This is a genomic window from Companilactobacillus sp. y65-5 (assembly GCF_057541095.1).
Window position 1 is genome coordinate 57,672 of record NZ_BAAJOA010000009.1, and the last position, 57,671, is coordinate 115,342.

General features: G+C 37.9%; 61 protein-coding genes, 1 other RNA gene, 1 CRISPR repeat array, 1 riboswitch and 1 other annotated feature (2 of these 65 cut by a window edge). Of the genes, 57 read left to right on the forward strand and 5 right to left on the reverse strand.

The window, feature by feature from the left end:
- Positions 1 to 23, reverse strand: partial view of a GNAT family N-acetyltransferase gene (locus tag AC27FM_RS12105; protein ID WP_487088669.1) — the beginning only. It extends 277 nt beyond the left edge of the window; 23 of the gene's 300 nt are visible here — the first part of the coding sequence; it begins with the start codon at positions 21 to 23; its stop codon lies beyond the left edge, outside the window.
- 131 nt (positions 24 to 154) lie between these two features.
- On the opposite strand from AC27FM_RS12105, the gene AC27FM_RS12110 reads away from it, so the two are divergent.
- The 36 genes from AC27FM_RS12110 (at position 155) to AC27FM_RS12285 (ending at position 29,364) form a co-directional block, all read left to right on the forward strand.
- Positions 155 to 697: a dCTP deaminase/dUTPase family protein gene (locus AC27FM_RS12110; RefSeq protein WP_487088671.1), complete on the forward strand. Its 543-nt coding sequence runs from the start codon at positions 155 to 157 to the stop codon at positions 695 to 697.
- Positions 698 to 724: 27 nt separating this feature from the next.
- Positions 725 to 2,101 carry a DNA repair protein RadA gene (gene radA, locus AC27FM_RS12115; protein ID WP_487088673.1) on the forward strand — a complete coding sequence of 459 codons (1,377 nt, stop codon included), beginning with the start codon at positions 725 to 727 and terminating at the stop codon, positions 2,099 to 2,101.
- Positions 2,102 to 2,118: 17 nt separating this feature from the next.
- Complete coding sequence (locus AC27FM_RS12120) at positions 2,119 to 3,363, forward strand: PIN/TRAM domain-containing protein (RefSeq protein WP_487088675.1); 1,245 nt, start codon at positions 2,119 to 2,121, stop codon at positions 3,361 to 3,363.
- Positions 3,344 to 4,840: a glutamate--tRNA ligase gene (gene gltX / locus AC27FM_RS12125; RefSeq protein WP_487088677.1), complete on the forward strand. Its 1,497-nt coding sequence runs from the start codon at positions 3,344 to 3,346 to the stop codon at positions 4,838 to 4,840. The genes AC27FM_RS12120 and gltX overlap by 20 nt, the downstream gene beginning before the upstream one ends.
- Positions 4,841 to 4,921: 81 nt before the next feature.
- A complete protein-coding gene (cysS, locus tag AC27FM_RS12130) occupies positions 4,922 to 6,325 on the forward strand; it encodes a cysteine--tRNA ligase (RefSeq protein WP_487088679.1) in 1,404 nt (467 codons plus the stop codon).
- On the forward strand, positions 6,318 to 6,731 hold the full coding sequence (locus AC27FM_RS12135; protein WP_487088680.1) for a Mini-ribonuclease 3: 414 nt from the start codon (positions 6,318 to 6,320) through the stop codon (positions 6,729 to 6,731). The genes cysS and AC27FM_RS12135 overlap by 8 nt, the downstream gene beginning before the upstream one ends.
- Entirely contained in the window at positions 6,712 to 7,491 is a 780-nt protein-coding gene (gene rlmB, locus AC27FM_RS12140; protein ID WP_487088682.1) for a 23S rRNA (guanosine(2251)-2'-O)-methyltransferase RlmB, read from the forward strand. Before AC27FM_RS12135 ends, rlmB begins: the two co-directional genes overlap by 20 nt.
- A 190-nt stretch (positions 7,492 to 7,681) precedes the next feature.
- On the forward strand, positions 7,682 to 8,236 hold the full coding sequence (locus AC27FM_RS12145; RefSeq protein WP_487088684.1) for a sigma-70 RNA polymerase sigma factor region 4 domain-containing protein: 555 nt from the start codon (positions 7,682 to 7,684) through the stop codon (positions 8,234 to 8,236).
- 84 nt (positions 8,237 to 8,320) lie between these two features.
- Positions 8,321 to 8,470: a 50S ribosomal protein L33 gene (gene rpmG / locus AC27FM_RS12150; protein WP_076613567.1), complete on the forward strand. Its 150-nt coding sequence runs from the start codon at positions 8,321 to 8,323 to the stop codon at positions 8,468 to 8,470.
- Positions 8,471 to 8,483: 13 nt separating this feature from the next.
- The gene (gene secE, locus AC27FM_RS12155; protein ID WP_487088686.1) at positions 8,484 to 8,672 is read left to right on the forward strand and encodes a preprotein translocase subunit SecE; all 189 of its coding nucleotides are present in this window, start codon (positions 8,484 to 8,486) and stop codon (positions 8,670 to 8,672) included.
- Between the two features lie 96 nt (positions 8,673 to 8,768).
- The gene (nusG, locus tag AC27FM_RS12160; protein ID WP_487088688.1) at positions 8,769 to 9,308 is read left to right on the forward strand and encodes a transcription termination/antitermination protein NusG; all 540 of its coding nucleotides are present in this window, start codon (positions 8,769 to 8,771) and stop codon (positions 9,306 to 9,308) included.
- Positions 9,309 to 9,433: 125 nt separating this feature from the next.
- Positions 9,434 to 9,859, forward strand: a complete 426-nt coding sequence (gene rplK, locus AC27FM_RS12165) for a 50S ribosomal protein L11 (protein WP_487088690.1) — start codon at positions 9,434 to 9,436, stop codon at positions 9,857 to 9,859.
- A 90-nt stretch (positions 9,860 to 9,949) separates the two neighbouring features.
- Entirely contained in the window at positions 9,950 to 10,630 is a 681-nt protein-coding gene (gene rplA, locus AC27FM_RS12170; RefSeq protein WP_487088692.1) for a 50S ribosomal protein L1, read from the forward strand.
- A 30-nt stretch (positions 10,631 to 10,660) separates the two neighbouring features.
- Positions 10,661 to 10,778, forward strand: a sequence feature (ribosomal protein L10 leader region).
- Between the two features lie 47 nt (positions 10,779 to 10,825).
- A complete protein-coding gene (gene rplJ / locus AC27FM_RS12175) occupies positions 10,826 to 11,332 on the forward strand; it encodes a 50S ribosomal protein L10 (RefSeq protein WP_487088694.1) in 507 nt (168 codons plus the stop codon).
- A gap of 41 nt (positions 11,333 to 11,373) precedes the next feature.
- Positions 11,374 to 11,742, forward strand: a complete 369-nt coding sequence (rplL, locus tag AC27FM_RS12180) for a 50S ribosomal protein L7/L12 (RefSeq protein WP_487088696.1) — start codon at positions 11,374 to 11,376, stop codon at positions 11,740 to 11,742.
- 90 nt (positions 11,743 to 11,832) lie between these two features.
- Positions 11,833 to 12,435 (forward strand): class I SAM-dependent methyltransferase, encoded by a 603-nt coding sequence (locus AC27FM_RS12185; protein WP_487088698.1) that lies wholly within the window; start codon positions 11,833 to 11,835, stop codon positions 12,433 to 12,435.
- Between the two features lie 4 nt (positions 12,436 to 12,439).
- Positions 12,440 to 12,916: a nucleoside deaminase gene (locus AC27FM_RS12190; protein ID WP_487088700.1), complete on the forward strand. Its 477-nt coding sequence runs from the start codon at positions 12,440 to 12,442 to the stop codon at positions 12,914 to 12,916.
- A gap of 36 nt (positions 12,917 to 12,952) precedes the next feature.
- Positions 12,953 to 13,049: signal recognition particle sRNA small type (gene ffs / locus AC27FM_RS12195), an RNA gene on the forward strand.
- Between the two features lie 119 nt (positions 13,050 to 13,168).
- Positions 13,169 to 14,887 carry a DNA polymerase III subunit gamma/tau gene (gene dnaX, locus AC27FM_RS12200; RefSeq protein ID WP_487088702.1) on the forward strand — a complete coding sequence of 573 codons (1,719 nt, stop codon included), beginning with the start codon at positions 13,169 to 13,171 and terminating at the stop codon, positions 14,885 to 14,887.
- Between the two features lie 21 nt (positions 14,888 to 14,908).
- Positions 14,909 to 15,238, forward strand: coding sequence for a YbaB/EbfC family nucleoid-associated protein (locus tag AC27FM_RS12205; RefSeq protein ID WP_487088704.1), 330 nt, complete (start codon positions 14,909 to 14,911; stop codon positions 15,236 to 15,238).
- Between the two features lie 3 nt (positions 15,239 to 15,241).
- Entirely contained in the window at positions 15,242 to 15,841 is a 600-nt protein-coding gene (gene recR / locus AC27FM_RS12210; protein WP_487088705.1) for a recombination mediator RecR, read from the forward strand.
- Between the two features lies 1 nt (position 15,842).
- Positions 15,843 to 16,130, forward strand: coding sequence for a YaaL family protein (locus AC27FM_RS12215; RefSeq protein ID WP_487088707.1), 288 nt, complete (start codon positions 15,843 to 15,845; stop codon positions 16,128 to 16,130).
- A 193-nt stretch (positions 16,131 to 16,323) separates the two neighbouring features.
- A complete protein-coding gene (tmk, locus tag AC27FM_RS12220; RefSeq protein WP_487088709.1) occupies positions 16,324 to 16,974 on the forward strand; it encodes a dTMP kinase in 651 nt (216 codons plus the stop codon).
- Between the two features lies 1 nt (position 16,975).
- Positions 16,976 to 17,299, forward strand: a complete 324-nt coding sequence (locus AC27FM_RS12225; RefSeq protein ID WP_487088710.1) for a cyclic-di-AMP receptor — start codon at positions 16,976 to 16,978, stop codon at positions 17,297 to 17,299.
- A 2-nt stretch (positions 17,300 to 17,301) separates the two neighbouring features.
- Entirely contained in the window at positions 17,302 to 18,255 is a 954-nt protein-coding gene (locus AC27FM_RS12230) for a DNA polymerase III subunit delta' (protein WP_487088711.1), read from the forward strand.
- An 11-nt stretch (positions 18,256 to 18,266) separates the two neighbouring features.
- Entirely contained in the window at positions 18,267 to 18,617 is a 351-nt protein-coding gene (locus tag AC27FM_RS12235) for an initiation control protein YabA (RefSeq protein ID WP_487088712.1), read from the forward strand.
- A gap of 17 nt (positions 18,618 to 18,634) precedes the next feature.
- Complete coding sequence (gene rsmI / locus AC27FM_RS12240; RefSeq protein ID WP_487088714.1) at positions 18,635 to 19,504, forward strand: 16S rRNA (cytidine(1402)-2'-O)-methyltransferase; 870 nt, start codon at positions 18,635 to 18,637, stop codon at positions 19,502 to 19,504.
- A gap of 4 nt (positions 19,505 to 19,508) precedes the next feature.
- Positions 19,509 to 20,246: an acyl-[acyl-carrier-protein] thioesterase gene (locus AC27FM_RS12245; protein WP_487088716.1), complete on the forward strand. Its 738-nt coding sequence runs from the start codon at positions 19,509 to 19,511 to the stop codon at positions 20,244 to 20,246.
- A gap of 85 nt (positions 20,247 to 20,331) precedes the next feature.
- Positions 20,332 to 20,428: riboswitch (THF riboswitch) on the forward strand.
- A gap of 69 nt (positions 20,429 to 20,497) precedes the next feature.
- A complete protein-coding gene (locus AC27FM_RS12250) occupies positions 20,498 to 21,022 on the forward strand; it encodes a folate family ECF transporter S component (RefSeq protein WP_487088717.1) in 525 nt (174 codons plus the stop codon).
- A 113-nt stretch (positions 21,023 to 21,135) separates the two neighbouring features.
- Positions 21,136 to 21,858 (forward strand): tRNA (adenosine(37)-N6)-threonylcarbamoyltransferase complex dimerization subunit type 1 TsaB, encoded by a 723-nt coding sequence (gene tsaB / locus AC27FM_RS12255; protein WP_487088719.1) that lies wholly within the window; start codon positions 21,136 to 21,138, stop codon positions 21,856 to 21,858.
- Between the two features lie 82 nt (positions 21,859 to 21,940).
- Positions 21,941 to 22,378 carry a ribosomal protein S18-alanine N-acetyltransferase gene (rimI, locus tag AC27FM_RS12260; RefSeq protein WP_487088721.1) on the forward strand — a complete coding sequence of 146 codons (438 nt, stop codon included), beginning with the start codon at positions 21,941 to 21,943 and terminating at the stop codon, positions 22,376 to 22,378.
- Between the two features lie 33 nt (positions 22,379 to 22,411).
- The gene (gene tsaD, locus AC27FM_RS12265) at positions 22,412 to 23,404 is read left to right on the forward strand and encodes a tRNA (adenosine(37)-N6)-threonylcarbamoyltransferase complex transferase subunit TsaD (protein WP_487088829.1); all 993 of its coding nucleotides are present in this window, start codon (positions 22,412 to 22,414) and stop codon (positions 23,402 to 23,404) included.
- A 143-nt stretch (positions 23,405 to 23,547) separates the two neighbouring features.
- Positions 23,548 to 26,943 carry a type II CRISPR RNA-guided endonuclease Cas9 gene (gene cas9 / locus AC27FM_RS12270; protein ID WP_487088723.1) on the forward strand — a complete coding sequence of 1,132 codons (3,396 nt, stop codon included), beginning with the start codon at positions 23,548 to 23,550 and terminating at the stop codon, positions 26,941 to 26,943.
- A gap of 173 nt (positions 26,944 to 27,116) precedes the next feature.
- Complete coding sequence (cas1, locus tag AC27FM_RS12275; RefSeq protein WP_487088725.1) at positions 27,117 to 28,025, forward strand: type II CRISPR-associated endonuclease Cas1; 909 nt, start codon at positions 27,117 to 27,119, stop codon at positions 28,023 to 28,025.
- Between the two features lie 11 nt (positions 28,026 to 28,036).
- Positions 28,037 to 28,345, forward strand: a complete 309-nt coding sequence (cas2, locus tag AC27FM_RS12280) for a CRISPR-associated endonuclease Cas2 (protein WP_487088830.1) — start codon at positions 28,037 to 28,039, stop codon at positions 28,343 to 28,345.
- Positions 28,342 to 29,364 carry a P-loop NTPase family protein gene (locus tag AC27FM_RS12285; protein WP_487088727.1) on the forward strand — a complete coding sequence of 341 codons (1,023 nt, stop codon included), beginning with the start codon at positions 28,342 to 28,344 and terminating at the stop codon, positions 29,362 to 29,364. The genes cas2 and AC27FM_RS12285 overlap by 4 nt, the downstream gene beginning before the upstream one ends.
- Before the next feature lie 29 nt (positions 29,365 to 29,393).
- A CRISPR array of direct repeats spans positions 29,394 to 29,957; the repeat unit is 36 nt; unit sequence GTTTTTGTACCCTTAAAGATTTAGCAATGATAAAAC.
- A gap of 105 nt (positions 29,958 to 30,062) precedes the next feature.
- Here the strand turns inward: AC27FM_RS12285 and AC27FM_RS12290 are convergent.
- The 3 genes from AC27FM_RS12290 to AC27FM_RS12300 form a co-directional block, all read right to left on the reverse strand.
- Positions 30,063 to 30,347 (reverse strand): DUF1905 domain-containing protein, encoded by a 285-nt coding sequence (locus AC27FM_RS12290; protein ID WP_487088729.1) that lies wholly within the window; start codon positions 30,345 to 30,347, stop codon positions 30,063 to 30,065.
- A 9-nt stretch (positions 30,348 to 30,356) separates the two neighbouring features.
- The gene (locus tag AC27FM_RS12295) at positions 30,357 to 31,214 is read right to left on the reverse strand and encodes a DUF368 domain-containing protein (protein ID WP_487088731.1); all 858 of its coding nucleotides are present in this window, start codon (positions 31,212 to 31,214) and stop codon (positions 30,357 to 30,359) included.
- A gap of 70 nt (positions 31,215 to 31,284) precedes the next feature.
- A complete protein-coding gene (locus tag AC27FM_RS12300; protein WP_487088733.1) occupies positions 31,285 to 33,201 on the reverse strand; it encodes an ABC-F family ATP-binding cassette domain-containing protein in 1,917 nt (638 codons plus the stop codon).
- Positions 33,202 to 33,342: 141 nt separating this feature from the next.
- On the opposite strand from AC27FM_RS12300, the gene AC27FM_RS12305 reads away from it, so the two are divergent.
- From AC27FM_RS12305 to AC27FM_RS12315, 3 genes are all read left to right on the forward strand, one after another.
- A complete protein-coding gene (locus tag AC27FM_RS12305) occupies positions 33,343 to 34,002 on the forward strand; it encodes a redox-sensing transcriptional repressor Rex (RefSeq protein WP_487088735.1) in 660 nt (219 codons plus the stop codon).
- A 28-nt stretch (positions 34,003 to 34,030) separates the two neighbouring features.
- Positions 34,031 to 34,999, forward strand: a complete 969-nt coding sequence (gene manA, locus AC27FM_RS12310) for a mannose-6-phosphate isomerase, class I (protein ID WP_487088737.1) — start codon at positions 34,031 to 34,033, stop codon at positions 34,997 to 34,999.
- 215 nt (positions 35,000 to 35,214) lie between these two features.
- Positions 35,215 to 36,495, forward strand: a complete 1,281-nt coding sequence (locus AC27FM_RS12315; RefSeq protein WP_487088739.1) for a cation:dicarboxylate symporter family transporter — start codon at positions 35,215 to 35,217, stop codon at positions 36,493 to 36,495.
- 43 nt (positions 36,496 to 36,538) lie between these two features.
- Here AC27FM_RS12315 and AC27FM_RS12320 read toward each other — a convergent pair whose 3' ends face one another.
- Positions 36,539 to 37,165 carry a CPBP family intramembrane glutamic endopeptidase gene (locus tag AC27FM_RS12320; protein ID WP_487088741.1) on the reverse strand — a complete coding sequence of 209 codons (627 nt, stop codon included), beginning with the start codon at positions 37,163 to 37,165 and terminating at the stop codon, positions 36,539 to 36,541.
- Positions 37,166 to 37,298: 133 nt separating this feature from the next.
- Between AC27FM_RS12320 and groES the strand changes: the two genes are divergently transcribed.
- The 18 genes from groES to alaS all read left to right on the forward strand — a co-directional run.
- The gene (gene groES, locus AC27FM_RS12325) at positions 37,299 to 37,586 is read left to right on the forward strand and encodes a co-chaperone GroES (RefSeq protein ID WP_487088743.1); all 288 of its coding nucleotides are present in this window, start codon (positions 37,299 to 37,301) and stop codon (positions 37,584 to 37,586) included.
- Between the two features lie 51 nt (positions 37,587 to 37,637).
- Complete coding sequence (groL, locus tag AC27FM_RS12330; RefSeq protein WP_487088745.1) at positions 37,638 to 39,272, forward strand: chaperonin GroEL; 1,635 nt, start codon at positions 37,638 to 37,640, stop codon at positions 39,270 to 39,272.
- A gap of 164 nt (positions 39,273 to 39,436) precedes the next feature.
- Positions 39,437 to 40,246 (forward strand): MerR family transcriptional regulator, encoded by an 810-nt coding sequence (locus AC27FM_RS12335; protein WP_487088747.1) that lies wholly within the window; start codon positions 39,437 to 39,439, stop codon positions 40,244 to 40,246.
- Positions 40,247 to 40,319: 73 nt separating this feature from the next.
- Positions 40,320 to 40,997, forward strand: coding sequence for a DUF554 domain-containing protein (locus AC27FM_RS12340; RefSeq protein ID WP_487088749.1), 678 nt, complete (start codon positions 40,320 to 40,322; stop codon positions 40,995 to 40,997).
- A 110-nt stretch (positions 40,998 to 41,107) separates the two neighbouring features.
- On the forward strand, positions 41,108 to 42,085 hold the full coding sequence (locus AC27FM_RS12345) for a ketopantoate reductase family protein (RefSeq protein WP_487088751.1): 978 nt from the start codon (positions 41,108 to 41,110) through the stop codon (positions 42,083 to 42,085).
- A 127-nt stretch (positions 42,086 to 42,212) separates the two neighbouring features.
- Positions 42,213 to 43,019 (forward strand): TIGR00282 family metallophosphoesterase, encoded by an 807-nt coding sequence (locus tag AC27FM_RS12350; protein ID WP_487088753.1) that lies wholly within the window; start codon positions 42,213 to 42,215, stop codon positions 43,017 to 43,019.
- A gap of 25 nt (positions 43,020 to 43,044) precedes the next feature.
- A complete protein-coding gene (mutS, locus tag AC27FM_RS12355) occupies positions 43,045 to 45,678 on the forward strand; it encodes a DNA mismatch repair protein MutS (protein WP_487088755.1) in 2,634 nt (877 codons plus the stop codon).
- A 23-nt stretch (positions 45,679 to 45,701) separates the two neighbouring features.
- Positions 45,702 to 47,648, forward strand: a complete 1,947-nt coding sequence (mutL, locus tag AC27FM_RS12360; RefSeq protein WP_487088757.1) for a DNA mismatch repair endonuclease MutL — start codon at positions 45,702 to 45,704, stop codon at positions 47,646 to 47,648.
- Positions 47,649 to 47,650: 2 nt separating this feature from the next.
- Entirely contained in the window at positions 47,651 to 48,241 is a 591-nt protein-coding gene (gene ruvA, locus AC27FM_RS12365; RefSeq protein WP_487088759.1) for a Holliday junction branch migration protein RuvA, read from the forward strand.
- Between the two features lie 15 nt (positions 48,242 to 48,256).
- Complete coding sequence (gene ruvB / locus AC27FM_RS12370) at positions 48,257 to 49,276, forward strand: Holliday junction branch migration DNA helicase RuvB (protein ID WP_487088761.1); 1,020 nt, start codon at positions 48,257 to 48,259, stop codon at positions 49,274 to 49,276.
- Positions 49,277 to 49,319: 43 nt separating this feature from the next.
- Positions 49,320 to 50,354 (forward strand): tRNA preQ1(34) S-adenosylmethionine ribosyltransferase-isomerase QueA, encoded by a 1,035-nt coding sequence (gene queA, locus AC27FM_RS12375; protein WP_487088762.1) that lies wholly within the window; start codon positions 49,320 to 49,322, stop codon positions 50,352 to 50,354.
- An 18-nt stretch (positions 50,355 to 50,372) separates the two neighbouring features.
- Entirely contained in the window at positions 50,373 to 51,515 is a 1,143-nt protein-coding gene (tgt, locus tag AC27FM_RS12380; RefSeq protein WP_487088764.1) for a tRNA guanosine(34) transglycosylase Tgt, read from the forward strand.
- 91 nt (positions 51,516 to 51,606) lie between these two features.
- Positions 51,607 to 52,134, forward strand: coding sequence for a preprotein translocase subunit YajC (gene yajC / locus AC27FM_RS12385; RefSeq protein WP_487088765.1), 528 nt, complete (start codon positions 51,607 to 51,609; stop codon positions 52,132 to 52,134).
- Between the two features lie 179 nt (positions 52,135 to 52,313).
- A complete protein-coding gene (zwf, locus tag AC27FM_RS12390) occupies positions 52,314 to 53,756 on the forward strand; it encodes a glucose-6-phosphate dehydrogenase (RefSeq protein WP_487088767.1) in 1,443 nt (480 codons plus the stop codon).
- A gap of 63 nt (positions 53,757 to 53,819) precedes the next feature.
- The gene (gene dinB / locus AC27FM_RS12395) at positions 53,820 to 54,905 is read left to right on the forward strand and encodes a DNA polymerase IV (protein WP_487088831.1); all 1,086 of its coding nucleotides are present in this window, start codon (positions 53,820 to 53,822) and stop codon (positions 54,903 to 54,905) included.
- On the forward strand, positions 54,902 to 55,858 hold the full coding sequence (locus tag AC27FM_RS12400) for a DHH family phosphoesterase (RefSeq protein ID WP_487088769.1): 957 nt from the start codon (positions 54,902 to 54,904) through the stop codon (positions 55,856 to 55,858). Before dinB ends, AC27FM_RS12400 begins: the two co-directional genes overlap by 4 nt.
- Complete coding sequence (locus tag AC27FM_RS12405) at positions 55,859 to 57,199, forward strand: DEAD/DEAH box helicase (protein WP_487088771.1); 1,341 nt, start codon at positions 55,859 to 55,861, stop codon at positions 57,197 to 57,199.
- 234 nt (positions 57,200 to 57,433) lie between these two features.
- Positions 57,434 to 57,671, forward strand: partial view of an alanine--tRNA ligase gene (alaS, locus tag AC27FM_RS12410; protein WP_487088773.1) — the start only. The gene runs 2,399 nt beyond the window's last position; the window shows 238 of its 2,637 coding nt (coding positions 1-238); it begins with the start codon at positions 57,434 to 57,436; its stop codon lies beyond the right edge, outside the window.

A 57,671-nucleotide genomic window follows, 5' to 3' on the forward strand; every position in this document is an offset into this window, starting at 1 on the left:
CCGTCTTCTCGTTTTATTTCCATAAACTACCTCCTCTTATAATATTTAATTTAATATTACCGTATTAATAGAAGAAAGTCAGTCGATTCAATAGTTTTATGACAGGTTAAATGCTATTATTTTAGTTATCTAATGACAATGGGAGAGTTTAGATTTGGCAAAAAAACGTGGTTTTGAAATTGTAAAAAAGTATCAAGATAAGGGTATAAATTTACCAGTACGTCAGACTAAAAACGCCGCTGGGTATGATATTGAGAGTGCAGAAGACTTCGTAGTTCCTTCAATGTGGAAGTTCGGTGTCTTGAATGTAATCAAGTTTATCTTTGGCAAAGGTAACGTTGACGAAGATAAAGCAAAAGAAATTCAAAAAAATATCAAACCAGTTCTAGTTCCAACTGGCGTCAAGGCATATATGCAAGATGACGAAGTTCTGATTGTGGCTAGTCGCTCAAGCAATCCGCTGAAACGTGGACTTTCAATTCCTAACGGAATTGGAGTAGTTGATGCAGATTACTACAATAATGATGGCAACGAAGGTGAATTATTCATCCAACTGATCAACTTCTTTCCGTTTGACTATAAGGTCAAAAAAGGTGAACGCCTAGCTCAAGGAATTTTCATCAAATATTTAACAACTGACGAAGACGAGGGTGGGTTGAAGAAACGCCAAGGCGGATTCGGGTCATCTGGTATATAATGGAGTGTTTAGAAAGGAATTATTTTATTGGCTAAATCAAAATCAAAGTTTGTTTGTCAAAATTGTGGTTACGTATCACCTAAGTATTTAGGACGTTGCCCCAATTGCGGTTCATGGAATCAAATGGTTGAGGAAGTTGAACATCCACATACAGAATCTAGTAAGGCGACACCTAGTCGTAGAACTAGTGACTTAGATGCTAAACCTATCAATATCAACAACGTATCCTTCGAAAAGGAACCACGTGTCAAAACTGAATTGTCAGAATTGAATCGTGTCCTTGGAGGAGGAATCGTTCCGGGATCACTTATTTTGATCGGTGGGGATCCAGGTATCGGTAAGTCGACTCTTTTAACGCAAGTTGCTGGTCAACTTCAAACCACAGGTGGCAAGGTCTTATATGTCTCTGGTGAAGAAAGTGCGTCGCAGATCAAGATGCGTGCCGATCGATTGGATGTTCACGGTGATGACCTATTTATCTATCCACAGACCGATATGAGTTATATCCGTCAGACAGTTAACGAAATGAATCCTGACTATTTGATCATTGACTCTATCCAAACTATGGATGAACCTGAAATATCATCAGCAGTCGGTAGTATTTCACAAGTACGTGAAGTGACCTCAGAATTGATGAATATTGCCAAGCAAAAAAACATCACTGTTTTTGTTGTTGGTCACGTTACAAAAGGTGGAGCAATCGCTGGACCTAAGATACTAGAACATATGGTAGATACTGTTCTATACTTTGAAGGGGACACCCACCATAGTTATCGTATCTTGCGTTCAGTTAAAAATCGTTTTGGATCGACAAATGAGATTGGTATTTTTGAAATGCAGACGAAGGGTCTGGTCGAAGTAGCCAATCCATCTGAGATATTCCTTGAAGAACGTTTGAAGGATGCTAACGGTTCTGCTGTTGTTGTTTCCATGGAGGGAACTCGTCCAATCTTGGTCGAGATTCAATCATTGATCACACCTACTATTTTTGGTAACGCCAAGCGTACTGCTACGGGATTAGACCATAATCGAGTATCAGTGATCATGGCAGTGCTAGAAAAACGTGGTAACCTGATGCTTCAAAATCAAGATGCCTATTTGAAGTCTACAGGTGGTGTGAAGTTAGATGAACCAGCAATTGATTTAGCCTTGGCTATGTCAATTGCTTCTAGTTACAAAAACATCGGTATCCCCGCAACTGACTGTTTTGTCGGCGAGGTCGGTCTAACTGGTGAAGTACGTCGTGTTAATCGTATCGATCAGCGTGTTAATGAAGCTGAGAAACTCGGATTCCAACGAATTTATGTCCCTAAAAATAATCTAGGTGACTGGACCAAGGATAATCAGATTCAAATAATTGGCGTAAGTACAGTGCTGGAAGCAATGAATAAAATATTTAATTAGGAGGTATATGTTTATATATGCGAAAATACGTTATTAATGCAATCTTTGCATTATTTGGTATAGCAGTGGGTATCACTGTCTTGCCGATCTTATGGAAAATTACTGGATTAACAGATGTACGTTTAGTGAATAACGGCTATTTTGATGGACTTATTGGCTTGATTATATTTTATTTTTTGTCGTTCTTATTTGTTAAACCCATCTCGGATTTAAATGCAAGAATCGAAAAATATCTGAATTCACGATCACCCGGGTGGATCATTTTTGGTTCGGGATTCTTGATCGGTGGTTTGATCTTAGCAAACATCATCTCGATTCCGTTTTACATGATGCACAATATGTTTGCTAACATCATCCCAGTTATCTTGATGATAATCTTTGGATTCTTAGGATTCCGGATAGGAACTAGTCGTCGTAACGACTGGAAGAGCTTTTCGATCACAAAGCGTAAAGCGGTCGAGGCTGAAAAGAATGACTTGGATTACGATGGTGAAATATTACGTCGCTCAGCTAAAAAAGAATTTTATCCATATAAGATTTTGGATACTTCCGTAGTTATCGATGGACGAATTCATCAGTTAGCGCAAACGGGCTTTCTTGAGGGAAAGATCATGATTCCTGATTTTGTGGTCCATGAATTACAACTCATCTCTGACTCTAGTGATAATCAGAAGCGTGAACGAGGTCGCCGTGGCCTGGATATTTTAAATGAAATGAAAATGGATCAGACGATAAATATCGAAACAACGACACGTGATTATGATAATATTCCTGAAGTAGATATGAAATTACTTAAATTAGCCAAAGAAATAGGTGGCGCTGTGCTAACTAATGACTATAATTTAAGTAAGGTGAGTGAATTTCAGAACGTTCAAGTACTTAACATCAACGAACTGGCCAAAGTTTTGAAACCGATGATTTTGCCAGGTGAAACAATGACTGTTAAAGTAATTAAAGAGGGTACTGAACGAGAACAAGGTGTAGCGTACTTAGAGGACGGAACAATGGTAGTTGTCGAGGATGGTAAATACTTCATCGATAAGCAAGTTGATGTCGTCGTAACTAGCGCACTACAAACAGATGCTGGTAAAATGATATTTGCTAAGCCTAAGCATTCAATGAATGGTATCCAAAGTAGTACAGGTAACAATAGTAATAAGAAGAATGGTTCTAAAGAGACTCCTAATAATGCCAATAAGGATTCTAAGAACAATTCTAGAAATAAAAGGGGAGAACGTAGAAATGGCAAAAAAGTCAGATAATAAAATTCGTGTGAGATATGCACCAAGTCCAACAGGACATTTACACATTGGTAATGCTAGAACGGCTATCTTCAATTACCTCTTTGCGAGAAGACATAAGGGAACTTTTGTGATCCGTATCGAAGATACAGATACAAAGCGTAATGTTGAAGGTGGAGAACAAAGCCAACTAGAAAACCTCAAGTGGCTCGGTGTTGATTGGGATGAGGGTCCAGATGTCGGTGGAGATTATGGTCCATATCGTCAATCAGAAAGAAAAGAAATTTATCAAAAATATATTCAAGAGTTGCTTGATAAGGGACTAGCTTACGAATCATATCTGACTGAAGAACAGCTTACAAAGATGCGTGAAGAACAAGAAGCTAATGGCGAAATGCCTCATTATGAGTATGAATTTGCCGGCATGACTGAAGAAGAAAAGGCTGCTAAGATCCAAGAAGCAAAAGATGCCGGACTCACTCCAGTTGTAAGAATTCATGTACCAGTTGGTAAAGCTTACGAATGGGATGACATCGTTAAAGGTAAGGTTTCAATCGATTCAGATACTATCGGTGGAGACTGGGTTATTCAAAAGCGCGATGGCATGCCTACTTATAACTTTGCCGTAGTCGTTGACGACCACTTGATGGAGATCAGTCATGTTCTGCGTGGTGATGACCACGTTGCTAACACTCCTAAACAATTAATGATCTATGAAGCATTAGGTTGGGAAGCACCTAAGTTTGGTCACATGACACTTATCATCAATACTGAAACAGGTAAGAAATTAAGTAAACGTGACGAATCGATCCTACAATTTATTGAACAATATCGTGCACTAGGTTATCTTCCAGAAGCAATGTTCAACTTCATTGCTCTCTTAGGATGGTCACCAGTCGGTGAAGACGAATTATTCAATCGCAAACAATTCATCAAGATTTTTGATGAGGCTCGCTTGAGTAAGTCGCCTGCTAAGTTTGACCAAAAGAAATTAGAATGGGTCAACAACCAATACGTTAAGACAGCTGATGTCAGTGAAATAACTGATTTGACGCTTGAAAACTTGATCGAAGCAAAACGTATGCCGGAAAACCCAGATACTAATACGATCCAATGGGTAAGACATTTGACAGAATTGTACATGCCACAAATGTCATATACACAACAAATCGTGGAACTATCTGACATTTTCTTCAATCAACCAGACGTATTGACTGACGATGAACAAACTGAATTAGAGGACGATGATTCTCGTACAGCTATTGAAGACTTGCGGACTAAGTTAGAGAAACTAGATCGTTTCACAGCAACGCAAATCATGGCTGCTATTCAAGGAGTTCGTGCTGATACTGGTGTTAAGGGTAGAAAACTCTACATGCCAGCCAGAATCGCTGCTACACGTACAATGCATGGTCCAGCAATCGCCGAAGCTATTGAATTGATCGGTAAAGACAAAGCTCTAGCAAATATTGATAAGACATTGAGTCAAATGAAATAAAAATACATAACTAAAAAAAGAGGTTGAAGGAAAACTTTTTGTTTTGCCTCAATCTCTTTTTTCTTGTAGAAAGGAGAATATATGCTAAAAATATTTAACACCCTAACACGTGAAAAAGAAGAATTTAAACCACTAACTCCTGGCGAGGTCCACATGTATGTCTGTGGTCCCACTGTCTACAATTATATTCATATTGGTAATGCTCGTTCGATCGTCGCTTTTGATACGATCAGACGTTATATGGAATATTCAGGCTATAAGGTCAAGTTCGTATCTAACTTCACTGATGTCGATGATAAGATGATCAAAGAAGCCAATCGTGAAAATATCACAGTCCCAGAAGTGGCCGATAAGTTTATCAAAGCGTTCTTCGAAGATATCAACAAGTTGAATGTCCAACGGGCAACCGTCAATCCTCGCGCTACTGAGAATATCAAAGAAATAATTGAGTTCATTTCTGACTTGGTTGCTAAGGATTATGCTTATGAATCACAAGGTGACGTCTTCTATCGGGCACGTAAATTCAAGCATTACGGTGAATTATCTGATCAAGATATTGATCAATTAGTTCAAGGTGCAAGTGAGCACATCGGCGAAGCCGAATTCGATAAGAAACAAGACCCAATTGATTTCGTCCTCTGGAAAAAAGCAAAACCCGGTGAGATAAAATGGGATTCCCCTTGGGGGGAAGGCCGTCCGGGTTGGCATATCGAATGTTCAGTCATGTCAACTAAGTATCTGGGCGATACTTTTGATATTCACGGTGGGGGTCAAGATTTAGAGTTTCCACATCATGAGAATGAAATCGCTCAGAGTGAATCCAAAACGGGTAAGAAATTTGTCAATTACTGGATGCACAATGGCTTCGTAACGGTTGAAAATAACGAAAAAATGAGTAAATCACTTGGGAACTTCGTTACAGTCCATGACTTGGTCAAGACGGTCGATCCACAAGTTTTGAGATTCTTCCTATCTTCGACGCACTATCGCCGACCACTGGAATATTCAAAATCCAACTTACAAAAAGCGGCTGATAACTACGAACGAATCAGAACCGCCTTTAATAACTTGAACTTCAGATTGGACAGTGCTGCTGGTAGTGCCGATGACATCCAATCGAAGGTAGATTCCATCACTGATAAGTTCAAAATTGCGATGAATGATGATTTCAATGTTCAGAATGGAATCACGGAGATTTTTGAATTAGTGACTCTAGCTAATAATTATAGTTCCGAAGACGAGATTAACGCTGACAGTGCCAAGTATATCTTGGATGCTCTGTCTAATTTAGCCGGTATTTTAGGAATTCAATTCGGTGAAAAAGAAGATCTATCAGAAGAAATTCAAGCAATGGTAGAAAAACGTGATCAAGCACGTGCGGACAAAGATTTTGCAACTAGTGATGAATTACGCGATAAGTTGAAGGAAATGGGAGTTATCTTAGAAGATACTCCACAAGGAACACGGTGGCATATAGATGGTTAAGATTGAACAGTTAAACGGAGTTACATTGGCTTATTTAGGTGATGCTGTATACGAAGTATTTGTTCGTGAGCATTTGTTGGACCTTGATATTACCAAAGTCAATCAGCTACAAAATAAGGCGACACATTATGTATCCGCCAAAGCGCAGGCATCTCTGATCACTCTCATGATCGATGAAGGTGTATTGTCAGAATACGAGATCAGGGTTTATAAGAATGGTCGTAACGCCAAAAAAAATACCAAGGCAAAAAATACAAGTGTCATCACTTATCACATGTCCACTGGATTTGAAGCACTATTTGGATATTTGGATGTCAGCGGTCAAAAAGAGCGCTTGGCAGAACTTGCGCAATGGTGTATCGACAAAGTAGAATCGGGGGAAACTGATGCGGAAAAATTCGAATAGCAATGAGAATGATAATGAAGAAGTAGAATTAGTTTTTGGTCATCATTCAGTAGTTGAGTTACTGAGATCGCCAACAGCTGGACAACGTGTTAATAAGGTCTTGGTCCAAAAAGGTTTAAAGAGCGAGCATATCGGTGAAGTTATCGAACTTGCTAAACGTAGTAAGTTGATCGTTCAAGAGGTCCCTAAGAATAAACTAGATGACATCAGCAATGGTGGAAATCATCAAGGGATGGCAGCATATATTGCGCCTTATCAATATGCTGAATTAGCTGATATTTTCAAAGCCGCAAAGAAAAAAAATGAAGATCCATTTATTTTGATCTTAGATAAAATTGAAGATCCACATAATTTAGGCTCGATATTGAGAACAGCAGACGCGGTTGGTGTTCATGGAATCATCGTACCTAAACATCGTTCAACAGGATTAACTTCCGTAGTAGCCAAAACTTCTACAGGTGCTATTGAGCATGTGCCAGTAGTTCGGGTTACTAATTTAGTCAATACTATCAACGACTTGAAGAAACAAAATGTCTGGGTCTTTGGTACGGCTATGGAAGGTGACAACTACCGTAATTGGAATGCCAAGGGTCCAGTAGCACTGGTCATCGGTAATGAGGGTAAGGGTGTTTCGCCATTAGTTCTCAAACAAGTTGACCAAACTTTAAGCATACCGATGGTAGGTCATGTTCAAAGCTTGAACGCTTCGGTAGCGACAGGTGTACTGTTGTATCAAGCATTTGCTTCAAGACATTCATAAATCAAGGGGTCTTATCTGTGCAACATATAGATGAGATCTTTTTTTGTATAAGAATGCTTTCATAGATATACGAACTATATTTATAACGAAGTTTTTGTAAACAAATGTTCTCTTAAACTAGCATAAGATACATGATATTTTTAAATAGGAAAACCATTCTGTAATAATAATAAGGATGGGTACCAAAAGAATGAATGAATTTGAAGTAGAGCTTATTAAGCTTGTAAAGGAGGACGAGAGTTCAAGCGCATTAAAACTACTGGTCGAACGTTATCGGCCGATGATCGACAATATGTCCTGCCAATATCAGATTGGACTATATGATAAGAATGACTGGTACCAAGAAGCACTGATAATTTGTTACGCAACTTGTAAAGCTTTTGACGGATCGAGTGGCTCCAAGTTCGGCAGTTTTTTTAAATTAAAATTTCGAAATCATATAGTTGATATTGTCAGACGTGAAAATACAATTAAACGTCAAGCCAACCAATTAGCGTGTTCATACGAACAGGTGATGAATAATGAAAATTCTGAGGAATTTATTCGAAATTACGTTCATTTGTTAGATACATCAAGCCATTTTGAGCAAGCAGTCGCTGAGTTAAGCAGATTAGAACTGATTGCCTTAAAATTTTTGTTAGGAGAAATCCAAATGCAGATGGCTTGTGAAATTGCAATGTGTAATCAAAAGCAGTTAAACCGCGCCGCTAATAGGTGTCGCTTAAAAATGATAGAACATTTATAATTTGTCATTTGTTTGTCATGGACTTTTCAGACTTAAAAATTTATAATGTATAAGACATAAACTGCGTAGAATGTGGAGATACTAATGGGATTAAGAAAAGTAGCATTAGCTTGTAGCGTTTGTGGATCTAGAAATTATACGATTTCTGAGAATCCAAACCGCACAGAACGTCTTGAAGTTAAAAAATTTTGTAAGCACTGTGGCAAACACACATTGCATAAAGAAACACGTTAATTTGGAGGACTAAATGAAATTATTTAAATTTTTTGGTAGTGTAAAAAAAGAAATGAAATTGGTCGTTTGGCCTACTGCAAAGGAAAACAGACGTGATACATGGACTGTTATCGCCACATCTTTGATGTATGCTATTTTCTTCGCCGCTATTGATTGGGGACTAGTAGCATTACTACAACAATTCATTATGGGAAGCAAATAACATTGTAAGTAGACGAATAATTTGATATTATTTGAGTAATGAAAGAAAACTTCGACTCCGTTCGGGGTTTTTTTATTTTGATTTTTGGAGGAAATTATGACTGAAGCTGGCGACAAACAATGGTATGTTCTGCATACTTATTCAGGATACGAAAATAAAGTTAAGGAAAACTTGGAATCACGTGCTCAATCAATGGGTATGGAAGATTATATTTTTCGTGCAGTAGTTCCTGAAGAAGAAGAAACAGAAACAAAAAATGGTAAACAAAAAACAGAAATGAAAAAGACTTTCCCAGGATATGTCTTAGTTGAAATGGTTATGAGTGACGAATCATGGTTCGTTGTTCGTAATACACCTGGTGTTACAGGATTTGTTGGAAGTCACGGTTCAGGAAGTAAGCCGGCACCATTATTACCAGAAGAAATTGATCACATTCTTGATGATCTTGGAATCAGTGTCAAAGCTGGCAATGACTTTGAAGTCGGTGAGAACGTTACGATCGTTAATGGACCATTCGCAAACATGACTGGTAAGGTTACAGAAATCGATGCTGATCATGACAAACTTAAAGTTGACGTCGATATGTTTGGACGTATGACTAGTGCTGAAGTTGACTTCGGCGACGTACAAAAATAATAAATCATATTGATAAAGGGTATAATCCGTGATATTATAAGACGGTATGTTTTTTGAACATACATGTGGGAGAGAAAATTTAGATTCTCAATATGACCACATCACGGACTAAGGAGGTATGCACCGTGGCTAAAAAAGTTGCTAACGTAGTAAAATTACAAATTCCTGCTGGTCAGGCTACTCCAGCTCCACCAGTTGGTCCTGCTTTAGGACAAGCTGGTATTAACATCGTTGCATTTACAAAGGACTTTAATGCACGTACACAAGATCAACAAGGAATGATCATTCCTGTTGTTATTTCAGTATATGAAGACCGTTCATTCGACTTCGTTACTAAGACACCACCTGCAGCTGTTCTTTTGAAGAAGGCTGCTGGTGTTGAAAAGGGCTCTGGCGAACCTAACACTAATAAAGTTGCCACAGTCACAAACGACCAAGTTCGCGAAATTGCTGAAACCAAGATGAAAGACCTAAACGCTGCAAGTGTTGAATCTGCAATGCGTATGGTTGCTGGTACTGCAAGAAGTATGGGCTTTACAGTAGAAGACTAGACAAGAAGCAGTTTACAGGGATACGAAAGTATTCTTAACAAGTGGGAGGGGAAAATCCCCAATAGACCACAAAGCAAGGAGGAACTTAGCATGGCTAAGCATGGAAAAAAATATATGGAAGCTATGAAGCAAGTTGATAAGGATAAGACTTATTCTGCTTCAGAAGCTGCTGACTTACTTAAAAAAGTAGATTATGCAAAATTTGACGCAACTGTTGAAGTTGCAATTAACTTGGATGTAGATCCAAAACAAGCTGACCAACAAATTCGTGGTGCCCTTGTTCTACCTAACGGAACAGGTAAAACACAAAAAGTTATCGTTTTCGCTGAAGGTGAACAAGCTAAGGCTGCAGAAGCTGCCGGTGCTGACGTTGTTGGTTCTGACGATCTTGTTGAAAAAATTCAAGATGGTTGGTTGGACTTTGATGTTGCTGTTGCAACACCACCAATGATGGCTAAAGTTGGACGTTTAGGTCGTGTACTTGGACCTAAAGGTTTGATGCCTAACCCTAAGACAGGTACTGTAACAATGGATGTTACAAAAGCTGTTAATGATATCAAAGCTGGACAAGTTACTTACCGTGTAGATCCTAATGGATTGATCCACGCACCTATTGGTAAGTTGTCATTCGATACTGACAAGATTGTTGCTAACTTTAGCGCATTCTACGATGCTATCGCAAAGGCACGTCCTGCATCATTGAAGGGTAACTATATTGTTAGTGTTAATATGACATCAACATTTGGCCCTGGTCTAAAAATCAACGCTTAATGTTGACTAATAACCAAAATAATGATAATGTACAATAGTTGATTTCTACCGAAGACTCAGGTGATGTGAATCTTAATATCCTGCCGAGGCCAGAAGATTGTTAATTAATCTCTGTGTCCTTTGGGCGCAGAGATTTTATTTTAGCCTTAAATTTGTAGAATTAACTAAAATAAATTGTGGAGGTGAAACGTAATAATGAAGCAAGAAAAACTAGCACAAAAAGAAGCACTTGTTACAGAGGTTGCTGCTAACTTAAAAGGCGCTAAGTCAGTTATTGTTATTGACTACTTAGGTCTTACAGTTGAACAAGCTACTAGCATGCGTGCTGAATTACGTGAGCAAGGTGCTACTATGAAGGTTATCAAGAACACTGTCTTAAGACGTGCTGCTGAAGAAGCCGGATTAGAAGGTCTTGAAGAATTCTTCGTTGGCCCAACAGCCATCGCTTATTCTGAAGAAGATCCAGTTGCACCTGCAAAGGTTGCTGCTAAGTATGCCAAAGATGTTGAATCCGTTGAAATCAAGGGTGGAATCATCGAAGGTAAAGCTGCATCTCTTGAAGAAATTCAAGCACTTGCAACACTACCAAACAGAGACGGCTTACTATCAATGTTGGTATCTGTATTACAAGCTCCAGTTCGCGACTTTGCATTGGCTATTAAAGCTGTTGCTGAAAAGAAAGACGACGAACCAGCTGCTTAATTTTTAAATAAAAAAACAAACATAATTTGGAGGACATTAAAATGGCTTTAGATACACAAAAGATTATCGAAGATTTAAAAGATGCTTCAATTCTAGAACTTAACGACCTTGTTAAGGCTATCGAAGAAGAATTTGACGTTACAGCTGCTGCTCCAGTTGCTGCAGGTGCAGTTGCTGGTGGCGACGACGCTGCTGAAAAAGACTCATACGACGTTGAACTTACAGAAACAGGTCAAGAAAAAGTTAAGGTTATCAAGGAAGTTCGTGGTATCACAGGACTTGGCTTGAAAGACTCAAAAGACCTTGTTGATGGCGCACCTAAGGTTATCAAGGAAGGCGTTGCTAAGGCTGACGCTGAAGACATGAAGTCTAAACTAGAAGCTGTTGGCGCAACAGTTACTTTGAAATAATAACTTTTAATAAGTTTATTATGATAAAATTAATCCTCGTAAGAGGATTATTTTTTTGTCCTCATTTTCGCCTTTAGAAAGGAAAAAAGTATGGCTAATCAATATTTTGAAAACTCAAATGAATTAGAGCATGAACTAAAAGAATTCAACTTCACTTTACGAAATAATAATTTCAATTTCACTTCAGATGCTGGAGTTTTTTCACGGCAAACAGTTGATTTTGGATCACGAGTATTGATCGAGGCTATTAACTTCGATGAGATACCAACAGGTAATATTCTTGACGTTGGTTGTGGTTATGGTCCAATCGGATTATCTTTAGCAAAAGAACAAGATGATAGAAAAGTTGACATGACCGACGTCAATTTACGTGCGATGGATCTGGCAAAGAAAAATGCTGAAACAAATCATATTAAGAACGTTAATATTTTTGAATCAAATATTTATGATAATATCACTGATAAATACGCCATTGTCGTGTCTAATCCACCGATCAGAGCCGGTAAGAACGTAGTATCAGGGATTATTAGTGGTGCTAAAGAACACTTGAATGACAATGGTGAACTGTGGATCGTTATTCAAAAGAAACAAGGTGCACCTTCTGCCAAGAAGTTGATGGAGACGACTTATGGGAATGTTGAAATCGTTACTCGTGAAAAGGGTTATTATATTTTGAGGAGTAAGATGGTTTAACTAAATGATATTTTCAGACGAACAAATCAATAATTATATGGATCAAGCAATTGCTGAAGCAATCAAAGCACAGCAACGAGAGGAAGTGCCTATTGGCTGTGTTATTGTAGACAATCAATCAGGAGAGATCATCGGCCGTGGCTCCAATGAACGTGAAGAGACACAGAATGCCATTAAACACGCTGAGATAATCGCTATTGAGCAAGCCTGTGAAGTAGTCGGTAGTTGGCGCTTAGAGCATACTAGTCTATTTGTGACCTTGGAACCTTGCCCCATGTGTGCAGGTGCTATTATCAATAGCCGTGTTGAGGAAGTCATCTTTGGTGCAAATGATCCTAAAGCCGGATCCGTTGGCTCGATCGTAAATTTACTGACTGACACACGCTATAATCATCAACCAACGGTATTGGCTAATGTTAAAGAACAAGAGACTGGAGACTTACTTCGTAATTTCTTTAGAGAAATCCGTCGTAAAAAGTAGCATTCAACTGTGATTTATAGTAATATAGTTAGTGCCGAAAGGCCTTAGGGCAATGGTGCTCTTGCGAATCGTGTCAGGTTCGGAAGAAAGCAGCACTAAGTGAGTTGTGCCATGTGCCTTTTGTTTTGTAAATTAGCCTCCTAATCTTAACGGATTAGGAGTTTTTTTATTTTCTAGAGTCTAATCATTTTCATAAGTCTGTATGATTATTTGTGGTAAAATTTAAGTACTGTGTTAAAGCAAGGAGGAAATATGGCATATCAAGCACTATATCGAGTTTGGCGTCCCCAAACTTTTTCAGATGTGATTGGCCAAGGCGTCATCACGCAGACCTTACGTAATGCGGTTGCAAGCAAGATGACTAGTCATGCCTATTTATTCAGTGGACCACGTGGTACTGGTAAAACTTCTTGTGCTAAGATCTTAGCAAAGGCAGTTAATTGTTTGAACCCACATGATGGTGAGCCTTGTAACGAATGTGAAATCTGTAAGGCTGCTAATGAAAACCGTCTGAATGATGTGATCGAGATCGATGCTGCTTCGAACAACGGTGTTGAAGAGATCCGTGATATTCGAGACAAAGTAAAATATGCACCGACTGAAGCTAAGTTTAAAGTTTATATTATTGATGAAGTCCATATGTTATCTCAAGGGGCGTTCAACGCTCTCTTGAAGACATTGGAAGAACCGCCGGCTAACGTGATGTTCATCTTAGCGACTACTGAACCACAAAAGATTCCTGCAACAATTATTTCTAGAACACAAAGTTTTACTTTTAGAAGAATCTCACGTCAAGACATCTTAGATAGAATGACTTTTATCTTGGATGATAAACACATCAATTATGATGATGAGGCACTGAATATCATAGCCGCTTCGGCTGAAGGTGGTATGCGTGATGCACTGAGTATTTTGGATCAGGCATTGTCATATGGCGATGATGAGTTAACATTGAAGAATGCTCAAGAAGTTACTGGTGCCTTGAGTAATGAACAAATTGTTTCATACATGACAGCAATCGCAGATAACAAACCGGCAGATGCGCTTTCTAGTCTGTATCAGATATTAGCCAGTGGACGTTCAGCGATGAGATTCACAGAAATGATCATCCGTGTCTGTCGAAACTTGATCTTATATAATTCTAATTCCGACTTGTCGCAAAAAATGGATAAATCTGTTATGACGGATGAATTATTAACAATTGCTGATAAGTTTGACAATACTAGGTTGTTCTATATCGTCGATCAAGTTAGTGCGACCCAAAAGAATCTCAAGAATTCTAATCAAACTGATGTTTATATGGAAATATTGACCGTCAAGATCAGTGAACCTAAGATCGAACAGCCAGTGACGGCACAAACCAATGTGACTGTTCCTGAAGCTGATCACCGAGTGGATCAACTGGACGATGAGATCAATAACTTGAAACAGCAGATTCAAGAATTATCTGATCGACCGCCCATTCAAGGAACTCCTAGTTCTCAGACGAATGTCAAACCAAAGCGTAAATCCAAGAAAAATTCGCACCTTAACAAAACAGCTATTTATCAAGTGTTGGAGAATGCTACCAAGGATGATCTCAATACAGCTAAAGATATTTGGCCGGATTTGATGAGTATGCTATCTATCACGCAAAGGTCTATAATGAGAGTTTCAGAACCAGTTGCAGCGTCAAGTGAAGGAATCGTTGTGGCGTTTGATTATGAGATGTGGTTTGAAACAGCTCAAGATGGATTCTTAGATGAATTGACTAATAATGTAGGTAGACTACTAAAAAAAGATTGTCAGGTTGTTCTAGTGCCAAAAGCACAATGGCCTGAGATTCGTAAAGAATATATAGCAAATAATATTGATTCTGGTCAGAATAAAAATGTAAAATCTAAATCAGAACAAAAGAAGACTGACCCTACCGTTGACGAAGCGTTAAAATTGTTTGGTGACGACGGTGTGGTTGAAATAAAAGATGATTAATTAATAAAGGAGAAAATAATTATGAGTAAAGGAATGCCAAATATGGGTGGTATGGGCGGAAACATGGCTAATATCATGCGCCAAGCTCAAAAGATGCAAAAAGAGGTTGCTGCTACTCAAGAGGAATTGAGTAAGACAGAATATGAAGGTCATTCAGTTGATGACTTCGCTGTTGTTAAATTAAACGGTGATAAAAAAGTATTAGATATTAAAATCGATGAAAAGATTATTGATCCAGATGATCCAGATACACTTCAAGATATGATCATCGACGCTATGAATGATGGTGTAGCAAAGGTCGACAATGATAAAGATGCCAAGTTAGGTAAATACACAAACGGGTTGATGTAATAAATGAAATATCCAGAGCCAATTTCAAAATTAATTGATAGTTATATGATGTTGCCAGGAATTGGCCGCAAAACAGCGACTAGGATGGCGTTTTTTACTTTAGGCATGGATAAGAGTCAAGTGCAAGAATTCGCTGACAATCTCATGGCCGCAAAGACTGATTTGAAGTTTTGCAAAATCTGTGGAAATATTACTACGGATGAGATCTGTTCTATTTGTAGTGATAAAAATCGTGACCAATCAACAATTCTGGTCGTTGAACAACCTAAGGACATAATGTCACTAGACGACATGAACAGTTACAATGGATTGTATCATGTTCTCGGTGGCGTGTTGTCCCCAGTTGACGGTGTTGGACCAGAAGACTTGAATATTAAGTTATTGCTTAATCGTTTACGCGATAATGATCAAGTTCAAGAACTGATCATAGCTACAAATGCTACTCCTGAAGGAGAAGCGACAGCTCAATATTTAGCCAAACTTGTAAAACCAGCAGGAATAAAAGTAACTAGATTAGCACACGGATTAGCTGTTGGCTCCGATATTGAATATGCCGACGAGATGACTTTGAAGAGTGCAGTTCTAGGTCGCAGGGAGATCTAACATGTTTGGTAGAAAAAAAATCAGTGTTGAAAAGATGGAAAATGATCGTTTGATGGATAGTATTCACAATATCCAACGTGAAATTAGTAATGCGCAACATTTGATGAATAATTCACTGGAAGTTTCAGATGAAGCCCGTCTGCAATTGAGAATTGACCGCGCTAAATATCAATTCTTGTATTTAGAAGCTAGACGTCGTAAGGCACAGGCTAAGCACACTACTGATATTATTTTTGGTGATGAAGATACATTCTTGAAACAACCTAGTAGAGCTGAGAAGCACTGGTAATATTAGAGAATTTTTCTTCGTAAGTTGATAATGTTTTAAACTAAAAAATCTTAACTACACAAGTCTTTAAATTAATAGATTTGTAAGTTGAGATTCTTTTTTTAGTATTTTGGAGTGATATTGATCAGTGATCGGTTTACCGGAATACTATAATCAAGTAAAATGGAACCAATGTATCAAAAGGAGAATATTAATGTCAGGGATATTTATATCGTTCGAAGGACCAGATGGAGCTGGAAAAACTACGGCTTTGAATGCACTGGTCCCACTACTTAGGGAGCATACAACAAAAGAAGTAATTGAATCTCGTGAACCAGGTGGTAGTGAAATAGCTGAACAAATCAGAAAAATAATTTTGGCAGTTCATGACGAAAAAATGGACGATAGAACTGAAGCCTTACTGTACGCTGCTGCACGTAGACAACACGTAGTTGACGTAATCAGACCAGCCGTAGCTAGTGACAAGGTATTATTGAGTGATCGATTCGTGGATAGTTCGATTGCGTATCAAGGCGGTGGACGTGAGATCGGTACGAAGGAAGTCGCAGCCATTAATGACTTTGCCATCGATGGGACCTTGCCGGATCTGACGATTTATTTTGACGTTTCACCAGAAGTTGGAATATCCAGAATTCGCAAAGATCACGAAGGTGAAATGGACCGCTTGGAACAAGAAGCGTTGAGTTTTCACAAACGTGTTCATGACACATATCTTGACTTAGTACAGGCTAATCCTGATAGAATAAAGAGTATCAACGCAGAGCAAGCACCTGAAAAAGTTGTTTCTGATGCATTGGATGTTATCATCAATAGATTTCCAAAGGTATTTAATGGAGGTAAGTAAAATGAAACTCATTTTAGCGATTATTCAAGACAAAGATAGTCAACAATTACAGACACATCTAGTAAAGGAAGGCTTCCGTGCGACTAAACTTCCTTCAACAGGTGGATTTTTAAGATCAGGTAATTCAACTTTCATCATTGGTGTTGAAGATGACAAGGTAGATCCAGCGCTTGAAGTGATCAAGAAAACTTGTCACACTAGAACACAATTCGTGACTTCAACTTTTGCTTTGCCAGAAGCAGCTGGGATCAATGATCCGATTGAAGTTCAAGTGGGAGGAGCTACTTGTTTTATCCTACCTGTGGATAAATTTGTTAAATTCTAATAATGGAAAGTTTAATAGAAGAGCAACCTAAAGTATTGCGTGAATTTCAAAAGATCATTCAATCAAATATGTTGTCACATGCTTACTTGATTGATAGTGCTTCTTCTAAATCCCGTCAACAAGTGGCTATTTGGTTAGCTCAAAGTCAGTTTTGCGATAACTTACAAGCTGGAATCCCAGATCAAACGTGCCAGAGATGTCAAACCATCGCCTTAGGAGATAATCCTGATGTTTTGGAAATAAAAACTGATAAACAAAGCATTGGTGTCGACGATATTAAATACTTCAAAAAAGAAGTAAATATGACAGCTACTCAAGGAAATCGCAGAATCCTGATCATTGATGAAGCTGAGAAAATGACTAATGCTGCCAGCAATAATTTGTTGAAGACGATCGAAGAACCAGAAGGTAATTTGATGATCATTTTGTTAGCCGATTCAGCTAAGCAATTGTTGCAGACGATTCGGTCTCGTGTTCAGATCTTCCATTTGTCGAATAAGAGCAATGAAGAAGAAATCAATACTTTAGTAAAATTAGGATATAAACCTGAACAGGCCAAATCAGCCTTAAAAATTTCAGATATTAAATTTTTACAGGCTACTACTGGTGAAGGTTATCAGCAATTAGCGGCTGCTTTGGTTATTTGGATGCAGGAATGTAACCAAAAAAGAATAAATAGTTTTATAGATGTTCAGACCGATATCATGCCTTTGGTGGAGAACAAAGATCATCAACATTTGGTTTTTGATATGATGAATCAGATGTTTAGTGATATATTATCTTTTAGGTACAATTTAAATAAATCACTTCTTATTCAAGAAGATGTTCTTTCAAAAAAAAGTATTCAACAGATTGTTAGTTTTTCGGATGAATTATTTAAAGCTGAAGAAATGTGGAAAAGCAATGTCGCGTTTCAAGCAATTTTAGAGGATTTGTCATTAAAATTTGTTAGTTAGTAGGTGAGATAATGGCAGAAAAAGATTTGTATGATAAGTTTGAATCTATCTCTAATCAATTAAGTAGTTTGAGTGGTCAGGTCGATACCCTCAAAGAGCAACTATCAAAAGATTTAGAGGAAAAAGAAGAGCTTAAGATGGAGAATCATAATCTTCGTAAACAGTTAGAAAAACTGGGCTATGAAGATAAAAGTTTTAATGAAAGTGAATTACCTACTTCACGTTTAAACTTAGAAAAGTTGTATCATAAAGGCTTTCACGTATGCCAACAATTTTATGGTTCTCATCGTAAAGAAAATGAAGAATGTGTCTTCTGTCTCGGAGTGATTTATGGAAATCATAGTAAACCAAATAAAAAATAAACAAGGGAGCATTTTGAATGAATGAACAAAGGAGTTTTGTTAATAATTCGAAGGGCTGCCTTTTTTTGGTGCCAACGCCGATCGGTAATCTAGATGACATGACCTTTCGAGCTGTCAAAACTTTGCAGGATGCCGATTTAATTGCGGCTGAAGATACTAGGAATACTAAATATTTGTTGAATCATTTTGAGATCACAACAGATTTGATCAGTTTCCACGAGCACAACACGGCTCAAAGAATCCCAGAATTAGTTGAGAAGATGAATTCGGGCTTAAATATCGCACAAGTAAGTGATGCCGGCACGCCTTCAATCAGTGACCCAGGTAAGGAATTAGTCAAGGCTGCGATCGAATCCGAAATCTCGGTCGTTCCATTACCAGGGGCCAGTGCTTCAACGACCGCCCTGATTGCGTCAGGAATTGAACCGCAACCCTTTTACTTTTATGGCTTTTTACCTCGTAAAGGTAAAGAACGAACATCTGCTTTAGAAAACTTGTCACAAAGGGAAGAAACATCGATTGTATATGAATCGCCTTACCGTGTAGTGAAGACTATTGAAGACTTAAAACAATACTTTGGTGGAAGCCGAAAAATCACCTTGGCGCGCGAATTGACCAAGATTCACGAAGCCTTCTTACGGGGAACGATTGACCAAGTTATCGAATATTATCAGGAGAATGAACCAAAGGGTGAGTACGTACTGATAATATCTGGTAAAGTAATTGAAGAATCTGAAGATATGACGGATTCAGAAATCATCAATGCAATCGATCTATTGATTCAATCAGGTGAAAAACCTAATAAAGCCATCAAAGAAATAGCTAATCAAAACGACATACGTAAGCAGATCGTTTATAATCTATACCACGGAATCGGAAAGGAATGATATAGTGGCAGAACAAATTTATTCACAAGAAATCGAGTTTCCTTTTTATTTTGCAAATTTAACCGGAGATATGCGTTTGTCATCGTTGATAGATGCCATGTTGTTAATATCCGAGAAGCAATTACATGAGTCAGATTCTGATAGTTCAGAAATGGTACAACGTGGACTGGGATGGGTCGTCGTTCAGTATCATATGGATATTAAGAAAATGCCAACACTAGGTGAGAAATTAAAAGTCAGTACACGAGCTACTAGTTATAACAAATACTTCTTCTATCGAGACTTTTGGATCGATGATTTAGATGGCAATCGGATGGTTGATCTGACTAGTGCCTTCGTTATTATCGATGTAAAGGAACGTAAGATGGTCAGTGCGGCTGAAAAATTGACAGACGTGTTCGGTGCTGAGGAAATCACGAAGATCAAACGATTTGCCCGCCTGCGCGAACCAAAAGATTACGATATCAAAAAAGAACAACATATTGGATATTACAATATTGATGTAAACCGTCACGTTAATAATTCTTATTACTTTGACTGGATGGTAGATTCCTTAGGAATTGATTTCGTTGAAAAACATCGCGCTAAGAGCATGGATATCAAGTACGAAAAAGAATTGAACATTCACAATAAGCCTGAGATATATGCGAACATTGATAATGAAAATTTAGTTACTACTCACTGGATCAAAAACGACGGCGAATTAAATGCCTTGGCACAGATCACTTGGGAAGAGAAATAATTATCAGATTTATATAACTAATGTTATAAGCAAAAGATATAGGTATAGACTACTAGTTGTGGTACTATGTTTAGGTAAAATTATTTATGGGGTAGGATTCAAAGCGTAAAGTGCTGATGGAACGGAATGTGAACATCAGACGAAGAGCACTAGCTTGCGATTTTGATTCCGCATTCGCCACTTTATATAGTTAGTTAATTCGTTAGCCTCTAGTTATATGCTGTGGCAGCTCCTACAAGGAGATGTCGAGAATGAATACGAAGAGTCGTATTATCAGTGTCCACGAGATGACGTGGATGGCTTTACTAATTGCAATGGATATGGTCTTGAGTAAGCTATCGATCGGTAGTAATACTTTGAAGGTCGGATTTGGTTTCATTGCAGTAGGACTAATGGGATATTACTTTGGGCCGTACAAGGCTGCCATAGCTAATGTGATCGCAGATATTATCAGCAATGTGTTAATGCAAGCATCCACAGGCTTTTTCTGGGGCTTCACACTTTCAGCACTAGTTGCTGGCCTTATCTATGGATTCGTACTTTACAATCATAAAGTAACTATCCTGAGAACTTTCATTGCTGTATTATTAGTTACAGTGATAGTTAATACTGGATTGAATACTTTATGGGTCCAAATGATAACAAACATGCCATATTGGGCAGTTTTGGTTCCAAGAATCTTTAAGGAATTATTTAGTTTAGTTTATCAGACAGGATTGTTATATTTGATTCTTAAGTGGATCAGTAATTCTAGATTTAACAGAATCGGCCGTTAGTGGTCGATTTTTTTATTTTAAAAAATACAAATCATATTTATAGGCGCCCTATCAGATTACTTATGTAGTCAAATTGTGTGGTAAAATATTTTTATTAAGAACGAGGGGATCATATGAAAATTTTAGCTTTTGATACATCGAATAAATCACTAAGTGTTGCTGTTGTGGATGATGGCAAGGCGATTGCACACATTGAATCTACTGAAAATAAAACTCACAGTATTACTCTGTTACCTGATATTGAGCGCTCATTGGATGAAGCTCATATTTCAGTGGACGACATCGATCGTATAGCTGTTGCTGATGGACCGGGGTCCTATACGGGAGTTAGAATAGCTGTGACAGTGGCTAAGACGTTAGCCTTTACATTAGGCAAACCTCTGGTAGGAGTGTCTAGTCTGCAATTATTAGCTGCTAACGGGGATGCTGGTAAACTGTGTGTCCCATTGATGGATGCAAGAAATGACAATGCCTACGCTGGTGTTTATTCGAATGAACAGGGGAAAATAACTAATATAGTTGAGGATCAACACATTACGATGACTAAGTTATTAGAACTCTTACAAAAATACGATGAGGATAAACTAGAATTTATTAATGCTACTCCCAGATTAACCGATCTGATTAGAGAAAAATATTCACATGCCCAGATCATATTGGAAGAAGATAGTCTTCCCGATGCTGTGAAATTAGCTAAGTTGGCTGAATCAATGGAACCAATAAAGGATATCGATAGTTTCGTACCGACGTACTTGCGCCTAACACAGGCGGAGTATGATTGGTATGAAAAAGGTCATAAGGACGACGGAAATATTTCCTATGTTGAGGAAGTTTAAAGAAACAATTTGGCCAACAGGACATGTAGTAAAGTATCCCTTTGAACAACAGTCGGTTAATATAGATAGCAGAAGTTTCATTTTGAGAAAATCAAAACCGAGTGATACTGGTGATTTTATGAATATTCAAGAGAAAGTTTATTCCACACCAGTTCCTTGGCCAACTGATATTGTTGATATGGAGCTGAGAAATAAAAATGCACTTTATTTGTCACTGGTAGAAGATGAAACTTGTGTGGCATTTATTGGAGTGTCCTTCAAGAATAAAAACGAAGCTCATATAACAAATGTTGCCGTCATGCCAGACTTACAACATTTAGGAATTGGTCATTTGTTTTTGAATCAAGTCTTTGATTATTGTCGCAAATATGGATTTTTAACTCTTTCACTTGAGGCAGACATTGAGAATGATTCCGCGATCAGCCTTTATCGAGCATTTGGTTTCAAAACCAGAACAATTCATGAGAAGTATTATTTTAGAAATCACCACGATGCACTGGAGATGGTGGTGGATTTATAGGTGGAAGAAATTTTGAAAAAAGATACATTGATAATGTCATTTGAGAGTAGCTGTGATGAAACAAGTGTGGCTGTGATCAAGAATGGCAAAGAAATACTGTCGAATATAATTGCTACACAAATTAAGAGTCATCAACGATTTGGAGGAGTAGTACCTGAAGTTGCTAGTCGTCATCATGTGGAAGAAATCACCCGTTGTATTGAATTGGCTATGGAAGAGGCTGCAGTAACGTATGACGATATCGATGCCGTTGCGGTCACATATGGACCGGGACTGGTCGGGTCATTGTTGATAGGTATTATGGCTGCCAAGACAGTTGCTTTCGCACATGATTTACCATTGATCAAAGTAAACCATTTGGCAGGACATATTTATTCCGCAAATTTCGTTACGGACCTACAATACCCATTCATGTCACTGTTAGTTTCAGGTGGGCATACAGAATTAGTTTTAGTCACAGCTCCGGGCGAATTCACGACATTAGGCGATACACGAGATGATGCTGTCGGCGAAGCCTATGATAAGATTGGCCGCATCTTAGGTATCAACTATCCTGCGGGTAAGCAAGTTGATCAAATGGCCGCAATCGGTCAAGACATTTTCGATTTTCCGCGTGCGATGGTTCAAGAAGATAATTTAGACTTTAGTTTCAGTGGTTTGAAGAGTTCTTTCATTAATCGAGTACATCATGCCGACCAAGTGCACGAAGAATTGAATAAGAATGATTTAGCTGCAAGTTTTCAAGGTGCAGTTTTGGATATCTTGAGTAACAAAACCTTTAGAGCACTCAAACAACATCCGGTTAAACAACTAGTCGTTGCTGGAGGAGTCGCCGCTAATCAAGGTCTACGAGAACGTTTGAAAAATGAAATTAAAAAACGCAATCTTGATTTGGAGTTGATTTTTCCACCATTGCGACTTTGTGGCGATAATGCTGCAATGATCGGAGCTATCGCTCAGATTCAATATGAAAAAGGTGATTTTGCTGGTCTAGATTTGAATTCAGATCCTAGTTTGGATTTTTAAAATTATAAATATAAAAGAACAAAATTATAAAACATAATTTTTATAATTTTGTTCTTTTTTTATGCCTAGATACATTTTTTTACTTATTGTAGTTGTGATATATTAAACTTATAAAATATTGTCATCTGGGGAGAATACTTATTATGGATAAAAAAATAAGTTTAGGATTAGATATTGGAGTCGCATCGGTTGGGTACAGTGTGATTGACGTCGAAGCTGGGAAAATACTGGAATTAGGTGCAAGATTATTTAATAGTTCAGTTGCAGCTGAGAACGAAACACGCAGAGGTATGCGTGGTTCTAGAAGATTGAGTAATTGTAAAAAACAGCGTCGAAAAGATGTTGTTAAATTATTTGATAAGTTTGGATTGATTGATTCCTATGACAGGGACAATTTTTTTGAGGAATTTGATAATAACGCCAATCCATATGAATTAAGGGTCAAAGGACTGTCGCAGCAGTTAACACGAGAAGAAGTGGCGACAGCGCTATATAACTTAGTCAAGCGTCGAGGTATCAGTTATGATTTAAAAGATGCTGACGACGAGTCAGAGGGTACAGACTATGCTAATAGCTTGAAACTCAACACTATTGAACTAAAGGATAAGACACCCGCTGAGATTCAGTTGGAACGACTGAATAAGTATCATGCGGTCCGTGGAAAAGTTCAGGCTGATCCAGATAATGAGGAATCAGAGATATTGCTGAATGTCTTTCCAACGAAAGAATTCGCTAAAGAAGCCAAAAGAATTATTGCAACTCAACGTGAATTTTATAGTGATATTTTGACTGAGGAATTTGAAGAGGCTTATATCGCTATTTTAACTAGAAAGAGAGATTATTTCGTAGGTCCCGGAAATGAAAAATCTCGAAGTGACTATGGTATTTACAAGGAAGATGGTCGAACTCTCGATAATTTATTTGAAGAACTGATCGGTCACGACAAGATTTATCCGGATGAATTGCGTGCCTCAGCGGCTTCTTATACCGCACAAAAATTCAACGTGCTGAATGATTTGAATAACTTACGGATTTTGAATCATGAAGACCAAAAATTAACCACGGCTGAAAAGAAACAAATACTAGATGAATTAAAAACGACAGTTAAATCAATTCAAATGATGAAATTAATTAAAAAAGTCGCTAATTGTTCTGAGGAAGAGATCCAAGGATATCGTTTGGATCCTAAAACAGATAAACCAGAAATCAGTGGAATGAAAATTTATCGAAAAGTTCGCAAGGACTTCCAAGTAGATGGCATCGACATTACCACTTGGCCAGTAGCCTTTTTGGACGAATTGAGTTTTATCGTTACTTTGAATACTGAAAATGGTGAAATTAGAAAGCAATTAAGTCATAGATTAAAACCAAAATATGAATTTTTGACGGATGAACTGATTCAATACATTATCGATCACAAGAATAGTTTCGACATTAAAACTAATAATAAATGGCATCGATTATCTGTTAAGACGATGAATTTGTTGATCCCAGAAATGATTGATCGACCTGTTGAACAAATGACATTGATAAACGAGATGGGATTGATCAAAGATAACGGTGAACGCTTTGCTAATAACAAGTTCTTACCTTATAAGGAGATTGCTAAAGATATTTTCAATCCCGTCGCCTCTAAATCCGTTCGGGAAGCTCTAAAGATTGTTAACCAAATTTTAAAGAATTATGGACATATCGATTATTTAGTAGTTGAAATGCCACGTGATGATAATGAAAAAGACGCCAAGGATCAAATCGCTAAGTTCCAAAAGAGTAATAAAAAGCAAAAAGATGATGCATTGGATGCTATTGCTAAAAAAACCAGCAAGAGTGCCGTTGACGATGCACTACGTACCTATGGCGCAAAACTTTTCTTTAAGATCAGACTTTGGTATCAACAAGATGGAATTGATTTGTATAATGGTAAACCAATTTCAGCTACTGATTTGTTACGTAATCCTGACAAATTTGAAATCGACCATATTATTCCGCAGTCGGTATCGTTGGACGATAGTATCAACAATAAGACCCTGTGTTACTCTGAGATGAATCAAATAAAAGGTCAAAAAACACCGCTAGGCTTCATGAGTGAAGGTCACGGTCAAGGCTTCGACGTCATGAAAGCAATGGTGATGAAGAATAACAAGCTGCATGACAAGCGTAAAAATTATTTGTTTATGGAAGATATCAATGATATTGAGACTCGTAAGAGATTCATTGCCAGAAACTTAGTTGATACTAGATATTCTTCACGAGTCGTTTTGAATAGCTTACAAGAATTCTTCAAGGAAAAAGATTCTGAGACGAAGGTAACTGTCATCCGTGGTAAATTCACATCCAATATGCGTAAGCATTGGCATATTAGTAAGACAAGAGAGACGTTCCACCATCACGCAATCGACGCTTCCATCATTGCCTCGACGCCCTTCCTTCGTATTTGGAAGAAAGGTGCCAGCATTTTCCCGGTACAAATAGGATCTAACACCATTGATATTGAAACTGGCGAGATACTCGATGATAAGGATTTTGATAAGGCAGTTTACGAGCAACCATACAATGGATTCGTGGATGAATTGATGAACGCTGACGATCGAATCAAGTTTTCTCATCAAATAGATAAAAAGATGAATCGTAAAGTTAGTGATTCAACTTTGTATTCAACGAGAGTTGGTAAATTAGCGAAAGATAAAAAAGATTCAGAGTATATCATTGCTAAGATAAAGAATATTTATGATGCGGCCGAATACGCACGTTTTAAAAATATCTATGATAAAGATAAGACTAAATTCCTACTAGCAAGATATGACCCACGTACCTTCGAATTGTTGGAGGATATTATGGATAAATATCCTGATTATGTTGAAAAAGTTCAAAATGATAATTCAGTAAAAAAGGTAAGTGCATCTCCATTTGAACTTTATCGGCGAGATCATGGTATGGTTCGTAAGTATTCTAAGAAGGGTAATGGTCCCGAGATTCAGAAGTTGAAGTATATGGATGGTAAGGTAGGTTCGAAGATTGATATTACTCCGAATAATGCTAAGAATAAACACGTTATTCTACAGTCTCTGAAACCTTGGCGTACTGATGTATATTTAAATCACGATACTGATGAGTATGAAATTATGGGTATCAAATACTCAGACTTGAAGTTCAATAAATCTGGAGAGTACGGTATTAACCACAATAAATATTTGGAAATAAAACATCGTGAGCAAGTCAGTGATGGTTCTGAATTTATGTTTACGTTATATCGTAGGAACAGGATTAAAGTAGAAAATTTAGCCAGTCATGAAAGCGTAGAGATGCTGTTCTGGTCTAGGACAAAAGATGCATCGAAGGGTTATGCTGAAATGAAACCGATTTTTAAAGTGAAAACTAGCGAAGATGACGATTGGGGTATTTACGGGAAGGCTAAAAAGCAAATAGTCAAACGCCTAGTTCCAAAAGGATGCAAAATTTGGAAGGTCAACACGGACATTCTGGGCAATCCATTTTATCTTGAAAAAGAAGGCGATGAACCTAAAGATATTCTTGATTAAAGCTTAATGTATTGCTATTATTAAGGGGTAAGGGACGCCTTATAATGCATGCATTTTGTTTTATCATTGTTAAATCTTTAAGGATCTACAGAAATAAGGGTTTATCCCGAATTTACCACCTATATATTGCTATAGGTGGTTTTTTTTATATAAAAATTTGGAGGATTATGCTTATGGCGTGGAGGATCGTATATGTTAAGGAAGGAGACATGCTTAGGCTTCGATTAGATAATGTTGAAATTATTAAAAAAGAAGATAAGTTACATATTCCACTTTCAGATATTTCTATGGTTGTCCTAGAAGGTAATCGAACAACTGTTACTACTAAACTATTATCTAGTTTCAGTCAGAATAATATCGGCTTGGTTATTTGCGATGATAAGTATTTACCAGTCGGAATGTACTTACCATATGGACAATATCATCGCAATTCCAAGCGGGTATTAAAGCAATCTAATTGGACGCAATCACAAAAGGATAATATCTGGCAAAGAATCATCAAACAAAAAATGGATAATCAAATAGCCTTCGCTAGATTTTCGGGTATTGAACAGGAACGCCTTGAACTCATGGAAGACTTAGTTGACAACTTAATTGCTGGTGATAAGACAAATAGGGAGGGACATGTAGCTAAAGTCTACTTTGATTCTCTATACGGAAAATCTTTTACTAGGGATGAGGATTGTTTGACTAATGATGCCATGAACTTTGGATATGCAATTATTAGGTCATGCATGGCAAGGGTGGTGGTCGGCAGTGGATTGATCACAATGTTGGGTGTGTTTCATCGAAATGAATACAATAGCTTCAATTTAGCAGATGATTTGATGGAACCATATCGTCCGCTGATGGACTACTGGATCAATAAATACGTATTAGATAATAATGATTATTTAAGTTACGAATCTCGCCAGAATATCATTAGTTTCATGCATGAAAAAATAATAATAAATGGCAAGAAAATGACGATAGATAATTCTATGCAGGAATTTATCAATAGTTTTGTTTCGGCAATGGATTGTGACGAACCAGACTCTATTTTAAAAATTGAACTTAGAAATTTTATAGGTGAAGAAAGTTGAAATATCAAAATATGAGATTAATGTGTATGTTTGATTTACCAGTTGATACTCTTAGCGAAAAACGTCAATATAGAATTTTTAGAAAATGTTTGATCAAAAATGGTTTTGAAATGCTTCAATATTCAGTGTATTATCGTTCGATTCAAAATCGTGAAGCGGGTAAAAAATACATAGGTGCTATCAGTCCGTTTTTACCAGAACATGGAGAGGTCAGGTTGGTATCGGTTAGTGAAAAGCAATTTGATGATATGTCAATATTGGTCGGGAATCGTAGTAAACAGGAGACGATTGTCGGTAGTAAAGATTTGGTGATCATATGATATTAAAAATCGAGTTGGAGAGCCAAAACTTTTTGAATATTGATTTTGATAATTTGGCATATATTACTGGCAACAATTCAAGACAACTTTGGAAAGTATTTCGTAGTTTATATTATTATTTTAATAGAAGCCCCAGTTTGACAGAGAATATTTATGGAGAAAATAGAATTGAAATATCGTTAAATGATGACGTAGTTTCTAATAAAAATACGGATGTGTATTTCATTCATGATCGAGAAAGTATCTATAGTCAGATGCAATACAAGAAAGGGAGTTTGTTATTCGATAATTTAAATAGCCTAAGTGATGATATCGGGATAAATAGGATCATCGATAATATGAATGACGATAGTTTAAGGCTTGAATTAGCAGTTCAAGACTATTTAAAAGATTTTTCTAATAGTCTCAAAGTCAATTTTTGTGATATGAATTATATGGACATGCTTAAGAACTTTTTATTGTTAAATTATGAAGAAGACTCTTTGACGTATCCATTGGAATTGATGGATACTGAAAACTTACTAGATGAATTTTTAAACTTTTTAGAATTTAAATTATCTCATAATGGAAACCCTACTTGGATAGTTATCTATAACATTAGTAATATTATTTCTGGAGCAGACGAAAGTAGATTTATCGAATCACTGAAGAGGATGATCGATAGTTATGATTTAAAAATTATTTTTATTGGTAATAGTTTGAGAGATGTTCCAATTGATGAAACCGATATTAGTAATATTGTGATTTCTGCGGATGAGTTCCACCAATTACTTCCCGCTGATGAGATGTTGAAATCAGTTCAGATGCATTATCCTAATGAATTTGAATGCGATTTGAATGATTTTTCGGAATCTATTAAGAGGATCGTACATTTGGTAGGAAGTCGCGAAAAGGTATATATTTCGGGTAAAGATTTGGTATTATTAAAGGTAGTAAACGATATTTTGGGATATGAGACGTCATATTTACTAGATGATCATTTACTGACTAGTGCAGAAACCAAATTTTTGGAGAAATAGTTAGGATTTGTGATTTTTTCGGATTTGAGGTTTTTGTACCCTTAAAGATTTAGCAATGATAAAACAACTGATCCAAAAGAAATTGACAAAATCTGGTTTTTGTACCCTTAAAGATTTAGCAATGATAAAACAATAATAGCTGGTTACAAGCCGCAAGAAATGTTTTTGTACCCTTAAAGATTTAGCAATGATAAAACTTAAAAAAGGACTTAGTTATTAGCCAAGTCGTTTTTGTACCCTTAAAGATTTAGCAATGATAAAACCTGGTGTTAGCGAAAAAGAATATAATTCAAGTTTTTGTACCCTTAAAGATTTAGCAATGATAAAACGAGTATGCAGTTATCTTATATTTTCCAGATGTTTTTGTACCCTTAAAGATTTAGCAATGATAAAACCTACCGCATTTGGTACAGAAGCCCAAGCGGGTTTTTGTACCCTTAAAGATTTAGCAATGATAAAACAGTTGCTCAACGCTGTTAAGCTGCTTAGTAGTTTTTGTACCCTTAAAGATTTAGCAATGATAAAACGATTCACACAAATTTTGGTTACATGACCAGGTTTTTGTACCCTTAAAGATTTAGCAATGATAAAACAAATACCCAGTACCGAACCCATCTCTTTCTTACATTCAATCCCTAAAGTTTCAACAAAAAATACCGCCAAGGCAAGACCCAAAAGGTCAAACCAAAGCGGTATTTTTATCTCTCAAAAATACAAACATCAACGCTATCCCCAATATTCTTATCAATAGCTTTACGAATATCTTTTCTGATTCCAATAATATAACAAATGGATCCGTCATCGTTTTTGACACCCATATTTACGATGCTTCCATCATAATCGACACCATCGAAAGTGGCGTGAACTTTAACACGTCCCTTACCAAACTCTTGACGGATGTCGTATGGGAATTCCACATAAGCGCCGCCTTTGCCTATTTCGGCACTTTTGATCACGGAGCTATATTTATATTCCTTAGCCAAAGCATTCACCTACTTATATTTTTCTTCTAAGCTACTCATCCACAGTCCCAAGAGAGCCCCAAGCACGAACATGACGATGCTCAAGATAATTGTTCCACTACTGATACCAGCGTAAGAGATACTCTCAGAAGAGTAGGGGCTAGGCACAAGGATGAGTATGGTACTAGCAAGTACGATCCCTAGAATAAAATGATAAACTCGGGAATGGTGATTTTGGATCAAGTATTCCATTCCTTTGGAGAACAGTACCATTGCAACGGCGCCACCAATAGCAATTGGTAAGAAAACTCCAACGATATCAAAGTTTTTGAAGCCATTTAACATTGGTGTATATAATCCAAGTATCAATAACAAATTAGACGGGCTAAGTCCAGGGACCAACACTCCTAATGCTATCAACATCCCAGCAATCACGAATCCTAAGAAATTTGCGGGAATGGTACCGAATATTTTGCTCATAAAGAATAGGAACAGTCCACCGAAGATCAACATGAAAAAGAACCACATAACATCAACCATATCACGACGGCTACGTGAGGTAGAAGCGCGGATAAGGGATGGCATGGTACCGATGATTGCGCCAGCGAATCCCCATAGTACGATCACCTGATAATGTTCCAATAAAAACTCTAAGGGCTTAGACAATAAGCCGATTCCAATGATTCCACCAATACCAACTGGTAGAAAATATAAAAAATCAACCTTAAAATTCTCTCTAATATGTGCCATAAAATGTAGTAATCGTTCATAAATACCAAGTATGGCTGCCAAGACTCCTCCAGAGACACCGGGTAAAATAAACCCAAGGGCAATTATGACACCCTTAAACAACCGGATGAAAAAATTCTCTTGTCGTTTGTTCTGCATATTTTTCTCACAATTTTTTTATTTAGAAATTTCAGAGTATCAAAAATATTATGACATAGCAATTAAAATACTATTGCATGTCCTCAAGTTCCATCGATAATTCAGTCCAGTCATCCTCTAAACTACTTTGTTGTGACTTATTTTCTTCGAGTTCTTTTTGAAAGTCGGCTAGTTTAGTATACGATGACAAGTTCTCTTCTTTAGCCATTTCCAATTGAATCTGTTCATTACGCTTATCTAACTCAGAAATTTGATTTTCCAATTCTTCAACTTGACGTTTTAACTTACGTTCTTGTTTTTGTTGTTCCTTGGATTGTTGATACTTAACCTTCTTTTCACTGACAGTATTACTTTCTTTGACCTCATCAGTTGCTTCTTGCTTCTCAGTAGTCTTCTCGAGATAGTAGTCATAATCACCGAGATAAGTCGTACTTCCACTGGAGCCGATATCGATTACTCTATCGGCAAGTGTATTCAATAGGTAACGGTCATGTGATACGAATAAGACTGTTCCGGCAAAAGTACTCAGAGCGTCTTCCAAGACTTCCTTACTGTCGATATCCAAGTGGTTAGTCGGTTCGTCCATTACTAGAAAGTTGTCGTGTTCCATTGATAATTTGGTCAAAGTCAATCGGGCCTTTTCTCCCCCAGATAATCCGGCAACGGGTTTCAAAACGTCATCACCACTGAATAAGAAAGAACCTAAAGTATTGCGGATTACTTGCTCATCCAATAGGGGATAGTGATCCCAGATTTCATGCAAGACATCTTTTTGTGGATCGAGATTATTTAAGTTCTGATCGTAATATCCGATTTGAACATTGGCGCCAAACTGATAAGTTCCCTTTAATATCGGTATCTGACCGAGAATGGTTTTGAGCAAGGTAGACTTACCGATACCGTTAGGTCCGATGATACCAACCCGTTCACCTTTTTTGACATCCAAATTTATTGGTTCAGACATAACTTGATCTTTTTCATATCCGATGGCGGCGTCCTTGATCAATAGGACATCATTACCACTTTCCTTGTCGATCTGAAATGAGAAGTGAACCGAACCTTGATCAGAACCGGGGCGATCCATAATTTCCATTTTTTCCAACTTCTTACGGCGACTTTGGGCCATCTTGGTGGTTGAAGCACGGACAATATTTTTCTGGATATATTCCTCAGTCTTTTTGATCTCAGCTTGTTGTTCTTCATAATGTTTCCATTCTACTTCTTGGTTCTTTTTCTTTTCTTTCAAATAAAAAGTATAGTTACCAGAGTAGTGGATTGAGGAATGATGATTGATCTCAACAATCTCTGTCACGACTTTGTCCAAGAAATACTGATCATGGGAGATGATGACTAAGGCTCCACGATAGTTCTTCAGATATCCTTCTAACCACTCCACAGTATCAATATCCAAGTGGTTAGTTGGTTCATCAAGTAGCAATATATCATGATGTTCTAGCAACATCTTTGCCATTGCTAGTCGTGAACGTTCTCCACCAGATAGCGTAGATATTTTTTCTTGCCAGACTTCTTCCTCAAAGCCAAAACCTTTGAGAACACTTCTGATTTCGGATTGGTATCCGTATCCATTCTCTTGTCTAAAAGTATTTTGGAGTTGATCATATTGTTTTAAGATCTGGTCATAATCACTGACCGAGTTATCGGCTAATCTAGTTTCTAGCTCGTGCATTTGTTTTTCTTGCTTTTTGAGATATTCAAATACTTGTTCCATCTCATCAAAAATTTTATTGTCACTATTCAATCCTGAATCTTGAGCTAGGTAACCAATATTTGTGTCTTTTTTTAGGGCAATGTTGCCACTGTTATAATTTTCTTGATCGGAAATAATCTTCAATAGTGTTGATTTACCAACACCATTACGACCAACGAGTCCGATTCTACTGTTATCTTGAACTTCAAAACTTACGTTAGAAAAAAGTTTTTTCGTTCCGAAATTTTTGGTTATGCTTTGGGCTTGTAATAAAATCAAGTTAATAAACTCCTTTGTATATTCACAATTTTATCATTAATTAGAATTTTCTGCCTTTTCTAGCCGTAAGCTGTTGCGTTTTTTGTTAATATTAATTACTATTATAGTTAGTGAAACTACGCACATAACGGTGGGATAAATATGACAAAAACAACAGTACCAAACGCAACTATTAAGCGTTTACCAATTTATTATCGATACTTCCAATTCCTAAAGGATGAAGGTACCAAAAAAATCTCTTCAGGTGAACTATCTGAAGGTGTAAAAATTGACAGTGCAACTATTAGACGTGACTTTTCATATCTAGGTGCACTCGGTAAGAGAGGCTACGGCTACGATGTTAATGAACTAGTAGCTTTCTTCAAAAAACTCTTGAATCAAGATAAGAGAACCAACGTTGCCTTAGTCGGCGTTGGTAATTTGGGTAATGCCTTATTAAATTATAACTTTTCTCGTACTAATAATGTGAGAATTGCCGCAGCTTTTGATATTGATGAATCAATCGTCGGCACTGTTAAGAGCGGTGTGCCTGTTTATCATGTCAATGAATTGAAGGAACAGCTCAACTTGCAACAAATCGACGTCTGCATTCTAACTGTATCATCTAATGCAGCACAAACAACAGCTGATTTATTGACAGAGGCAGGAGTTAAGGGAATTCTTAACTTCACACCTGTGATCATTAATGTTCCTAACTCGATTCGTGTTCACTATGTTGATTTAGCGAACGAATTGCAAACGCTGATTTTCTTCTTAGATCGTGATAAGTCACTAGAGGAAGAACAGAGCGAGGATCAATAGAGGCAATACAAAATTGGAGGGTATTTGCATGAGTGAACCATTATTTTTAAAACCGGTTTTTCATAATAAGATTTGGGGCGGACGTCGTTTAGAAACTCAATTCGGCTATGACATCCCTGATGGTGATATTGGTGAGTGTTGGGCCATCTCCGGCCATCCTCATGGTCGCTCTGAAGTGAAGAACGGTGAATTTGCAGGTCAATCTGTGGAGGATTTGTGGAACAGTCATTCAGAATTATTTGGCAATCCCAAGGGAAGAGTTTTTCCTTTGCTCACAAAAATCCTAGATGCCAACGCTAGTCTTTCTGTTCAAGTGCACCCAGACAATGAATATGCTTGGAAACATGAACACGAATTAGGTAAGACTGAGTGCTGGTATATCATCGACGCTGAACCTAATTCATATTTAGTCTATGGACATCATGCAAAAACCAGAGAAGAACTAGACCAAATGATCGAGTCAGGCGACTGGGATCACTTATTGAGAAAAGTTCCTGTTAAGCCGGGTGAATTCTACTATGTACCGAGCGGGACTGTCCATGCCTTAAATAAAGGCATCATGGTACTTGAGACACAACAAAGCTCCGATACGACTTATCGTTTGTACGACTATGATCGTGTAGAAAAGAGCACAGGCAAGAAACGTGAATTACATATCAAACAGTCAGAGGATACTATCACAGTACCTAATGAAGATCCAAAACTAGATATTCAAAGCAAAACAGATGGTGAAAATAAATTTACTACTTTCGTTAAGCCACCAATATCACCCTACTTCTCAGTTTACCGTTGGGAAATAAAAGAACCAGTGACATTGCAACATGACATTGGTAAGTATACGTTGGTTTCAGTTCTCAATGGAGCAGGTCAAATCTCTGTTGATGGCACTGACTACGACTTGAAGAAGGGCGATCATTTGATCGTACCTGCGACAGTTGATTCATGGAATATCAGCGGAGATCTAGATATTATCGCTTCAGAATCTGGTGAAGATTAATAAAATACAGAGCACCTCGCTATTTACCTTATTCGTAAATAGCGAGGTGCTTTTATTGTCTAAAATAAATATAATTTTATTTAGTTGGTGGTTTTTCTGATGTGATTATATTTATATTTAAATTAATTTATCGAAAATTATTAATATTATTTTAATATGATTAAATTTACAAAAGTCTGCTATAATAAAAACCGACGTTTTAAGGGGGCATTAAATTGCAAAAGCAAAAGTTTTTTCGGCTTAGTCTAGGCTGGCAAATCATTATCGGTCTAATTCTAGGTATAGTTCTAGGACAGATTTTCTATCACAACAAGGGCGCTATAACAGTCATGCAAAACATCGGAACGATGTTCATCTCGCTGATCCAAATGATCGTCTTGCCTATTGTTATTTCATGTTTGACGGTTGGTATCGCCAATATGGGTGATATCAGAAAATTAGGCCGTATCGGTTTGAAGACTTTGGTGTACTTTGAAGTTATGACTACTTTGGCTATTATTATTGGTATTGTCGTTGCTAATATCACGCATCCGGGATCTTATATCAACATCCATGAATTGAAGGGTTCAAGCATTTCACAGTATACTGCCTCTGCCACCGCCGCAAAGCACTCAGGTATCTGGTCAGTCTTGATGAGTATCATCCCAACTAATATTTTTGCGGCAATGGGTAAAGGTGACATGTTACCAGTCATCTTCTTCTCAGTTTTATTCGGTTTAGGAACGGCATCACTCGGTAAGGAAGGTAAAATAATCACTGACTTACTGAATGCTGTCGCTAATGTAATGTTTAAAGTAACGAATTGGGTCATGCGTACGGCTCCGATCGGTGTCTGTGCGTTAATCGGTGTAACAGTCGCTGAGATGGGATTCGATTCTCTGAAGCCGTTAGCATTGTTTATCATTATTGCTTATGCAACTATGGCATTCTTCGTTTTCGTCATCATGTATTTTGTCGGTAGACTATTCCATGTAGATTTCTTTGAATTATTTAGAATCATCGAGAACGAATTTGTGCTAGCATTCACCACTGCCAGTTCTGAGGCCGCTCTACCTAAGATGATGGATAAGATGCAAAAATATGGAGCAAGTAAGGGTATCGTTTCATTTGTTATCCCTACTGGCTATACGTTCAACCTTGATGGTTCAGCTATTTATCAGTCGTTGGCAGCCTTGTTCTTGGCACAGGCATATCATATCAACTTATCGATCGGTCAACAGATCACGTTGATAGTTGTCTTGATGCTAACTTCAAAAGGTATGGCAGGTGTTCCAGGAGCTTCATTTGTCGTTCTCTTGGCCACTGTATCGACGATCGGTGTTCCTATGCAAGGATTAACATTTATCGCTGGTATCGACCGTCTAGTCGATATGGGACGTACCGCAGTTAACGTTGTTGGTAATTCACTCGCTACGATTATTATCGCTAAGAGTGAAAATGAATTCGATGACGATAAGCGGCAAAAATACGTTTCTGAATATAAGCGCGGAATGTAAAAAAAATAGTGAAAATCTCTTTAATGAGGTTTTCACTATTTTTTTATCTCATGCTGATCATAACTACTAAGGTATTCATCACAAGATGACTCCCGGCACTAACGTAAATATTTTTTGACTTGTAATAAATAAACGAGAACCATAATCCCATGGCGACGTAGACTAAGAATCTAGTATCTTGATGCATGAAGGCGAAGAAGAGCGCAGAGATCAATGCTGCCCAATAAATATTAGTCGGCTTGATCAGGTTGGAGAAAAAGACACGTCTAAAAATTATTTCCTCCATGATCGGTGCACAGATGAGGACGTAGGCTAAGTAATATGGATAGGCGTGAATCAGCGTCAGCATTTGTAGCGTATTAGCTGAATCTGTCGATGCATGGAAGAGCTGCTGATCAACGAAGCCAATGCCTAATTGGATGATCAAGGCTCCGACCGTACCGACGATGATCCACTGTAACTTGTGATTCAAGTCGGTAGGTTCTTCTAGTTCGTTTGGAGAACTTTTTTGAGTTAAAAAAATCATAGTTCCCGTAGCCAAAATTGCTGCCAAAGTCAAAATAATAAAATAGGCTGAACCGGTTAGCTTGATTAGTGACAAGAACGATCCAATAAAGAGCAGGACTACGTATGTGGCGAGTGTTAAAAATTGATTTGTTGAATATTTCATAATTTCTCCCGTTTTTTCTAAAGGTAAATACTTGCATGTTCACAATAAAATGTTAATATAAAACATGTGATTAGCACAACAGAACATGGAGTGCTAAATTTAAAATAAATATTAATCATCGGAGGCATTCAAATTGTTAAAACCACTTGGAGACAGAGTTATTGTAACAGTCGATAAAGAAGAAGAGAAGACAGTAGGTGGCATTGTTCTTGCAAACAACGCTAAAGAAAAGCCACAAACAGCTGAGGTTGTTGCTGTGGGTGAAGGCTCAATAACAGAAGATGGAAAGACATTACCAATGCACATCAAGGTTGGCGACAAAGTACTTTTTGATAAGTATGCTGGCTCAAATGTTAAGTTTGATGACACTGATTATTTAATCTTACACGAAAAAGACGTTATGGCAATTGTTGAAAAATAATAGAAACTAAATGAGAAGTTAAAAAAACAAAATTTATTGGAGTGTAAAAGTATGGCAAAAGAAATTAAGTTTTCAGAAGATGCACGTTCAAGAATGCTAGATGGTGTTAATAAACTAGCTGACACAGTTAAGACAACTATCGGACCTAAAGGTAGAAACGTTGTTCTTGAAAAGAGTTATGGTTCACCGGAGATCACAAATGATGGTGTTACTATTGCTAAGAGTATTGAGCTAGAAGATCATTTCGAAAATATGGGAGCAAAACTTGTTTCTGAAGTTGCTTCAAAGACAAATGATATCGCTGGTGATGGTACTACTACTGCTACTGTCTTGGCTCAAGCAATCATCAAAGAAGGTATGAAGAACGTTACTGCTGGTGCTAACCCAGTTGGTATCAGAACAGGTATCGAAAAGGCTACTGCAGCTGCTGTAGATGAATTACATAAGATTTCACACAAGGTTGCTGGTAAGTCAGATATCGCTCAAGTAGCCTCAGTTTCATCAACTAGTGAAGAAACTGGTAAATTGATCGCTGACGCTATGGAAAAAGTTGGTAATGATGGTGTTATTACTATCGAAGAATCAAAGGGTATTGATACAACACTTGATGTTGTTGAAGGTATGCAATTCGATCGTGGATATATTTCACAATACATGGTTACTGATAACGACAAGATGGAAGCAGACTTAGACAATCCATACTTATTGTTGACAGATAAGAAGATTTCAAATATTCAAGATATCTTGCCACTATTACAACAAATCGTTCAACAAGGTAAGTCATTGTTGATCGTAGCTGATGATATTGATGGTGAAGCATTACCAACACTTGTTTTGAACAAGATTCGTGGAACATTCAATGTTGTTGCTGTTAAGGCACCTGGCTTCGGTGATCGTCGTAAGGAACAATTACAAGATATCGCCACATTAACTGGTGGTACAGTGATTACTTCAGATCTTGGACTTGAACTAAAAGACACAACAATGGATCAATTAGGTCAAGCTGGTAAAGTTACAGTTACAAAGGACAGCACTACGATCGTTGAAGGAGCAGGCGACAAGGATGCTATCAACGAACGTGTTGAAACAATCAAGAAGCAAGTTGCTGAAACAACTTCAGACTTTGATCGTGACAAGTTGCAAGAACGTCTTGCTAAACTTGCTGGTGGTGTTGCTGTTGTCAAAGTCGGTGCTGCTACTGAAACAGAATTGAAAGAACGTAAGTACAGAATCGAAGATGCTCTCAATGCTACACGTGCTGCCGTTGAAGAAGGTTACGTTGCCGGTGGTGGTACAGCACTTATGAATGTTATCGAATCAGTTAAGGCTGTTAAGGGTGAAGGCGATGTACAAACTGGTATCAACATCGTAGTTAGAGCTCTTGAAGAACCAGTTCGTCAAATCGCTGAAAACGCTGGTCTTGAAGGTTCAGTAATCGTTGAACACTTGAAGCAACAAGACAATGAAGTTGGTTACAACGCTGCTACTAACAAGTGGGAAAACATGGTTGACGCCGGAATCATCGACCCAACTAAGGTTACACGTTCAGCTCTACAAAATGCTGCCAGTGTTGCTGCATTGTTGTTGACAACTGAAGCAGTCGTTGCTGACAAACCTGAACCAAAAGATGCTCAACCAGCTGCAGGCGCAAACCCAGCAGCCGGCGGTATGGGCGGTATGATGTAATCTAGCTTTACAGAACAAAGTTCCAAGCTTCAAAAAAACTTAAACAAACTACTAAAAGAGTTACTTAGACAATAACTTGAATATAAAAATGACCATCCCTATACCAACATGGGAGTGGTCATTTTTTTGTATGCTAAAATTAAGTTCAAAGTGAGGTAATAGCTATGAATCAATTGTTCACGATAGGACAGTTATCAAAATTGTTTAATATTAAGATCCCCACACTGCGTTACTATGACGAAGTTGGTTTATTGAAGCCGGCCAAAGTGGACGCCAAAACTCACTATCGCTATTATTCGACGGAACAATTTGAACGATTGAACGTCATCAAGTATTTTCGTGCCTTGAACTTATCGATTGAATCGATCAAAAAATTTTTTGATGCTAGAGATATATCTACTCTGGAGAATATTTTACGAGAGCAGCAGTCACGGGTTAACGAACAGATTCGGGTGTTGCAATCGGTCAATAAGCGAATCAATACCAGACTGACACAAGTTGAAAGTGCCGAACAAGCAGTACTGGATCAAGTGGAATTAGTCAATCTCCCAAAAATACCAGTGATATATTTGCGACAAGATTATCAATTGAGTGAAGATATTGAACTGCCATTAACGACGATGCGCAGACAATATGACTTAGACCAATCGATTTTTTTAGGTAAAATTGCCCTGACCATGAGCCGAGATAATTTGATGGCTAATAAATTTACTCAATACAGCGGTATATTGTTGATTTTGGAGTCTGGTGATGAAGGTGAAGCCACCGCCATGTTACCAGCTGGTTCCTACTTGCGGATCAGATTTCATGGGACTCACAATAATGCCGCTGAATCTTATCGTCGATTGATCAGTTTTTGTGAAGAGCACTTACTGACGATAATTGGTAATGCAGTGGAGACAGCTCTGATAGATTATGGTATTACCAACGATTATTCCAAATATGTTACGGAAATCCGTGTTCCCGTCCGATAGATGGTTGACCCTCTAGTTACTTGAGAGTTTATATTTTAATTATTGAATTTTTTATGTGAGGGATAACAATATTATGATAGGAACAATATTCAACGTAATAATGATTCTGGTAGGAAGTATCATTGGAAGATTTCTGCACAAGGGCATCAAACCAGAATATCAAAAAATTTTGACGCAGGGATTGGGTCTAGCTGCAATGGTGATTGGAGTAAATGCAGTAGTTCAGCATATGCCTTCCAGTAAATACCCAGTCTTATTCATTGTCAGTTTGGCAGTGGGCGGTTTATTCGGCCAGTGGGTGAACTTACAGGCTCACTTCGACCACTTAGTCGGTAAATTTTCAGGAGGTAACTTAGCAGAGGGATTAGCAACTGCGATTTTGCTGTATTGTATTGGTTCGCTGTCGATCTTAGGACCGATCGAAGCTGCCTTGAAGAAAGATTACACTTTCTTGTTTACTAATGGGATGTTAGATGGCATCACTTCGATCGTTTTGGCATCGACTTTTGGGCTAGGGATAGCTCTCGCAGCGATCGCTGTATTCGTTTGGCAAGGTAGTATCTATGCCATTGCATTTTTCCTACAAGGTGCCATCAATACTAGTATGATCAACGAATTAACCATCGTCGGTGGGATCTTGATTTTAGCTTCAGGATTAGGGTTGTTAGAGATTAAAAAAATCAGTGTCCTTAATCTACTCCCGTCATTATTGATTCCAATAATCGTTGTACCAATAATACAATTATTCTAATAATATAACTCGATGAAGACACCTTGTATAACTATTTTATTAAACTACGTTGACATTAATTAAAAAAAGACTAATATTATGTAACAATATAATATTGGAGGCGAAGTTTTATGAATTATGGAGTACTAGGTGCAGGAGCCATGGGCTTACGATATGGAGTTTTATTACAAGAAGCAGGATTCAATGTTGATTTTGTTGATATTTGGGATACACAAATTAACAAGGTCAAGGAACAAAATGGCGTTTTTGTTTCAAGAGATGGAAAAGACAAACACCTGGTGCCGATTAATATTTACTCTCCAGAAGAATATTCAGGTAATCCCGATGTTTGGATCGTATTCGTGAAACAAATGCAATTAGCTGACGCTTTGAAACGTGCCAGTCATTTGTTTACTAAGGAGCAATACGTTGTTGCCCCGATGAATGGTATGGGACACATTGAAAAATTAGACAATTACTTCGATACTGATAAAGTCATCAGTGGAACGGCAATGATTGCCACGGTCTTGAACGGCCCCGGCGATGTTGACTTTATGGGACCAGCTGGTTCTGGAAGTATGAAGATCGTTAATCAAAATGAAACACCAGATGAAACTACACATCAGATCGTAGAAGATTTCACTAAGGCTAATCTTAATCCAGATTTAACGACCAACTTCCAAGGTACGTTGATGGCCAAAGTTATTTTGAATTCAGTCTGCAACACATTGTGTACTATGTTCGGCATCAAGATGGGTGAATTTATTCAGGCCCCTACAACTGAGGCTTTGAGCAAACAATTGATCAACGAAGCCTTCGACGTATGCGAACGAGCAGGGATAAAATTACTCAACACTCGTGAGCAAGAGTGGGAGACGATTCAAGTAGCAGCTACCAAAGCCATGCCATTACATTACCCATCCATGTATCAGGATATGTCCAAAGGTCGACCAACGGAAGTGGATTACATCAACGGATATATTTATGAGTTAGGAGTTAAATATCATTATGAAGCTAGTACGCATGAGTTTTTGCGTAACTTAGTTCATCTATCTGAATTTGCACGAGATTTCGATCCTGATTCACTCTTAGCAACTGTCAAAGATTAATATCGCGAGAGTATGACAAACCCAGTTTGTTGTATTCTCGCTTTTTATTTATTGTGAGCACACTCGCTTTTTAATTCTTAACAATATTGATACAATATCATAGGTAAAGATGGGGGAATTTTAGATAATGAAAATACTTTTCGTTGGAGATGTTGTTGGCAATGTTGGTCTCAAGACTATTGAAAATTATTTGCCAAAGATTAAGCAGAAGGTTAAACCACAGTTGACCATCGTTAATGGTGAGAACGCCAATGGTGGTAAAGGTATCAAAGTTGACGACTATCAAAGGATTCAAGTTGCTGGAGCTGATGTCGTTACTGGTGGTAATCATATTTGGGATAAACGAGAAGTGTTAGATTTTATAGATGATCCTAAGAAGAATATTTTGCGTCCGTTTAACTTTTCGGGAGATAACGTCCCCGGACGTGGAATAATTGAAAAAAAAGTCAATCAAAAGAAAGTCTATATCATCAATATGCAAGGTACGGCCTTGATGCAGCCATTAGATAATCCTTTCTTAGCATTTGATAAGCTCTTACCAACTCTCGATCAAGATGCAGTCAAATTCGTTGATTTTCACGCTGAAACCACTAGTGAAAAAATCGCTGTCGCCAAGTATTTGACCGGTAGGGTGGCTGCTGTGATCGGTACACACACCCATGTTCAGACTAATGACGCACGAGTCTTTAATAAGCAGACGGCATACTTAACTGACGTCGGGATGACGGGTTCATATGATGGGATCTTGGGAGTAAAAGATGAACCGATAATTACACGTTTTCTCACGCAACGACCTACAAAATTCGATGTGGATGAAGATGGACGGATGCAGATCGGTTTTTGTGTGATCGACGTAAATGATCAAACAAATTATGCACGCAGTATCAAAAATTACGTAATAAGTCCTGATAATCAGAGCTTTTTAACATTCTAAATTAATAATCAAGTGGAGGGAATTTATGCCACAAAAAACTAAAGAGACACCAATGATGCAGCAATATCTGGATATGAAAGAAGAATATCCAGATGCTTTTTTGTTATACCGTGTTGGTGACTTCTATGAGATGTTCTATGACGATGCAATTAAGGGTTCGCAAATCCTTGAATTGACATTGACTTCGAGAAACAAAAAAGCCGATGAGGATATTCCAATGTGTGGCGTTCCTCATCATGCTATCCAAGGATATATTGATACACTTGTGGATAAAGGCTATAAAGTCGCTATTTGTGATCAATTAGAGGATCCAAAATTAGCACAAGGGATGGTCAAACGAGGAATTACTCGAGTAGTAACTCCCGGTACGATCATGGATGAATCAGCCAATCAAGCGACCGATAATAATTATATTACTGCCATCAATCGTCAAAATAACCGTTTCGGTCTAGCGTATGCTGACTTATCGACAGGTGAGGTGAAAGTAACATCAGTCGATAGTTCAATGGACTTGATCAATGAATTACAAAACTTAAACACCAAAGAGACGGTCGTTGACAGTAGTTTTCCACAGAAGTATTTAGACCCAATCAAAAAAATCGGTGTTTTGGTTTCTACTATCAGTAAGCTAGATGATAATTTTGCATTTGATTACAGTCATGTGACTGAAGATCTACAAGTCAGTACGGTAAAAACGCTGATCAGTTATTTGATCGAAACCCAAATGCGTTCGTTAGACCATTTGAAGGCTGCTGAAACATATAAGACAACTGCTTATTTAGCTATGGATCATACAGCTCAGAGCAATTTAGAGCTGTTCAAGAATCTGCGTACGAATAAAAAATCTGGAACTTTACTGTGGTTATTGGATGAGACTAAGACAGCTATGGGTGGACGTTTATTGAAGCAGTGGTTAGCAAGACCATTGCTCAATCAAGTTGAATTAGAAAAACGTCAACACATTGTGCAAGTATTCCTCGACAACTATTTTCAACGTTCCTCATTTCAAGATTATTTAACTAAAGTCTATGACTTGGAACGTTTGGCAGGTCGTGTGGCATACGGAACCGTCAATGGTCGAGACTTGATTCAGTTAAAGACCTCACTTGAGCAAGTACCAAAAATAAAACAAATCCTACTCGACATAGGAGACTATGACCTAGATGCTTATATTGAACAGATCGACGATGTCAATGATGTCCGTAAGTTGATTGATGAAGCAATCGTAGATGAACCACCGATATCCACGACCAATGGTGGTTTGATAAAGGAAGGTTACAATCAGCAGCTGGATAAGTATACTGATGCATCGAAGAATGGAAAAAAATGGATAGCCGAATTACGTGCTCAGGAACAAGAAGTAACTGGCATCAGTAATTTGAAGATTGGTTACAACAAAGTTTTTGGCTATTACATTGAAGTGACTAAGTCTAATATCGACAAAGTCCCAGAAGGACGCTATCAAAGAAAACAGACTCTGACTAACGCTGAAAGATATATCACGCCAGAACTAAAAGAAAAAGAAACGTTGATTTTAGAGGCTGAAGACAAATCTCAAGCCCTAGAACATCAATTGTTCGCTGATATTAGAAAAGCTGTTAAGGAACAAATTAGGCGGCTTCAAGCTTTAGCAAATGTTTTGTCACAGCTCGACGTCTTGCAGAGCTTCGCGGTAGTTAGCGAAACCTACCATTATGTTGTGCCTAGTTTTGTTGACGGTCATCAGTTAAAAATAGTCAATGGACGTCATCCGGTTGTGGAAAAAGTCTTGAGCAATAATAGTTATATCCCGAACGATGTCAATTTTGACAATGATACCGATATCCTGTTGATAACTGGACCTAACATGTCGGGTAAGAGTACTTACATGCGTCAGATGGCACTGACAGTTATCATGGCACAGATTGGATGTTTTGTCCCAGCTGAGTCAGCTGAGATGCCACTCTTTGATCACATTTTTACGAGGATCGGAGCAGCTGATGATTTGATATCTGGTGACAGTACCTTTATGGTAGAAATGCGTGAAGCTAATGATGCTTTGAAGAATGCAACCAAAAACAGCCTGATAATTTTCGATGAAATTGGACGTGGAACGGCAACCTATGATGGGATGGCGTTAGCTCAGGCTATCATCGAATATATTGATAAGAACGTTCAAGCTATGACGATGTTCTCAACTCATTACCATGAATTGACAGAGTTAGAAGGTCAACTTCCCGGCGTCAAAAATGTCCACGTTGATGCATCAGAAGAGAACGGTACGTTAGTATTTTTGCACAAGGTTTTACCCGGTCCTGCGGATAAGTCATATGGTATTCATGTAGCAAAATTGGCTGGATTACCGGATGAAGTTTTGAGCAGAGCTGATACGATTTTGAGTAGTCTAGAAGATACTGCACCTAAGGGTATCAAGGTAGATGCAGTGCCAGTCGAAAAATCAGAACCAAAAGTAGTAGAGACTGTGAAAGATTCTGATATGATCAGCGAACCGACTGACGCTCAACTGTCACTCTTCCCTGAATTAGACACTAAGCCAAAGGCTAAGCTGAATAAGGGTGAGAAAAAAGTGATGGATGAATTACAAAGTCAAGATTTGATGAGTGTTACGCCGATCGATGCTATTAACTTGTTGTATAAGTGGCAGAAAGAACTTAAATAATATTAAAAAAGAAGGTGGAAAAGTTGGGGTTGATTCATGAATTACCAGTTGAATTGAGTAATCAAATCGCAGCAGGTGAAGTTATTGAGAGACCGGCATCAGTGGTTAAGGAATTAGTTGAGAATTCAATTGATGCACACGCTACACAGGTTTTGATAACTGTTCAACAAGCTGGACTGAAGTCGATTGAAGTAAATGATAATGGCGCGGGAATTGCAGACGACGATGTTGAATTAGCATTTCAACCTCATACGACTAGTAAGATTTCTACCGATCATGATCTGTTTAATATTAAAACTTTGGGATTTCGTGGTGAGGCCTTAGCAAGTATCGCCTCGGTTTCGAGACTAACAGTAGTTACTAGTACTGATGGCAAGTCGGCTATCCGAGCTGAATTTGCCGGGAATACTTTGCTAAACAAAGAAACACATGCGCGCTCCGTTGGAACCACGATTACGGTTGAAGATTTGTTTTTTAATACTCCCGCACGACTCAAGTATGTAAAATCACTTCATACGGAATTGAATAAAATAGTCGATATCGTTGACCGCTTGGCAATGGGACATCCGGAAATATCCTTCAGACTGATCCATGATGGCAAAGACTTAGTGTGGACTTCTGGGAATGATAATTTGCAACAAACGATTGCAGGTATCTATGGGAGAACAATTGCTGGACACATGATGGAATTTGAAAATTCTGATGAGGATTATACAATAAAGGGTTACTTCTCAAAACCCGATACGACTCGTTCCAACCGTTCGTATATTTCCTTGATCTTAAATGGTCGATATATCAGAAATTATCAATTAGCTAATTCTGTAATCAAGGGCTATGGCTCCAAGTTAATGGTCGCTAGATTTCCGATTGCCGTGGTCGATATCGGACTGGATCCTAGTCTGGTGGACATCAATGTGCATCCCACAAAACAAGAAGTCCGTCTGACGAATGAGGGTCATATTGCTGACCTGATAAGTGAAGGTATTAAAAATAAGTTATCCACACAAAACTTGATACCAGACGCAGTCAAAAACTTGAATCGAAAAACAACTGTGGATCAAAAGCCAAAAATCAGTTATAAATCAGAACAGATAAGTTTTGATGATCTGGCTGTCATGGACAAGATCAGCGAACCACTGCCAACTAAATTACCGACCAAAAGAGAAACTGCAGTTTCGGCAGAAAAAGAGAGTGGAGAGCCAACATTTCCACAAGTGGAAAAAACACACGATCAACTGTTAGGTACGCCGATATTCAATGACCCTGAACATCTCAAATCTTGGGATGAGCGGATGAAACAAGAAAAAGAAATAAAAGTGATATCTGCCGATAAAAATGATAATCCACCAGTTAATAATTCTGACTTCCCTGATTTAAGATACATCGGTCAGATCCACGGAACTTATTTAGTTGCCGAAAGTCCGGACGGCTTTTATTTGATCGATCAACACGCGGCTCAAGAGCGTGTGAATTATGAGTATTATCGTAAAGAAATAGGAAAGGTCTCGAATGATCAACAACGATTATTAGTTCCGATTGTTTTGGATTATCCTAATTCAGAAAGTATCCTGATTCGTGCAAAAAAAGATATACTTGAGAGTATTGGTTTGTATTTGGAAGACTTCGGTCAAAACAGTTTCGTAGTCAATACGCATCCAACGTGGTTCGTCGCTGGTCAGGAGGAGTCAACTATTCGCGAGATGGTCGACTATGTCTTGAATGATTCGAAGATAAGCGTGGCCGCATTTAGAGAAAAAAATGCTATCATGATGAGTTGCAAACGTGCCATCAAAGCTAACCATCATTTGGATGAAGTACAAGCAATATCGCTCTTGAAGAATTTGACCAAAGCTGAGAATCCTTACAATTGTCCACATGGACGTCCAGTATTGGTGGAATTCAGTAACAAAGATCTTGAAAAAATGTTCAAGCGCATTCAAGATCCTCATGACACTAGAGAAAGTGAATAATTATGTTTGAATACTTAAATGGAGTAATTACTTATATAGATCCAACTTATGTAGTTGTCGATGTTGATGGGGTAGGATATAAGGTCCAAGTCGCAAATCCATACCGTTATCAACAAGGCGAGAAGGCTAAGGTTTACGTGGAGCAAATCGTTCGTGATAATGAACAATCGTTATATGGATTTTATGATGTCAATGAAAAACGAATTTTTCTACATCTTATCAGCGTATCTGGTATCGGACCAAAGAGTGCACTAGCGATTTTAGCTGGCCAAGACTTAAATGGATTGATCTCAGCTATTGAAAATAATGACGTCAAGTTCTTGACTAGGTTCCCTAAGATCGGCAAAAAGACTGCTCAACAGATCATCTTGGATCTGGGTGGTAAAATGTCTGCCCAAGGTCAAATGGTACTCGGTGAATCACCAACTCCATTAAGCTCAGCCAGTCAAGAATTAGAAGACGGGATGTTAGCATTAGAGTCATTGGGCTATACAGTCCGCGATATTTCACGTATCAAACCAAAACTTCAAAAAGAAAACTTAGATTCAGCCGACGCTTATCTACGTGCTGGACTTAAATTACTAACGAAATAATGAGGAGGTTAGTCAATGGAAAATGATAATGATCGCTTAACTGATGCCGATGCTTTGGATGAAGCGGAAGATATGGCTGAACAAACTATACGCCCGAAAACATTTGACCAGTATTTAGGTCAAGAAAAAGCAAAACGTGAGCTAGAAGTTTATATCAAAGCGGCTAAACAACGCCAACAAACGTTGGATCACGTTTTGTTATATGGACCTCCTGGGCTTGGTAAAACAACTTTAGCGATGATCATTGCTAATGAAATGGGCGTTAACATTCACACTACAACAGGGCCCTCGATCGAGAAGTCTGGTGATTTAGTCGCTGTTTTGGATGAGCTAGAGCCGGGTGACGTCTTGTTTATCGATGAAATTCACCGCATGCCTAGAGCCGTCGAAGAAGTATTGTATTCAGCTATGGAAGATTTTTATATTGATATTATCGTTGGACAGGGAACGGAATCTCGTTCACTTCATCATGAACTAGTACCATATACATTGATCGGAGCAACTACTACTTCTGGTAAATTATCTGCACCACTGCGTGACAGATTTGGAATAGATATTCATATGGAATATTATTCTGAAGAGGAATTGTCACGTATCGTTTTCAGAACCGCTGGTGTATTAAATATCAATGTTGACGAAGAAGGCGCACATGAAATTGCTCGGAGATCACGTGGCACACCGAGAATTGCGAACAGATTATTGAAGCGAGTTCGTGATTTTGCACAAGTTGCTGGCAAAAATATGATAGACTATGATATTGCTGAATCAGCACTTAATCAACTCCAAGTTGACGATGCTGGCTTGGATCGTTTGGACCGCCGTATTTTGTCGATGATGATCGAACTATATGGTGGTGGCCCCCTTGGTATCAAGGTGATCGCTGCTAATATTGGAGAAGATCAAGAAACAATTGAGTCAGTTTATGAACCATACTTGATGCAAAAAGGATTTTTGAAACGGACGGCTAGAGGTCGAATCGTGACCAAAAAAGGCTATGAGCATCTAGGATATCCATATCCTGAAGACAAGTCATAGCCTAGTGTAATTACCGCGTAAGGAAGAAAAGAGAGAATAAAGAATGACATTAACAACCGAAGATTTTGATTATAATTTACCAGAAGAACTGATTGCTCAAACACCGATCAAGGACCGTGACCACTCACGTTTGTTAGTTTTAGATCATGAAACGGGAGAGTATCAGGATAAACATTTTTACGATATCTTGGATTATTTGAATCCTGGGGATGCACTAGTGATGAATAATTCACGTGTTTTGCCCGCTCGTCTTTATGGTACTAAAGAAGATACAGATGGACATGAAGAAGTTTTATTATTGAATAATACCGAAGGTGACAAATGGGAAGTATTGATGAAACCCGCTCGCCGTGCCAAGGTCGGAACGAAAGTTCAATTTGGTGATGGACAGCTTGAGGCTACTGTTGTTGAGGAATTAGAACATGGTGGTAAAATCATCGAATTTCATTATGATGGTATTTTCTTAGAGATTTTGGAAAAATTAGGTGAAATGCCTCTTCCACCATATATCAAAGAAAAACTAGATGATCCAGATCGTTATCAAACAGTATATGCCAAAGAAAATGGTTCTGCTGCAGCCCCAACGGCTGGATTGCATTGGACTAAAGACCTCCTGAAAAAGGTTCAAGATAAAGGGGTCAAGTTAGTCTATTTGACACTCCATGTAGGTCTAGGAACATTTAGACCTGTAACAGAAACAGACATCAGTAAGCACATTATGCACTCAGAATTTTATCGACTTGATGAAGAATCAGCGCAAACGTTGAATGATGTTCGTAAAAATGGCGGTAAGATCGTTGCCACGGGAACAACTTCTATCCGTACGCTAGAAACGATCGGAACTAAGTTCGATGGTGAAATCAAAGCTGATAGCGGTTGGACAGATATATTTATAAAACCGGGCTACGAATGGAAGGTTGTTGATGAATTCATTACTAACTTTCATTTACCTAAGTCGACACTAGTCATGCTAGTTGCCGCATTTACTGGTAGAGAAAATATTTTGAACGCCTATGAACATGCTATCGAAGAGAAGTATCGTTTCTTCTCATTTGGCGATGCGATGTTTATCAAGTAGGAAATAAAAGGAGAATATATGGAACCGGCTGTTAAATATACTTTAATCAAAAAAGAAAAACATACTGGTGCAAGATTAGGAAAATTAGAAACACCACACGGTACTTTCGAAACACCAATGTTCATGCCAGTTGGAACAGAAGCATCCGTTAAGAACATGGCACCCGAAGATTTGGAAAAAATTGGTGCTAGCATTGTCTTAGCCAACACATATCACTTATGGCTCCGTCCCGGTGAGGATATCGTCAAAGAAGCAGGTGGCTTGCATAAGTTCATGAACTGGGACAAAGGTATCTTAACTGATTCTGGTGGCTTTCAAGTTTTCTCGCTAGCCAACACTCGTGATATTACTGAGGCTGGGGTTCATTTTAGGAATCATCTAAATGGACGTCGTGAGTTTTTGTCACCAGAAAAGGCGATCAAGATCGAGAATTATTTAGGACCAGACATCATGATGAGTTTAGATGAATGTCCACCATTCTTTGAAAGTTACGACTACATCAAGTCTTCAGTTGAACGTACGAGTAGATGGGCTGAACGTGGCTTAAAAGCACATCGTAATCCTGATTGGCAGGCACTATTCGGTATCGTTCAAGGTGCAGGTTTTGAAGATCTTCGTAAGCAAAGTGCAGCGGACTTAACGAGCATGGACTTCCCAGGTTATTCGATCGGTGGCTTGTCCGTTGGTGAGTCTAAGGAAGAAATGAACCATGTTCTAGACTTCACGACACCATTACTACCAGAGAATAAGCCAAGATATTTAATGGGTGTTGGTTCAACCGACGCTCTAATTGATGGTGTAATCCGTGGAATCGACATGTTTGACTGTGTCCTCCCAACTAGAATTGCCAGAAATGGTACATGTATGACTACAAAGGGACGTTTGGTTATCAAGAATGCCAAGTACGCACGTGATTTTCGTCCGCTAGATGAGAACTGCGATTGTTATGTTTGTCGCAATTACAGTAGAGCTTATATTCGTCATTTAATAAATGCTAACGAATTATTCGGGACTCACTTAACTAGTTATCATAACCTTTATTATTTACTAAACTTAATGAAGGGTGTACGTCAGGCAATCCGTGATGATAATTTATTAGAATTTAGAGAGCATGTTTTCGAAGAATATGGCTTAAATAAAGAAAATGCCCGTAATTTCTAATATTATTTTTAATTAAAAGCCAATGTATGTGGTTAGACCTTTAATTTTTTGATACCATATACTTATGTAAACAATTTAAGAGGTGGAAAATTTGAGTTATTTAACATTAGGCGCTGCAGCAGGTGGTTCATCATCAACTGTCTTCATAGTATTTATTATTATTATGTTTGTGGGTATGTATTTCATTTCAATTCGTCCACAAAAGAAACAACAACAAAAACGTCAGGAAATGCTACATAAAATGGATAAGGGTGACAAGGTTGTCACACTTGGTGGTATTAAGGGTACAATTGCATCTATTGACCGTGACAACAAAGAAGTTGTTGTTGACTGTGATGGTATTTACTTAACATTCGATCTTAACTTTATTCGTAAAGCTACTTCTAGCGATAAGGTTAAGGAATCAGACAATAAGAACAAGTCCGAAGCTAAGGAAGAATCAAAAGAGGCAAGCAAGCCAGAAGATAAGGCTGATGATGCTTCTAGTGAAGATAAATCAGAAGAAAAATCTGATGAAGCAAAGACTGATGAAACAGAAAAAATTGAAGAAGCTAAAACAGATGACAAGGCAGAAGCATCTGACGAAGCTGAATCAAAAGATACACCAGAAGAAAAATAGTTTTTTTGAGATTGGAATTTTAAATTTCAATCTTTTTTCTTGCCTTAAAGTATACTCTAAGGTTTATTATGGGTTTCGAGATAAAATAGAGTTTTAAAAGACAATATTACAGATGTTTAATTATACATGTTGTAAAATATAATTAATGACGTTATCTAAAATCTAAAGGGGTTTGGAAAATGGCAACAGAAAAATCGGCAATTTTTATTATATTTGGAGGTTCTGGTGATCTTGCTCACAGAAAACTTTACCCAGCATTGTATCGTATTTATAAGGCGGGAATGTTAAAAGATCACTTTGCGGTAATTGGAACTGCACGTCGCCCATGGAGTGACGAATATTTTCGCGGCACAGTGATGAAATCTTTAAAAGATATCGATGATGATACTCAAGAGATGGAGGCATTTGCTCAGCATTTTTATTATCAATCTCATAACGTCAATGATTCAGAACATTACATTGCTCTGAAGGAATTGGCAGCTAAGCTGGATGATAAGTTCGATGCAGGTCACAATCGAGTTTATTACATGGCAATCGCGCCCAGATTCTTCGGCACAGTGGCAGAGCACATTAAGTCAGAAGGATTGAAGACTGAAGATGGCTACAATCGTTTGGTTATCGAGAAGCCATTTGGTCGTGACCTTGAAAGTGCTACTGAATTGAACAACTCGCTATCTAGAGTATTCTCTGAGGACGAAGTATATCGAATCGATCATTATTTAGGCAAAAAAATGATTCAAGAAATACCAAATATTCGTTTGAAGAATCCTAAGTTTGAAGAGGCATTGAATAACAAGTATGTTTCAAATATTCAAGTTACCCTAGGCGAGTCCTTGGGGGTTGAAGATCGTGGTGGATATTACGAGACTTCGGGAGCATTGAGGGATATGCTCCAAAATCATATTATGCAAATAATCGGAACTATAGCGATGGACAAGCCTGAAGAGATGAGTGCTGAAGGAGTCCACAGTGTCAAAACCGATTTGTTTGCTAGTATGAAGCAACTACAACCTGAAGACGTTGATAAAGAATTTGTCCGTGGACAATACGATACTGATCGTTTAGGCCAACAAAAAGCCTATCGTGATGAAGATAATGTCGACGAAAATTCTAATATCGAAACATACGCAGCCGGTAAAATTGAGTTTGCAGATGATCGTTGGGATGGAACTCCATTTTATGTTCGTTCCGGCAAACGCATGCCAGCTAAATCTTCTCGAATCGATATAGTATTTAATGAAAAAATAGCAGATTTAGGTATCAATCCTAATACGACAGTTAGTTTCTTGATTGAGCCAGAACAAGGTCACAGTATCTTAGTTAATGGCATCGATTATTTAGAATCAAATCAAAAATTGATCAATTTCCCAGAGGAAAAAGCCTACTTTGATAATGCTCGTGAAGCTTATGAAAGTTTGATTATTGATATATTAGCAGGGGATCATGTTCACTTTACTTTGTGGGATGAACTTCAAAGTACTTGGAAGTTTATCGATACTGTTAGGGAACGATGGGACGATACACAACCTGATTTCCCTAATTACTTAAGTAATACGATGGGTCCAGAAGCTGCTGATACGTTACTTGAACGTGACGGGAATTCTTGGGTTTGGGACGAATAAATAGGACGGTCTGACACTATCGGATTTTTAAAAATACCAATTAGAATAGAAGAAAATAGAAAAATCATCCATGTCGACATGGATGCTTTTTTCGCTTCTGTGGAGGAACGAGAGCATCCGCAATATAAGAAAAAATGCTTGATAGTCGCACCTGATCCCCGTAAGAACCATCATCACGGTGTCGTTACAACAGCTAATTACAATGCTAGAAAGTATGGCGCTCATTCGGCAATGCCAGCACAACAAGCGATCGATTTGATTCCCAAAGAAAAACTGATCGTTGTGCCTCCTAATTTTGAGTTATACCGCGAGACTTCTAATTATATCCACAATATTTTTGGGGAAATAACTGACAACTACCAGTCAGTGGCGCTAGATGAGGCTTATCTGGATGTCACTGAAAACAAGTTGAACGAGCCGAATACTCTAAAGATTGCCAATTATATTCAACAACGGATCGTTAGAGAGACTAAGTTAACTTGTTCGGTAGGTATCTCATACAATAAATTTTTGGCAAAAATGGCCTCAGACTATCGTAAACCCTTTGGGAGAACTATAATATTAGGGCAGTACGCTGAAGACTTCTTGAAACCAATACCAGTAGAAAAATTCAACGGTATTGGCAAGGCCATGCAAAAGAAACTGCATGATATGAATATTTATACTGGTGAAGATTTACAAAATCTAGATCAAGATATCTTCATCAATACTTTTGGAAAAATGGGATATGTCATGTTTCGCAGAGTTCATGGTATTGATGACTCACCTGTTGACGGACATCGGGCTCGTAAATCAATTGGACGCGAAAGAACCTACAATCAGAACTTGGTATTAAACGAACAAGTTCATAAAGAATTGAACTATCTGGCTGAAATGGTCAGTAAGGATTTGAAAAAACGTCGACAACATGGTAAGACTGTCGTTTTAAAATTGCGTAATTCTGATTTTGAAACAGTCACCAAACGTATGACATTCCAAGATTATGTGCAAGACAAAGAGGAAATATATCGTATTGCTAAGGAGATTTATGATAAATTAGACATAAGTGATCAAAAGATCAGATTGCTTGGTATTACTGTTACGAACCTAGATCCCTTATCTTATGAAGAAGTTTCTTTAGACTTATCTATTACGGAGGAAGACCAATGAACAACTTTTCAGATATTATAGACACAATAAAAAAATATGATAAGATCGTTATTTTACGCCATCAAAATCCTGACCCTGATGCCTTGGGATCTCAAACAGGATTAGCATTAGCGCTACGCCAAGCCTATCCAGATAAAAAAATCTTGATAGGTGGTCATGATGCTGCGGGATTAAAGTGGCTCTCGACTATGGATCAAGTAACTGACGACGACTTCAAAGGTGCATTAGTTATTACCGTGGATACAGCTAATACACCACGAGTTGATGATGATCGCTTCAATGACGGTGATTTCTTGATCAAGATCGACCATCATCCCAATGATGAGGCATACGGTGATCAACTCTATGTCAATACGGAAGCTAGTTCGAGCGCAGAAATCATTGCTGATCTGATAGCTTCAACTGATGAGTTGACATTAACTAAATCCGTTGCATATTATTTATATGCTGGTATAGTAGGTGATACTGGTCGCTTTATGTATCCTGCTACTACGGAACATACGATGAATGTTTCTGGTGATTTCATTGGTCTAGGTATCGATTTCTCAGGGATCAACCAAAGCATGAATGAAATAACCTTAGCACAGGCTAAGTTACAAGGTGAATTGTTTAATAATTTGAACATTGATGAATCAGGAGCTGCATTAGCAATAATAGATTTGGAGCTAATGAAGAAACTAGGCATTAATCAAGAGAAGGCAAACTCGGTCGTTTCAACTCCGGGTCGCTTACACGAAGTAACATCATGGTTAGAAGCTGTTCAAAAAGATGATGGTACGTTTAGAATTCATTTACGTTCACAAGGTCCGGTTATCAATGGATTGGCTAAGGAGCACGACGGTGGTGGACATCCATTAGCAAGTGGAGCTAACGCCAAGGACTTGGATGAAGTAAACCAAATGTTTAAGGAATTGATTGAAATCGTCAAAGATTTCAAATTGAAAGGTGAATAGATGACTAAATTTTCACAGTATAATTTTAATGATGCGATCAACAAGTCGCTTAAGGAGATTAATTTTGATGAACCTACTCCGGTTCAAGAAGCAGTAATCTCTCTTGTTAATAAGAAGAAAGATATTATTGTTCAATCAGAAACAGGTTCGGGTAAGACACATGCGTTTTTGTTACCTATCTTGAATGCAATTACAAAAGGCCAAACGGTTCAGGCTCTAATCGCTACTCCTAGTAGAGAATTAGCCTACCAAATATACGAAGATACACAAGCGATTCTTAAGAACTATCCTGAAGAATACAATGCCTTCATCTATGTTGGTGGTGCTGATCGTGAGCGTCAAAAGCGCAAGTTGGAAGCACATCAACCTCAAATCGCTATCGGAACTCCCGGTAGATTATGGGATATGATCCGTGAGAATGACTTACATGTTGAGGATGTTCAACGTTTTGTTGTTGACGAAGCAGATATGACTTTGGACATGGGCTTCCTAGATGATATTGACCATATTGCAAGTAAGATGCCCGAAAATCACGAAATGATGGTGTTCTCAGCCACTATCCCGCAAAAGCTCGAACCTTTCTTGAAGAAGTACATGAAGGGTCCACAAAGAATTGAAATCAAAAATTCTAATGTTATAGCTAAGAACGTTGACAACTGGTTGATGTTTGCTCATGGCCGTGACAAAAAAGAATTCATATATCAATTGATGACTTTAGGATCTCCATATTTGGCGTTGATTTTTGCAAACACTAAAAAGTCAGTTGATGAAATTTATAACTATCTAAAATCTAAGGGCTTAAAAGTTGCAAGGATTCACGGTGGATTAACACCTCGTGAAAGAAAACGTGTTATGAAGCAAATTGAGAATATGGAATTTCAATTTGTAGTTGCAACAGACTTGGCTGCTCGTGGAATCGATATTAGTGGTATATCGCATGTTATCAATGCTGAGATTCCTGATGATTTGGACTTCTTCATACATCGTGTTGGTAGAACTGGCCGCAATAAGATGTCAGGTATCGCCATCACACTGTACAATCCTGGTGAAGAGAATAAAATTGCTGAATTGGAACATATGGGTATCAAATTCTCACCTAAAGACTTGAAGAATGGTGAGATCGTAGAAGCATATGATCGTGATCGTCGTACACAACGTCATGCTACTCAAGAAAAACTTGATACCAAGTTAGTTGGATTCGTTAAAAAACAAAAGACTAAGAAAAAGCCTGGATATAAGAAAAAGATTAGACAAGCTATTTCAACAGACAAGCGTCAAAAGAACCGAATTAAGAATCGTCAAGCTATGAAAGCTCAAAGAGATAAACGTCGCGGTAGTTAGTAGTTGACTTTTTTTACATCGGTAGTTAATATTTTTATTGGATATGTCTAACTGTCATTACCATCAGAGAGGGCTAATCGGTGTGAATGCCTAGGCGATTGATCGTTAGATGCTGCCAATTAAAATGTAAATAATAACTGTTGAGAGGCTAACGAAAATCGTTGCAAACAAGGTGGTACCGCGCAGTAGCGTCCTTGATTATGCAACGATTTTCTATTTTTAAGGGGAGTTTAGATGAAAAATTTATCAAGTGCTGAAATCAGAAAAATGTTTTTGGATTTCTTTCAAACAAAAGGTCACACGATTGAACCTAGTGCATCATTAGTACCAGTTAATGATCCTACATTATTATGGGTCAATTCAGGTGTTGCTACACTGAAGAAGTATTTTGATGGTACGGTGATCCCTAAGAATCCACGTATTACTAATGCTCAAAAATGTATTCGTACGAATGATATCGAAAATGTCGGTA

Bases quoted from the DNA above. Each gene is read 5' to 3' on its own strand.
- rpmG (WP_076613567.1), top strand. From the start codon at position 8,321: ATGGGATTAAGAAAAGTAGCATTAGCTTGTAGCGTTTGTGGATCTAGA.
- AC27FM_RS12145 (WP_487088684.1), top strand. From the start codon at position 7,682: ATGAATGAATTTGAAGTAGAGCTTATTAAGCTTGTAAAGGAGGACGAG.
- AC27FM_RS12250 (WP_487088717.1), top strand. From the start codon at position 20,498: ATGAATACGAAGAGTCGTATTATCAGTGTCCACGAGATGACGTGGATG.
- rsmI (WP_487088714.1), top strand. From the start codon at position 18,635: ATGAATGAACAAAGGAGTTTTGTTAATAATTCGAAGGGCTGCCTTTTT.
- tmk (WP_487088709.1), top strand. From the start codon at position 16,324: ATGTCAGGGATATTTATATCGTTCGAAGGACCAGATGGAGCTGGAAAA.
- cas2 (WP_487088830.1), top strand. From the start codon at position 28,037: ATGAGATTAATGTGTATGTTTGATTTACCAGTTGATACTCTTAGCGAA.
- ruvB (WP_487088761.1), top strand. From the start codon at position 48,257: ATGGAAAATGATAATGATCGCTTAACTGATGCCGATGCTTTGGATGAA.
- AC27FM_RS12215 (WP_487088707.1), top strand. From the start codon at position 15,843: ATGTTTGGTAGAAAAAAAATCAGTGTTGAAAAGATGGAAAATGATCGT.
- AC27FM_RS12285 (WP_487088727.1), top strand. From the start codon at position 28,342: ATGATATTAAAAATCGAGTTGGAGAGCCAAAACTTTTTGAATATTGAT.
- secE (WP_487088686.1), top strand. From the start codon at position 8,484: ATGAAATTATTTAAATTTTTTGGTAGTGTAAAAAAAGAAATGAAATTG.
- AC27FM_RS12295 (WP_487088731.1), bottom strand. From the start codon at position 31,214: ATGCAGAACAAACGACAAGAGAATTTTTTCATCCGGTTGTTTAAGGGT.
- zwf (WP_487088767.1), top strand. From the start codon at position 52,314: ATGGCAACAGAAAAATCGGCAATTTTTATTATATTTGGAGGTTCTGGT.
- queA (WP_487088762.1), top strand. From the start codon at position 49,320: ATGACATTAACAACCGAAGATTTTGATTATAATTTACCAGAAGAACTG.
- AC27FM_RS12235 (WP_487088712.1), top strand. From the start codon at position 18,267: ATGGCAGAAAAAGATTTGTATGATAAGTTTGAATCTATCTCTAATCAA.
- AC27FM_RS12320 (WP_487088741.1), bottom strand. From the start codon at position 37,165: ATGAAATATTCAACAAATCAATTTTTAACACTCGCCACATACGTAGTC.
- AC27FM_RS12305 (WP_487088735.1), top strand. From the start codon at position 33,343: ATGACAAAAACAACAGTACCAAACGCAACTATTAAGCGTTTACCAATT.
- AC27FM_RS12225 (WP_487088710.1), top strand. From the start codon at position 16,976: ATGAAACTCATTTTAGCGATTATTCAAGACAAAGATAGTCAACAATTA.
- tgt (WP_487088764.1), top strand. From the start codon at position 50,373: ATGGAACCGGCTGTTAAATATACTTTAATCAAAAAAGAAAAACATACT.
- AC27FM_RS12190 (WP_487088700.1), top strand. From the start codon at position 12,440: ATGATATTTTCAGACGAACAAATCAATAATTATATGGATCAAGCAATT.
- AC27FM_RS12185 (WP_487088698.1), top strand. From the start codon at position 11,833: ATGGCTAATCAATATTTTGAAAACTCAAATGAATTAGAGCATGAACTA.
- AC27FM_RS12135 (WP_487088680.1), top strand. From the start codon at position 6,318: ATGGTTAAGATTGAACAGTTAAACGGAGTTACATTGGCTTATTTAGGT.
- AC27FM_RS12345 (WP_487088751.1), top strand. From the start codon at position 41,108: ATGAATTATGGAGTACTAGGTGCAGGAGCCATGGGCTTACGATATGGA.
- cas1 (WP_487088725.1), top strand. From the start codon at position 27,117: ATGGCGTGGAGGATCGTATATGTTAAGGAAGGAGACATGCTTAGGCTT.
- tsaD (WP_487088829.1), top strand. From the start codon at position 22,412: ATGTCATTTGAGAGTAGCTGTGATGAAACAAGTGTGGCTGTGATCAAG.
- AC27FM_RS12350 (WP_487088753.1), top strand. From the start codon at position 42,213: ATGAAAATACTTTTCGTTGGAGATGTTGTTGGCAATGTTGGTCTCAAG.
- rlmB (WP_487088682.1), top strand. From the start codon at position 6,712: ATGCGGAAAAATTCGAATAGCAATGAGAATGATAATGAAGAAGTAGAA.
- tsaB (WP_487088719.1), top strand. From the start codon at position 21,136: ATGAAAATTTTAGCTTTTGATACATCGAATAAATCACTAAGTGTTGCT.
- rplA (WP_487088692.1), top strand. From the start codon at position 9,950: ATGGCTAAGCATGGAAAAAAATATATGGAAGCTATGAAGCAAGTTGAT.
- rplL (WP_487088696.1), top strand. From the start codon at position 11,374: ATGGCTTTAGATACACAAAAGATTATCGAAGATTTAAAAGATGCTTCA.
- dnaX (WP_487088702.1), top strand. From the start codon at position 13,169: ATGGCATATCAAGCACTATATCGAGTTTGGCGTCCCCAAACTTTTTCA.
- AC27FM_RS12400 (WP_487088769.1), top strand. From the start codon at position 54,902: ATGAACAACTTTTCAGATATTATAGACACAATAAAAAAATATGATAAG.
- cysS (WP_487088679.1), top strand. From the start codon at position 4,922: ATGCTAAAAATATTTAACACCCTAACACGTGAAAAAGAAGAATTTAAA.
- recR (WP_487088705.1), top strand. From the start codon at position 15,242: ATGAAATATCCAGAGCCAATTTCAAAATTAATTGATAGTTATATGATG.
- nusG (WP_487088688.1), top strand. From the start codon at position 8,769: ATGACTGAAGCTGGCGACAAACAATGGTATGTTCTGCATACTTATTCA.
- cas9 (WP_487088723.1), top strand. From the start codon at position 23,548: ATGGATAAAAAAATAAGTTTAGGATTAGATATTGGAGTCGCATCGGTT.
- AC27FM_RS12340 (WP_487088749.1), top strand. From the start codon at position 40,320: ATGATAGGAACAATATTCAACGTAATAATGATTCTGGTAGGAAGTATC.
- AC27FM_RS12335 (WP_487088747.1), top strand. From the start codon at position 39,437: ATGAATCAATTGTTCACGATAGGACAGTTATCAAAATTGTTTAATATT.
- AC27FM_RS12120 (WP_487088675.1), top strand. From the start codon at position 2,119: ATGCGAAAATACGTTATTAATGCAATCTTTGCATTATTTGGTATAGCA.
- AC27FM_RS12230 (WP_487088711.1), top strand. From the start codon at position 17,302: ATGGAAAGTTTAATAGAAGAGCAACCTAAAGTATTGCGTGAATTTCAA.
- AC27FM_RS12205 (WP_487088704.1), top strand. From the start codon at position 14,909: ATGAGTAAAGGAATGCCAAATATGGGTGGTATGGGCGGAAACATGGCT.
- groL (WP_487088745.1), top strand. From the start codon at position 37,638: ATGGCAAAAGAAATTAAGTTTTCAGAAGATGCACGTTCAAGAATGCTA.
- mutS (WP_487088755.1), top strand. From the start codon at position 43,045: ATGCCACAAAAAACTAAAGAGACACCAATGATGCAGCAATATCTGGAT.
- rplJ (WP_487088694.1), top strand. From the start codon at position 10,826: ATGAAGCAAGAAAAACTAGCACAAAAAGAAGCACTTGTTACAGAGGTT.
- ruvA (WP_487088759.1), top strand. From the start codon at position 47,651: ATGTTTGAATACTTAAATGGAGTAATTACTTATATAGATCCAACTTAT.
- gltX (WP_487088677.1), top strand. From the start codon at position 3,344: ATGGCAAAAAAGTCAGATAATAAAATTCGTGTGAGATATGCACCAAGT.
- AC27FM_RS12405 (WP_487088771.1), top strand. From the start codon at position 55,859: ATGACTAAATTTTCACAGTATAATTTTAATGATGCGATCAACAAGTCG.
- manA (WP_487088737.1), top strand. From the start codon at position 34,031: ATGAGTGAACCATTATTTTTAAAACCGGTTTTTCATAATAAGATTTGG.